The sequence below is a fragment of the Mesorhizobium sp. LSJC269B00 genome (assembly GCF_000502815.1).
In the GTDB taxonomy this organism is placed as follows: Bacteria; Pseudomonadota; Alphaproteobacteria; order Rhizobiales; family Rhizobiaceae; genus Mesorhizobium.
In genome coordinates this window covers 1-57,671 of the sequence record NZ_AYVN01000015.1, presented here as the reverse complement: position 1 = coordinate 57,671, position 57,671 = coordinate 1, and the positions used below count along the sequence as shown (strand labels likewise).

The following is a 57,671-nucleotide window of genomic DNA, read 5'->3' as shown; positions in this document are numbered from 1 at the left end:
AGACGGCACCTGCCCAGCCGACCAGCGTGCCTTCATGAAAGATCGGCACCACGTCCATGACGTCGGGCACCTGCACGGTGCCGATGAAGGCATCGTTGTTGGCGAAGATGTCGCCTTCGCGGATCTTCGGGTTTTCCTCGTAATCGTTCCTGATCATCCATTTGATAAAGCGGCTCATCGTGTGGACATGCACCATGATGCCGTTGGAGAGCGCAATGGCGTCACCCTCGGGCGTATAAATGGCGACGACCATTTCGCCGACCTCGCGCACACCGGGCGAGGCCGAGATGCGGCGCGCCATCTCGCGTGCCGATACGCAATAGGCGCGCAGCTTGGTGTGCAGCGTCTCGAATTTCAGCGGGTCCTGGTTGCGCAGCGTGAGCTCGGTGATGCCGTCATAGCAGCCGGTCTCTTCCATCAGCCGTTCTGAATCGAGCAATCGTTCGCGAAGGCGCAGGGCCGAGGCAGGTTTGTCCAACATGGCGGTGCCCTTTCAAGAATGGGTGTAATGCAGCAGCGTCCACTCATCGACGTGGACACGGTCCTGCGGATGAACTACGAGCGTGGTGGCGGGATGTTCGATGATGGCCGGACCGATCACCTCATGGCCGGGCTGCAGTAGGTCCATCTCGTAGAGATTGGCCTTGTGCCAGCGTCCCCCGATATAGGCCTCGCGCACGCCCTTGTGCGCTGCTGCCGGGGCCGACTTGCCGAGCGGGCGCTTCAAGAGCACCGGCTTGACCTTGTCGGCGGTGGCGATCAATCCGAGCTCGGTGATGGTGAAGCCGGCTTCGCCATAGCGCGAAACGCGATGGTTGACCTTGGCGTAGACCGCCTCGAACTCGTCGATGACCCTACGCATGTCGTCAGCCGAATTGACCTCGGCAAGCGGTGCCATGACCTCGACATCCTCGAGCTGGCCGGTGTAGCGCATCATCAGGAACGGCACGGTCTCGATCCTGTCTCTGATATGGCCGTCGCTGATCATCTCGTCGACCGCCGCCTTGGTGAGATCATTCCAGACGTCGGTGACCTTCTTGCCGAAAGCGAGCAGCTCGTCATCGCTTGCGCGGGCGCCGATGTCGTGCTGCGTCGAGACCGAATGCCGACGCATGAAATCGGCGGTGGTGCAGCCGAAGGCCGAGAAGGCGGCGGCAAACTGGAAGGTGATGATGTCCTTGAAGCCGATGCCCCTGGAGCAGCCGGCCAGATGCAGCGGACCCGAGCCGCCATAGGACAGCAGCGTGAATTCCGAGGGATGGATGCCCTGGCCGGAGATGACCCGGCGCAGCGCGTTGTTGGCATCGGCTTCCAGCATGTCGATCATGCCTTCGGCAGCCTCCTCGACACCGACGCCAAGGATGCTGGAGCATTTTTCCTCAAACGCTTTGCGCGCCTTCTCGACCTGCAAGACGACCTTGCCGCCGAGGAAATAATACGGGTTGAGGCGGCCTAGTATGGCGTCGCAATCGGCGATGGTGGGTTCAGTGCCGCCCTTGGCGAAGCAGATGGGGCCGGGGTCGGAACCGGCGCTTTCCGGCCCGAGCGAGACTTTCTTGGTCAGCGGGTCGACCTTGAGGATCATGCCGGCGCCGGCGCCGATCGTGTCGAGATGCAGCGTCGGCACGTTGAGCTTGAAACGGTCCATCAGCGGCTCGTTCTCGATCCGCGTCTGGCCGCGCGAAATGACGCCCATGTCGAAGGAGGTGCCGCCCATGTCCGAGCAGATCAGGGAGTCGTTGCCGATGAGCTTGCCGACATAGGCCGCGCCGAGAATACCGCCGATCGGGCCGGAAATCATGGTTTCGTGCAGGCGCGGATGGTTGATTGAGGTCAGGCCGCCAAAGGACAGCAGCGTCTGCACGCCGTATTTGAAGCCGTATTTTTTCGAAACGTCCTCGATACCCCTAAGCTGCTTGCGGCCGCGCGACGTCGCGTAGGCTTCGATCAGCACCGAGTTCAGCCGCGACTGTTCGCGGATGACCGGGCGGACCTCGTGGCTGGTGTAGATGAGGATGTCGGCGCCGGCTTTCAGCACCTCCTCGCGGCATATCTCGGCGATGCGCTTTTCGTGCACCGGATTGACGTGCGAGAAGATGGTCATGATGCAGATCGCCTCGACCTTGTCGGCAATCAGCTTCCTGGCCGCAATCGCGACTTCATGCTCGTAGAGCGGCAGCACGATGTCGCCGAACTGGTCGATGCGCTCGGTGACGCCATGGGTGCGACGGCGCGGCACCAGCGGATCGGGATGATGGTGGGTCACCGCATGCAGCCGGTCGGCATAGGAATAGTCGGCCCAGGCCTGCAGGCCGCGGCCCATCAGGATCATGTCTTCCAGACCCTTGGTGGTGATCAGGCCGAGTCGGCGGCCGGTGCGCGACAGCAGCGTGTTGAGCATGCCAGTGCCGGAATAGAGCACGACGTTGACGCCGGAAAAGAGCTGCTCCAGCGAGATGCCCCAGGCATCGGCCGCATCCTCGGCCGAGGCCAGGAAACCCTCGGCCTCGTTCTTCGGCGTGGTTGCCGACTTGCCGATCTTGAAGTGGCCGTCCTGGTCGACAAGGATCGTGTCGGTCATGGTGCCGCCGGCGTCGATGCCGATGACGATTGGATTGCCGACGATGGGGCTGGTGAGGTTGGGTTGGGTCACGGTCGCCTCAGGATTGCTCTAGGATGGCTCAAGCTAGATTCCTTGGGCGGCCTTGCGCCATATGCCAAAAGACACAATGACTGCCGGACCGGGATCGCCGAGAAAAGGGCATGCGCATGGGCAATATCTGGGGGCCGCTCGCCAGGGCGATTGCCGCCACCGGTACGGACAGGCATGTCGACTGCCTGATTGACCTGATCGGCGCCGATATCGAGCACGATCTCGTCACCGTGACCCGATATTCGGCGACGCAGACGCCGGAATTCATCAAGCACCGGCGCTTCTCCGACGAGATGGTCCGGCGCTATCTCGATAATTACTACGTCTTCGACCCGTTCTATGCCTCGTGGCGGCGTGAGCAGAGGCTGGGCATCCTGCCGCTGAAGCGGCTTGCCGATGACGAGGCCAAGCGCGGCCAGTACATAGCGGGCTTCCTGGCGCAGTCGGAAATCTGCGACGAGGTCGGCATCATGCTGGCCGATGGCGGCGACTGGTGCCTCGGCATCTTCCTCGACCGCTCGACCTCCACCTTCAAGGAGAGCGAGATCGCCCTGCTGGACGAGCGGCTGCCGGTGTTCGAGGCCTTGCATGCGCTCGACATCAAGGCGCGCGGCACCGAGTTCTCCCGCACATCGGCGCCGACCGGCCCCGGCGCCTCGCCCCGGCAGGAGCCGACCATCCCGGCGAGCCTGTGGCCGGAGCTGTCGCTGCGCGAGCGGGAATTGGTGCAGTTGATCCTGGCGGGACATCCGACCGCCAACATCGCGGAACGGCTCGGCATCGCCGTCGGCACGGTGAAGAACCACCGCCGCCGCATCTACGAGAAGCTCGACATCACCACCGAACGGGAGCTGTTTTTGCAGTTCTTCCAGCATCGGGCAGACGGTTAGTCCGCCATCGATATGGCCGTCAGTCGTGCAATTGCCTGGAAATCGGCGGGCCGACAGTAAAGCCGGAGAATGTTACCTCAAACCCTTCGCGCTGCGGCGAGCAGCACATCATGCCGACATCGACGGATTTGGAGATCGGGAAATAAGCCAGCCGCACCGGCTTCCACTTGCCGTCGATGGTATCAAGATACTGGACGCGGATCGCCTCGGCGTGACGGGTCAGCCGGATGCGGACGCCGTCGGGATCGTTGGGAATGCTGAGCAGCGACCAATCGGAGGTGTCGTTGGTGACGACGACAGAGAAATACGCCAGCCCGTCGGTATATTCGATGCCGGCCTTGATCCAGTGCGTTTCGCTCAGCCGCAGCATCAGCCCGGCCTGGTCATAGAGCACCTTGTAGTCGCCCTTGACGGTGACTTCGGCGCTGAAGTCGCCCTCGACCGACCGGTAGAGGAAATGGCCATTGTCACGCCAGAAACCGTAGAAGGTTTCGCGCCAGAAGTCGGTTTCCTTGCCGGTGCGCACATGCACCGTAGTGTCACCGACAACATGATGCGGCGGCGGGTTGAGCCAGGTCAGTTCCTCTTTCGCCGAAGTCACCTATACACCCGCCGATCAGCCGGCAAAGGTATAGGCTGTCTTCACCGTTGTGTAGAACTCCGCGGCGTAGCGGCCCTGCTCGCGTGGGCCGTAGCTCGAGCCCTTGCGGCCGCCGAATGGAACGTGAAAATCGACGCCCGCCGTCGGCAGATTGACCATCACCATGCCGGCTTCGGAGTTGCGCCGGAAATGCGTGGCATGCTTGAGGCTCGAGGTGCAGATGCCGGACGTCAGGCCGAAGGGCGTGTCGTTGGCAACCGCCAGCGCCTCGTCATAATCCTTGACACGGATGACATTGGCGACCGGCCCGAAGATTTCTTCGCGCGAAATGCGCATGGCGTTGGTGCTCTGGGTGAACAGTGCCGGCCTGAGGTAGAAGCCGGGCGTTTCGCGATCGAGCCGCTCGCCGCCGAAGGCGAGGTTGGCGCCTTCCTGGCTGCCGATGGCGATATAGTCCTCGTCCTGCTTCAGCTGGCTCGCATCGACGACGGGCCCGATCTGGGTCTTGGCATCAAGCGCATCGCCGATGACGAGTTTTTCCAGGCGCTCCTTGAGCACGGCAACGAAGCGGTCATGAATGCCTTCGGTCACCACCAGGCGCGACGAGGCCGTGCAGCGCTGGCCAGTCGAGAAATAGGCGCCGTTGATGGCGCACTCGACCGCCGTGGCGAGGTCGGCGTCGTCGAGCACGACCATCGGATTCTTGCCGCCCATTTCGAGCTGGAACTTGCGCATGTGCTCGACGCTTGCCGCGGCCACGCGTTTGCCGGTGCCGACCGAGCCGGTGAAGGTGATGGCGTTGAGGTCGGGGCTGTCGAGCATGGCCTGGCCGACCACCGAGCCCTTGCCCATGACCAAATTGAGCACGCCTTTCGGCAGGCCGGCGCGGTGCAGGATGTCGACAATGGTCCAGGCGCTCTCCGGCACCAATTCGGCCGGCTTGAAGACGATGGTGTTGCCGTGGGCCAACGCCGGCGCGATCTTCCAGGTGGGGATGGCGATCGGGAAATTCCACGGGGTGATGATGCCGACGACGCCAACGGCTTCGCGGGTGATCTCGACGCCGACGCCGGGCCGAACGCTGGGTACCAGTTCGCCCGACAGGCGCAGCGTCTCGCCGGCGAAGAAATCGAAGATCTGGGCGGCGCGGATGGTCTCGCCAATGCCTTCGGCCAGCGTCTTGCCCTCTTCGCGCGACAGCGCGCGGCCGATCTCTTCCTTGCGCGCCATGATCTCGTCCGACGCCTTTTTCAGCACGGCATGGCGAACCAGCGGCGCCGAACGCGACCAGGCCGGGAAAGCAGCCTTGGCCGCCGCGATGGCCTGCTTGGCCTGTTCGGCACCGGCCGAGGCATATTCGCCAACGACATCGCCGGTATCGGACGGGTTGATGTTGCGCGAGCCGGCTTCGCCCACCCACTCGCCATCGATCAGATTTTTACGAAACAGGGTCATGTCGCGGTTTCCTTGTATTGGTTCGCTGGGGGTGCCGTATGCCTGAATCATTTATCAGACAAATGACGACACTGTGAGGCCTGACGTCTAGCTGCGGACTGGATAGCCGATGGCGCGCTGCTGTGAAAGCCGCGACCTCAAAACGGACGATATGAAGCAGGCCGCTGTCAGCTCGGAAAAGTCCAGAACAGGCAAGCCAGCGTTGCCGCGGCGAAGATGACGAAGAACAGGCTTCTGAGCAGGATGTTACGGCGCAGCTCGTTCATGGTGAAATGACAGCCGACGATTGCCGCGGCAAACAGAAAGCGCCAGTTGAGCAGCGCCCATAACACACTGCTCTGGCCGAAGGCCCAGCGGGCGACGAGGCAGCCGACAATGGTCGCGAACAAGGCGATCACCGCCCAGAACAGCGCGTCCGCCGCATGGGTGAGCACGATGCCGGCGGCGCGGATCGGCAGGATCATCATCAGCATGGCGCTGAAGAAATAGACGGCGGCGAGCGGCAGGAACGAGCCAGCATCGGCGATGCCGTCCAGCCGCCGGACCCCGATCGCGCCATAGGGATAGCCGTGCCGGGCAACCGCCAGGCTGAGCGCCATGAGCAATGCGGTGAACACCGCGACCAGTGCGAATGTGGAGAGAGCCTTGCTCATGCCGTTCCTTGTTCTGATGCCCGATCCGGGCCGAATCACAAGGAGCGATTTTAGCGCACGGTCCTGAATTGCGCGTCAGCTTTGGTGAGCGCCGATCTTCACCGGTCGCTGTTTTCGAAGGCGCCCATGCCTTGCGCGATCAGATTAGTGGCCATGACCAGCGAGACGATGGCCGCCGAGTTGAAGATCACCACCCACCATTTGCCGCCGGTCAGGAAGCCGTAGCCGTCGGCAACGGCCAGCCCCCAATCGGCGGAAGGCGGCTGGATGCCGAGGCCGAGGAAGCTCAGCGTCGCGATCGAGAAGAAGGCGTACCCAAGCCTTGTGACCAGTTCGATGAGGATGGTTTCCCTGACATTGGGCAGGATCTCGAGGAACATGATGGAAAGAGCGCTCTCGCCGCCGAGACGGGCGGCGCTGACATAGTCGCGGTCGCGCTGTTCGCGCACGGCGGCGCGCACCGTTCGCGCCACCAGCGGCGCATAGGCGATGGCGATCACCAGGATGACGGTGAGGTTGGACGGCCCGAGCGCGACCAGCGTCATGGTGACGAGCACGATGAAGGGAAAAGCCATCAGCGTGTCGAGCAGCCTGGCGCCGATGGCGTCGATCAGCCCGTCGAAATAGCCGAGCACGAGGCCAAGCACGCTGCCGGCGGCAACGCCGAGCAGTGTTGCTGCCGGCGCGACCAGCAGGATGTCACGCGAGCCGACGACGATGCGCGACAGCACGTCACGACCGAGCTGGTCGGTGCCGAACCAGTGCGCCGCGTCGGGCGGCGCCAGCATGACGAGGAAATCCTCGGCATAGGGATCGTAGGGCACAAACAGGCTGCCAAACACGGCACAGCCGACCCAGAACAGCAGGAGCAGCGAGCCGATGATGACCGAGGGCGGCAGCTGCGAAACAGTCTCGCGGATGCGACTTGCTGCCCGCCAGCCCAGCGTACGGCGCTCCGGCAATTCCATCAGTTCCATCATGGCGAGACACGGCGGCGCTGCCGCGGATCGAGCAAGGCATTCACGAGATCGCCTGCCGCGGCCGACAGCACGAAGATGGTCGCCATGACCAGCACGCCGGCTTCGAGCATCGGGAAGTCACGCGACTTGGCGGCGTTGAGCACCAGATTGCCGAGACCCTGTATGCCGAACAGCGCTTCGATGACCACCAGCCCGCCAAGCATGTAACCGGTCTGCGTCGCGAGCACGGCGATGGTCGGCGTCAGCGCATTGCGCAGCACGTGCCGGATGAGGATTTCGCGACGCTCGAGGCCTTTCAGGACGGCGGTGCGCGTATAGTCGGCGGCCAGCGCCTCGATCACGCCGGCCCGCGTCATGCGGGCGATGTAGCCGGCAAGGTTCAGCACCAGCGGCAGCGCCGGCAGGATCAGGTAATAGCCACTGACCCAGAGCCCGGCGCCATCGGGAGCAGCGCCCGTGATCGGGAACCAGTTCAGCCACAGGCCGAAGACGATGAGCAACAGCAGGCCGGAGACGAAGTCCGGGACAATGCCGAAGGACACGCCGGCGAGTACGATCAGGCGGTCGATAAAGCGGCCCTGGTTGAGACCGGCGACGATGCCGGCGCCGATGCCCAGCGGCAGCAGAAAGACGAGGATAATTCCGGCAAGGGCCGCCGAGCGCTTGAGGCTTTCCAGAACGAAGGGCGCCACCGGCAGACGCAGCGACAGGGAGGTGCCGAAGTCGCCTGACAGCACGCTGCTGAACCAGTGCCAGTATTGCACGAGCACCGGCTGGTCGGCGCCGAGCTGCCTGTTCAGCGCCGCGACGGCCTCGGCATCGGCGAACGGCCCGAGCATGAGGCGACCGACATCGCCGGGCAGAACCTGCCCGGCGAAGAACACCAGCATGCTGACCAGCCACAGCGTGAGCAGAAGCGAGGCTGCCCGCACCGACACAGTGCGGCCGGTCAGCATCGGATTTTAGTGCCCGGAGTGGCTGGACGTCTCGCAATCATGCCTGGGCGAACGTCACGCGGTCGAGCAGCAGATGCGAGATCGCCGTGAAGCGGACGCCCTCGACCTTCGACGAGACGATGCGGCTGTATTGCGAGAAGTAGCTGATGATCAGCGGCGTCTCGTCCAGCAGCAAGGTCTGGATCTTGCCCGCGGCAAGGCGTTGCGCCTGAAGGTCGCGGGCCTTGCCATATTCGAGCAGCAGCCCGTCATAGGCCGGGTTGTTGAAATGCGCCGCATTCCAGGCGCCCGAACTCTTCAGCGTCGCGTTGAGGAAGATGTCGGGCGTGCCGCGATGTCCGAAATCGGTAATGCCGAGATTGGAATCGAGCCATGGCGACGAGCCGAACTTCGCCGAGCCATAATAGGCGTCCTGCGGCAGCACGTTGAGCTTGATGTCGATGCCGGCCTTCTTGGCAAAATTCTGGATCAGCACGGCATAATCGGGAATGTCATAGGCGCGCTCGGTGGTCAGCGTCACCGGGAAGCCGTTCGGCACGCCGGCCTCGCCAAGCAGGCGCTTGGCCTCGGCGATGTCCTGCTTGCGCTGCGGCACCGACGGATCGGCCGAGGGGAAGATCGGCGCAAACGGCGTGTCGTTGCCGACAATGGCGCGGCCCTTGAGCAAGCCCTTGACCACCGCCTCGCGATCGATGGTGAGCGCCAGTGCGCGGCGGATGCGCTTGTCGGTGAACGGCGCCTGGTCGGTCCGCAGATGCACCTCGTCATGCGAGCTTGCCTGCACGCTGAGCAGCTTGAAGTTGGGATTGCCCTCGATCGCCAATTCCAGCCGGGTCGTGCTCGGGATGACGTCGAGCTGGCCGGCCTGCAGCGCCAGCACCTGCGCCTGCTCGTCGTCGAAGAACTTGATTTCGACGCGGTCGGGCAGCGCCTTGTCGCCCCAATAGTCAGGGTTGCGCACGAAGCTGGCGCCCTGCTTGGGGCGGAAGGATTCGAGCTTGAACGGGCCGGTGCCGTTGAAATTCTTCTCGAAATCGCCGGCATAGTCGGCCGGCAGGATGACGGCATTGTAGACGTCGGAGGAGACATAGAAGGGGAAGTTGCTGTTGGGCCCGTCGAGGTCGAAGGCGACTGTCTGGTCGTCGACGACCTTGGCGCCGCCCTTGGACAGGATGCCCTTATAGGCCGACAAAGCGGACGAACCGCTGGCCGGATCGACCAGCCGCTCGAAGCTCGCCACCACATCCTTGGCGGTGACGGTGCGGCCGTCGTGGAATTTCACGCCCGGCCGCAATTTGAAGGTCCAGCGGCTGGCGGTCTCGTCGGCCTCCCACGACAGAGCGAGCTTGGGCTGCAGACCGTCCTTGGGATCGTCGAGGATGAGATATTCGCCGACCTGGCTGATGACGCCGATGCTGGCCGGATCGGTGATAGAGACGGGATCGATCGCCTTGGTCGGCTGTCCGAGCCCAACGCGGACCGTGCCGCCGGCGCCGGCAGCGCGCGCCGTGCCGAAACCAACAAGTCCCTGCGAGGCGGCAAAGCCGGTGAGGCCGATCAAGGCTGCGTATTTTAGGAGATCGCGGCGCTTGAGGAAGCCGGCCTGGTGCTCATCGACGGCGACGTTCCAGATGTCGCCGGACAGATTGCGAAGCGTATCGATATCGTTGCGTTTGGTCATTTTGAAACCCCTGTCTGAAATGACTGTTGAATGGCTTAAGCGACTGGTTCGCCGTCGAGATGGATGCGGTCGACGGCTTGCGGGTAGAAGGCGATGAGGCCCCTGATCTTGGGCATTTCGGCAATGGGATCGCGGTAGCTCCAGGCGATATCGGGGCTTACCGAGCCGTCGGCGCGCAGGCCCGACCAGTAAGAGGCAATGCCCTTGTAGGGACAGCGCGTCGTGCTGTCCGAAGCGGTCAGCCGGTCGAGCCTGACATCGTCCGGGTGCAGGTAGAAACGCGTCGGCAGATGCGTTTCGAACAGAAGCACCGGGCGATGGCTGTCGGCGATCAGTTCGCCGTCGAACCAGATCTGGACGTGACTTGAACTCTGCAGCACATCGATGCGTGCGTATGGATCGCGGGCGTGGACGAAGACCTCTTCTTCCTCCTCGAACCATTGGTCGACCGCCTTCCAGGTGAAGGCGATACGCCCGGCCAGCGGCGACAGATTTTCATCCGGCGGCGCGACAAGCGACCAGGCGGCGTTGGGCGAAGCTTTTTCTCTCGTCTCCAGGTTCCAATAGGTGGTTTCGCCACCGACGGGATGGGGCTGGCTATGCTCGGACGGCTTCAAGAGCGAGCGGTCCACCGAGGAGGCCGGGAAGAAATAGATCGGCAGAAAATGGTTGGAGCGCAGCACCAGGACGTTGCGGCTGTCGGCGATGGTGCGGCCGGCGAATTTGACCCGAATGCGCTTGGGGCTGTGCAGAACATTGATGAGCTGCGGAGCCGTGGCTTCGCGGGGCTGAAGTTTTGGCGCTCCGGTCATATCAGTTGCCCCAAGTCAGGATACGGCGCGCACATTGTCGCGCTGTTCGGCGAAGCGGTTGGCCGGCCGAGCCAGGCCGAAACGATCACGCAGCGTCCCCGGCGCATATTCGGTGGGGAATACGCCGCGGCGCTGCAGTTCCGGCACGACCTGCTCGGCAAAATTCACCCAATCCTCCGGGAGCAGCGGGAACATCAGGTTGAAGCCGTCGGCGGCACCTGCCTCGAGCCAGTCCTGCAGCTGATCGGCGATCTGGTTGGGCGTGCCGACGACGGTCGGCACCGAACCGCTGTTGGCGAGCTTGCGAGCGATCTCGCGCAGAGTGAGGTTCTGCTTCGACCATTCCTTGACGCGGTTCAACGAAGTGCGGCCACCATTGAATGTGCTTTCGTCCGGCAGCGGCGGTAGCGGGCCGTCCGGCGGGAAGACTGAGAGATCGACACCGCTCCAGCTCGAGAGAAGGTCGATGCCGACCCGATCGGGAAGCAAGCTCTGCAGATACTCTTGCCGCTCGCGTCCCTCTGCTTCGGAAGCTGCGACGATCGGCAGGATGCCCGGCAGGATCTTGAAGCTCTCGGGCTTGCGGCCGTAACGGGCGAGGCGCTCGTTGATGTCCTGCCTATATTTGATGCCGTCTTCCTTGGTGCTGTAGATGGCAAAGTGCGCATCGGCGTGCGCGGTAGCGAAATTCTTGCCGTCTTCGGACGAGCCGGCCTGGACGATCAGCGGATGGCCCTGCGGCGGGCGCGAGACATTGAGCGGTCCGCGCACCTTGAAATGCGGGCCCTTGTGGTTGATCGCATGGACCTTGTCGGGATCGGCGAAATAGCCCGATGCCTTGTCGATCAGTAGCGCCTCGTCTTCCCAGCTGTCCCACAGCGCCTTGACGATATCGAGGAATTCGGTGGCGCGCTCATAGCGAAAGGCGTGCTCGATATTGCCGTCGCGGCCGAAATTGCGGGCCTCCTCGTCCATGGCCGACGTCACCACATTCCAAGACGCCCTGCCCTTGCTGATATGGTCGAGCGAGGCAAACATGCGGGCGACGTTGTAGGGCTCGCTGTAGGAGCTCGAGGCGGTTGTGATGAGGCCGATATGCCTGGTCACGCCGGCAAGCGCCGACAACAGCGTCAGCGGTTCCAGGCGGGCATTGGCGTAATGGGCTACGCCGCTCTGTACGGAATCCCAGATCGCGACATGGTCGGCGACGAAGATCGTATCGATCCTGGCGCGCTCGGCAGACTGGACGAGATCGCGGTAGAAGTCGAAGTCGAGCACTTCGCGGCCGGGCGCGCGCGGATGGCGCCATGACATACGATGATCGCCCTGCGGGTTGAAGAAAAACGCGCTGAGGATCATGTGGTCGCGTGCCATGTCGGCCTCCTTGCAGAACTGCTCCAAGGGACCGTCGCGACGCCTCGACCGGCTGCGACAATCTCTCCTGAGCGATGAAAGGTAGATTGCGCTCCAGCTTAATTCGAGTAATTTTATAGAGATTGTGCGGCGCGAAAGCGGAAGCGATTGCCCTCGAAGACCGCGCCGAAAGAAAGTGGTTTCAGCAAGACATGTCGTCATCGGTTCTGAACGTCGAGCAGCTCACCGTCGCCTATGATGGACGCCGGGGATCGCATCCGGCCGTCAACGGCGTGTCGCTCACCATCGGCGAAGGCGAAGCGCTCGGCCTTGTCGGCGAGTCCGGCTCGGGCAAAAGCTCGGTGGCACTCGCTATTCTGCGCTATCTGCCGAATAACGCCCGGATCGCCGCGTCGGCGCTCGAGTTCCAGGGCCGCGAGATCCGCAATCTCTCCGGCGAACAGCTGCGCCGGCTAAGGGGCGATCGCATCGCGGCCGTCTACCAGCATCCGGGTGCGGCGCTCAATCCGGCCATGACGATTGGCCGGCAGATCACCGAGACGATCATGCGGCATCGCCCGGTTCGGCAGGACGAAGCACGCACCCGCGCCGCCGAGCTGCTCGGCCGCGTCAGGGTGAGCAATCCGGAGCGGGTGCTCGATCTCTATCCGCACGAATTGTCGGGCGGCATGCAGCAGCGCGCCAACATCGCGATTGCCATTGCGCTCGACCCGTCGCTGCTGGTGCTGGATGAGCCGACGACGGCGCTTGACGCCAGCGTCCAGTCCGAGATCGTCGCCATCCTGCAGGACTTGCGCCGCGATCACCAAACCAGCGTTCTGCTGATCAGCCATGACATCAACATGGTCCGCCGGGCCTGCGATCGGGTGGCCGTGATGCAGTCGGGGACGGTGGTCGAAAGCGGCATCGCCAACGATGTCTTCGAGAACCCTGTTCACGCCTACACCAAGGCGCTGATCGCCTCGATCCCGGCGCTCAACTTCACCAAGCGCGACGGCAGGCTGGCCGAGATGCACACAACCGGCCCGTCGAAGCCTGTCCGCAGCGATCAACCGGAAGCCGCACGTCCGATCGCCGTCGCCTGCAAAGGCATCAGCCACGCCTTCGGCTCCCAGGCCGTCCTGCACGATATCGACCTGGAGATAGCCCAGGGCGAGACGTTCGGGCTGATCGGCGAATCCGGCTCCGGCAAGTCGACATTGGCAAGGATCGTGACTGGCCTCCAGACGCCGGACGCTGGGTCGGTCGAGCTGTTCGGCAGCACTGTCGCGCCGCGCGTCGAGAAAAGAAGCCTGAGCGAACGGCGCGACGTGCAGATGGTGTTCCAGTCACCCGACCGCACGCTCAATCCGCGCCAGCGGATCGGCAGGATCCTCGGCCGTCCGCTGCGGCGGCTCGCCGGCTTTAGCCGCAGCGAGGTGAAGCAGCGTGTCGGCGATCTCCTGGCCTCGGTTCGTCTTGCCGCTACGACCGTCGACCAGAAGCCGAGATCGCTGTCTGGTGGCCAGCGCCAACGGGCGGCGATTGCGCGCGCCTTTGCCGGCGTGCCGAAGCTCGTGGTGTTGGACGAGCCGACCTCTGCGCTCGACGTTTCCGTGCAGGCGACCGTGCTCAATTTGCTCAACGACCTGCAGCGCGACAAGGACACCACCTATCTGTTCATCAGCCACGACCTCAGGGTGGTGCGCTATATGGCCGACAGGATCGGCGTGCTCTATCGCGGCCGGCTGGTCGAGACGGGATCATCCGAGCAGATTTTCCGTGGCCCCAACCACCCCTACACGAAGCTGCTTCTGGCCGCGTCCTCGGATGAGACGGCGCCGAGGGCTCCGGCTCAGCTCCACGTCGCGGCACACGATGCCGAGACCTCCGGATGCTCCTTTGCCGCCCGCTGTCCTGTCGCGCTGCCCGATTGCCGAAAGGCGCAACCACCCGTCAGGCAGGCCGGCGACGGTCATCTGATCGCCTGCTGGAGAGACGCAAGCAGTCTCTGATTGCGAAGCGGGCAACTGACAAGCCTTCTTTCGAGGAGATGTCCCCCGGCCGATGCGGCCGGAGGACAGGCTTGGGAGGCGCCTGACGTCGGCTGGAAATTTCCGGCGATGGTTTTGACCAGCGTCGATTTGCCGGCGCCATTGTCGCCCATCAGGCCGAGAACCTCGCCCTCATTGATGTCGAGCGAGACATTGTCCAGCGCGCGGACGGCACCGAAATCCTTCACGATGTGTTCGAGACGCGCTAGAACCGGCATCGCATCCTCCCATGCCAATTTGTAAGTTTCTGATACAAATCATCGTTTGAAACTTGGGTCAATGCCTGGGAATGCTGAATATTTGTTGCAATGCGCCCAATCTTGGGTCTTTCAAACCGCCTAGAAATTCTATTAGTATGCCAATCAAACGAATTGTGGAGAACGACGTGCTGGTGTCGACCGATCTTCGGCCGAAAGAAACGAGGGCACTTGCGGCGCTGTTTCGCGCCGGCGCGTCGAGCCGAGCGGCGCTCGCACGCGATCTCGGCCTGACCCGGTCGACCACCGGCGCCCTGGTGCTGGGGCTGACGGAAGCCGGTCTGGCGCGCGAGCGGTCGGATGGAGCGGATGACGAGCAGGATAGCGAGGGTCGGGTCGGCCGTCCCGGTATCCTGGTCGAGATCGACGGCAATGGCGGCTTCTTCCTTGGCGCTTATATCGGCGTCAACTGGATCGCAGTCGTGACTGTCGACCTTGCCGGCGCGCGGCGTGCGAGCGCCTCTAGGGCATTTGCCGGCCCCGGTAGCACGCCCGAAGCCGCGGTCGACATCATCGGGGAACTCGTCGCCGAGATCCGCTCGCAATTGCCTGCGGGCACGCGCCCCTACGGGCTCAATGTCGCCGTGCCCGGCTTCCCCGCCGCCGACGGGATTTCATACCATGCCACCATCCTTGGCTGGCACGGGGTCAATCTGGCGGAGCTTTTGCGCACTGCCTTTGGCGCGGACTTTCCGATCCTCTTGGAAAACGATGCCAATGCCGTGGCGGTGGCCGAGACATACCGGTCGCGGCCAGGAAAGGACGACGAGGATGCTCTGGTCATCCTGATCGAGAACGGCGTTGGCGGCGGCATCATCAATGCCGGCAGGCTGCATCGCGGCCGGCTCGGCGGCGCCGGCGAAATCGGTCATCTTCGCATTGGCGACGAAGGTTTTGTCTTCGACGCGAAGCGCCCGGGGCGGCTGGAATCCTATGTCGGCAAGGATGCGTTGCTGGCTCGCTATTTGCACATAAGCGGACTGCGCGCCGGCCTGCATGAGTTTGTGGCGGCATTGGCCGACGGCGATCCGCCAGCCGTTGCCACGGCGCGCGACTGGGCGCTCTGGTTCGGTCGCGGGCTGGCGACACTTGCCTGCACCTTGCAACCGGAGCGCATCATCCTCTCCGGCTCGGTCAATGCGGTTTATCCCTTTGTCGCCGAGCAGGTGGAAGCTTTCCTCTCGGACTTCCTGGCCGAAGGTTATCCGGTTCCCACAGTCGAACTGTCGCGCGTCGGGGCCGACGGTCCGGCATTAGGCGCTGCCTGTCTGCTGCATCAGGCAGCTTTGTCGGGCGATCCGCAATTTCAACTTCGCGGCCTCGCCGCGCGCTAATCAGGAGAGATTCCATGCCTCGCAAAGACGAAAAGCGGCTGCGTGTCGGCGTGCTCGGCTGCGGTCCGATTGCGCAGGCAGCGCATTTCGAATCCTGCACCAAGGCGCGCAATGCCGACCTCTATGCCATTTGCGATGTCGCCGACGATCTGCGCGACAGGATGGCCGCGACCTACGCGCCCGAAAAATCCTATGCCGACTACGGCCAGATGCTGGCCGATCCCGATCTCGATGCCGTCATCATCGCGACATCGGACATTTTTCACGTCAAGGCCGCGGAACTGGCGCTCGATGCCGGCAAGCATGTGCTTTGCGAAAAGCCGCTGGGCGTTTCGGTCGAGGAGGTCGAAGGCTTGCGGGCCACGCTCGACAAGAGCCGCAAGGTGCTCCAGGTCGGCCATATGAAGCGCTTCGATCCCGGCATCCAGGCGGCAAAGGCTTTCGTCGACGACGAAATGGGCGAGCGGCTGGCGTTCAAGGGCTGGTACTGCGACAGTACCCACCGCTACCCGATGACCGACGCGGTGCAGCCGCTGATCATCACCAGCGCCAAGGCGCGCAAGCCTGCCGTCAATCCCAAGGCGGATCTGCGCCAGTATTATATGCTGGCGCATGGCAGCCATCTCCTCGATACGGCGCGCCATCTGCATGGGCCGATCGAAGCGGTGGAGGCGCGGCTCACCGAGCGCTATGGCGCCTATTGCTGGTTCATCACCACCATCTTCGCCGACGGCACGATCGGCCATCTCGACCTGACGGTCGCCGTGCGCATGGACTGGCACGAAGGGTTCCAGATCTACGGCCAGAACGGCAGCGTTCTCGCGAAGACGTATAACCCCTGGTACTACAAGAGCAGTGAGGTCGACATTTTCCGCGAGGCCGATGGCAGTTGGCACCGCACGCTTGGCGCGGATGGCCACTTCTATCGCCGCCAGCTCGAAGGCTTTGCCGATGTCGTGCTGAATGGCGCGCCGATGATCGGCGCCGGCATCGAGGACGGCATCGCATCGGTCAGGGGCATGGCGGCCATCGCCCGCTCGGCCGCTGCCGGCGGCCGCGCCGTCCGTCTCCCCGATGTCGACGGGGTGGTGTGATGCAGCTTGGGATTTTCGCCAAGACCTTCGCCACCACCGGTGCCTTGCCGGTGCTGCGCGCGGTCGCGGACGGCGGCTACACGGCGGCGCAGTTCAACATGGCGTGCCTTCGACTGCCGTCGATGCCGGACCGCATCGAACGCGACGCGGCCCGGTCCGTCGCTGAGGCGAGCGGTGAAACCGGCGTTTCGATCGCGGCGGTTTCGGGAACCTACAACATGATCCACCCGGATCGCACGGTTCGTGTGTCAGGTCTTGCCCGGCTCGAGGTGCTCGCCGCCTCATGCGCCGATATGGGCACGCGACTGATTACGCTGTGCACCGGCACAAGGGATGCGCAGGATCAGTGGCGCTGGCATCCCGACAATGCAAGCGACGCGGCATGGAGCGATCTGCGGACGGAGATGGAAGCGGCGATCGCGATTGCCGAGCGCTTCGACATCGAGCTTGGCATCGAACCGGAACTGGCCAATGTCCTCTCCAGCGCCCGGGCCGCACGCCGCCTGCTGGACGAAATGAACAGCAAGCGCCTGCGCATCGTGCTCGATCCGGCCAATCTGTTCGAAGTGGCAGACAGCGCGGAGCGTCATCGCCTCATCGACGAAGCCGTCGATCTGCTGGCCGCCGAGATCGGCATGGCCCATGCCAAGGACCGCAATGCCGATGGCAGTTTTGCCGCCGCCGGACAGGGCGTCGTCGATTTCCCGCATTTCATCGGCTGCCTAAGAGCCGCCGGGTTCGACGGCCCCCTGATCACGCATGGCCTGACAGAGGCCGAGGCGCCAGGTGTCGGCGCCTTTCTGCGCACCGTACTTGAAGAGAGCGAGCGCGCGTGAAAAAGACCTTCAGCCGCGATGGCGTCGACCTTGCCTACCGGGAGGTCGGCACGGGCCTTCCCGTCATCTTCCAGCATGGGCTGGGCGGCGATGAGGCGCAGGTGGCCGACGTGTTTCCCGATCTGCCGGTGACGCGGCGCGTGACGCTCGAATGCCGTGGCCAGGGCGGATCCGGCTACGGGCCTGTCGAGCAGCTTTCGATCGCGACGTTTGCCGAGGACGTCGATGCACTGGCCGACGATCTCGGCCTCGGCCCGGCCGTCGTCGGCGGCATCTCGATGGGCGCGGCGCTGGCGCTTCGCCTGGCGGTGCACAGGCCGGCGCGGGTGCGGGCGCTGGTGCTCGCCCGGCCTGCGTGGGTATCCCAGGCTGCACCGGCCAATATGAGGCCCTATGCCGTGGTCGGCGATCTCTTGATGCGGCATTCGCCCCAAGACGCCAGGCGTCTGTTCGATGACAGCGCTGTTGCCGGCGAACTGGCCAGGCTGGCGCCGGACAATCTCGCCAGCCTGCAAGGCTTCTTCAATCGCCCGGATTCGGTTCGCTTCGGCAGGCTGCTTGTGGCGATCGCGGGCGATGGCCCTGGCGTGAGCGATGCCGACATCCGCGCCATTGCAGTTCCGACCCTGGTCATCGGCCATGACCATGACCTCGTCCATCGACTGGACGACGCACAGACGCTGGCCGGGCTCATCCCGTCGGCCCGGCTTTGCACCATCGCAGCCAAATCGCAGGATCGCGCCGCCTACCGGCGGGAATTCCGCGCCTGTCTTTCGGAATTCCTGGAAGCGCTGGCATGACGCATCAAACGATGGACGACACGATCGCCGTGGTCGAGATCGGCGGCACGTCGGTCAAGGTTGGCTTTGCCGACCACGGCATCCCGGTGGATTTTGCCCGCACCTACCCGACCGCGCAACTGCGCAAGGACGCGCCGGTGGCGGGGTTGGCCGATGCGGTCACCGCAGCCTGCCGCGATGCCGGGCTCAAACCTGCACGGGTCGTTGCGACGGTGCCTGGGTTCATCGACCGCGACTTCGACACGGTGCTGCACACGGCCAACATTCCCGAACTGAACGGCATCCGGCTGGGTACGGAACTGGCATCGCGGCTCCGCGTTCCCGTGCGGCTCGAACGCGACGTCGTGCTGCAATTGCTGGGCGAAAGCGTTGCCGGCGCGGTGAAGCGGCAAAAGGAGGTGCTGGCGGTCTATCTCGGCACCGGCATCGGTGCGGCCTATCTCGGCAAGGACGGCATTTTCAGGGGCGGCGGCTGGGCGCTGGAAATCGGCCATATGCCGATCTACCGGCCTGACGAAAGCGGACCGCCAAACCGCGTCGAGACCTACGCCTCAGGGGCAACGCTTGTCGAACTCGCGACAGACTACGATATCCCGGTTGCCGAGCTGTTTTCGGCGACCGGGCAGCCACCGTCGCTGCGCGAATGGCTCGATGAGATCGTCTGGCAGCAGGCGGTGACCATCGCAACGGCAGCCGCTTTGTTTTCCCCGCAGACGATCTTGATCGGTGGCGGCATTGTCGACATGAAGTCCTATCCCCGCCAGGCGCTCAAGCAGCGCATCGCGGACAGCCTGCCGCATTCGGTTGTTGTAGAGCCTCTGGACATACGCTGGGCGGCCCTGGGCTGGCAGGCGGCGATCCATGGCGCGGTGCTGCTCGGCGCGGTGTGATCGCCGTGGTTGCTGTCGGCGAAGGATTACTTGATCGTCTTCCCATCCGCCCCAAACCGGTATGTCTTACCCGGCTCCGGCGTTGCATACAGCGTCGCACCTGGCTCGGCGTCGTAGACACCGAAAATGCGGACCGTGATCAGCCCGGCCTTTTCGCAGTCGAGATAGAGGTTGGTGTCGGCGCCGAGATGTTCGGCATGCACCACCGTTCCCTTCCACGCGCCGGACCTTGGATCCACGGTCAGATGCTCCGGCCGCACGCCGATCGTCTTGGCCGTCTCGCCCAATCTGGCGCCGTCGATGAAATTCATCTTCGGCGAGCCGATAAAGCCGGCGACGAACTCGTTTGCCGGCGAATTGTAGAGCTCCATCGGGCCGCCGATCTGCTCGATCTGGCCGGCGTTGAGCACGACGATCTTGTCGGCCAGCGTCATCGCCTCGACCTGGTCGTGGGTGACGTAGATCATCGTCGCCTTCAGCCGGCGATGCAGCTGCGCGATCTCCAGCCGCGTGTTGACGCGAAGCGCTGCGTCGAGGTTCGACAAGGGCTCATCGAAGAGGAACAGTTTTGGCTCGCGCACCACGGCGCGGCCGATGGCGACGCGCTGGCGCTGGCCGCCCGACAGCTCCGCCGGCCGCCGCTCGAGATACGGTTCCAGCGACAGCATCGACGAGGCGACGCCGATGCGGCGTTCGATCTCCGGGGCGGGCGTGCCGGCCTGCTTGAGGCCGAGGCCCATATTGTTCTTCACCGTCAGATGCGGGTAGAGCGCGTATGTCTGGAACACCATGGCGATGCCGCGTTTTGCCGGGGGCGTGGCCGAGACATCGGCGCCGTCGATCACCACCCTGCCGGAGGTCGAATCCTCCAGCCCGGCGATGACCCTGAGCAAGGTTGACTTGCCGCAGCCAGATGGGCCGACGAAGACGACGAATTCGCCGTCGGTCACTTCGAGGTTGATGCCTTTCAGCACCTCGACCGGCCCGAAGGCCTTCTTCACATTCTCGATTACCAGCGAGCCCACGGCTTCGTCCTTGTTCTAGAGTTTGCCCTACTAGAGCTTAACTGGGGCGCCGCTGCGCACGCTCTCATCGGCGGCAAGGCAGACGGCGAGCGATTTCACCGCGTCGTCCATGTGGCGGGTCAGGTCAATGTCTTCCCGGATCGCCTTCAGCACGAAGGCCTGTTCGAGATCGCAGAGGTCCTGGTGGCCGGGTTCGCCGTCCATCGACAGCATCTCGTCCGGCCTGGCGAACTTGCCGTCCGCGCCGGTCGCCGCACTGTGCAGGCGGATGGTCGAGGTCTTGGTGTGGGTGTCGATGTCGTCCGACTTCACACCTTCCTTCATGACGATCGACACGCAGCCATTGGGCGAAATCACGTCCTTCACGAAGAACGCTGTCTCCGAGATCATCGGGCCCCAAGCCGCCTCGTACCAGCCGACCGAGCCGTCGTCGAACAGCACCTGGAGATGGCCGTAATTGTACATTGTCGGCGCGATTTCCTCGGTCAGCCGCAGCCCCATGCCGCGCACCTCGACCGGCCTGGCGTCGGTGATCTGCAGCATCACGTCGAGATAGTGCACGCCGCAATCGACGATCGGCGACGTCGTCTGCATCAACTGCTTGTGCGTCTGCCAGGTCGGGCCTGACGATTGCTGGTTGAGGTTCATGCGAAACACGTAAGGGCCGCCGAGCTTGCGCGCCTCGGCGATCAGCCTGACCCAGGACGGGTGGTGGCGCAGGATGTAGCCGATCACCAATTTTCGGCCGTTGGCCTTGGCCGCGGCGACGACGCGCTTGGCGTCCGCCACCGTCGTTGCGAGCGGCTTCTCGACGAAGACGTGGCAGCCGGCCTCGAATGCCTTCACCGCATAGTCGGCATGGCTGTCGGAATAGGTGGCGATGCAGGCGACATCCGGCTTTTCATCGCGCAACGCGTCGTCGAAGGAGCGCCTGATGCCATAGCCCGACAGCCCGTCCGGTAACGGCACGTCGGAGCGGTTGATCAGGGCCGCGATCTCGAAGCCCGGATTAGTGTGGTAGGCCAGCGCATGGCTACGCCCCATATTACCGAGGCCTGCGACGACGACGCGAAGGGGCGATTTAGAGGTCATCTAACTACTCCAGATGTTCCAGTTGTTCCTTCTGAGAGGGTGTCACCCCACCCGGCGCTTCGCGCCGACCTCCCCATCGAGGGGAGGTAGGACGTTGGCGCGAACACCCTCACTGCCAAAGAAGCTTCTCCGAAAGTCGCTCTTTGGCGGTCGTGAATGAAGCCACGACCTTTTACCTCCCCTTGATGGGGAGGTCGGCGCGCAGCGCCGGGTGGGGTGAAGGCTCCAGCAGAGATTTGTAGGGCTCCGCTCACTTGACGGCTCCGGATGTGATGCCGCGGATCAGCTGCCGCGAGAAGATGACGTAGAGAGTCAGCACAGGCATGATCGCCAGCGAGAGTGCCGCCAGGATGGCGTTCCAGTTGGTGACGAACTGGCCGAGGAAAAGCTGCGCGCCGAGCGTCACCGTCTTGGTCTCTTCCGACGGCGCCAGGATCAGTGGGAACCACAGATCGTTCCAGATCGGGATCATGGTGAAGACGGCGACCGTCGCCATCGAGGGCCGCACCAGCGGCAGCACCAGCCGGAAGAAGATGGTGTATTCCGACAGGCCGTCGATCCGGCCGGCATTCTTCAGATCGTCTGACACCTGCTTCATGAATTCCGACAGGATGAAGACGGCCAGCGGCAGCCCCTGCGCGGTGTAGACCAGGATCAGCGCCGTCAGCGTGTTGACCAGACCGCTCGCCACCATCAATTGCAGGATGGCGACGGTGCCCAACCGGATCGGGATCATGATGCCGAGCGCGAGGTAAAGCCCCATCAGCGTGTTGCCGCGAAAGCGGTATTCCGACAGCGCGAACGCCGCCATCGCGCCGAACAGAAGCACGAAGAACAGCGAGGCGACGGTGACGACGAGGCTGTTCTGAAAATAGTGGATGAAGTCGCCCTGCCCGATCACGGTGGTATAGCCGATCAGGTCGAAGGTTTTTGGCGTCGGCGGCGTCAGCGGCTCGCTGAAGATGCCGGCGCGTGACTTGAACGAATTCATGATGACCAGGATCACCGGAAACAGCGCGATCGCCGTATAGGTCAGAAGGATCGCGTGGGCGCCGATGGTGCGGGGCAGCGAACGGGTGGCGGTGCTCATTGGAAGGTCTCCTGACGAGCGATGACTGTTGAGGTCGGCACCAAGGCACCCCCCTCTGTCCTGCCGGACATCTCCCCCGCAAGGGGGGAGATCAGATGCCGCGACTGCTTTCGCCAATCGCCAACGTTGCAAGACGAGCGGCAAGGCCAGAGCTGCCAATCTCCCCCCTTGCGGGGGAGATGGCCGGCAGGCCAGAGGGGGGTGTTCAAGCTCGACATCTCGCCCCTCAGAACTGGTAGCGACGCAGGCGCGTCTGGACGAGGAAGAGGTAGACGCAGACGCCGCCGAGGATGATCAGGAACATCATCGTGGCGATCGCCGCGCCCATATTGGGATCGCCGGTCTGCAGCTGAAAGCCGAAGAAGGCGCGGTAGAGGAAAGTGCCCAGAATATCGGTCGAATAGTTCGGGCCGGCGAGCGCCCCTTGCGCGGTGTAGATCAGGTCGAAGGCGTTGAAATTGCCGACGAAGGTCAGGATCGAGATGATGCCGATCGAGGGCAGGATCAGCGGCAGCTTGATCTTCCAGAACTGCGACATGCCGGTGATGCCGTCACATTCGGCCGCCTCGATCACCTCTTCGGGGATCGACAAAAGGGCTGCATAGATCAGCATCATCGGGATGCCGACGAACTGCCACACCGAGATCAGGCTGAGCGCGGTCAGCGCATATCGTTCCTTGCCCAGCCACGGCGTGAACAGGCTTTTCAAGCCGACCAGGTCCATCAGATGCGGCGCCACGCCCCATAACGGCGACAGGATCAGTTTCCAGGCGAAGCCGACGATGACGAAGGACAGGATGGTCGGCACGAAGATCGCGGTGCGGTAGAAGGCGGCGAATCTCAGCCTCGGGCTGGACAGCAATGCCGCCAGCATGACACCGATCGGGTTCTGCACCACCATGTGGATGATGAAGAACCAGGTATTGTTCCGCAGCGCGTTCCAGAAGCCGATCGACCAGTTGGGGTCGCCGAACAACGTACGGAAGTTGGTGAAACCGACGAACACCTGATGCTGATCGACATTGCGGAACAGCGACAGCTGCAGCGTGCCGGCCAGCGGCAGGATCATGATCGCCGTATAGACCAGCAGCGCCGGCGCCAGAAAGACGCCGATATGCGAGCGGAACGGTCGTTTCGGTCGTGTTTGTGCGGCCATGAGTGCGGTCCCCGCCGATCAGGTTTAGCAATGCCTTCGACGGCAGCGCTGCCCCTCACCCTTACCCTCTCCCCGTGAAGGACGGGGAGAGGGGCGCCTGCGTTTCGGCTGATCCTTCTCCCCGTCACTATACGGGGAGAAGGTGCCGGCAGGCGGATGAGGGGCGGCGCCGTCGTTCGCAGTCGATGATGCTGTCGAAAAACGCAGGGCCGTCCACTTGGGGCCCTGTCTGTCTCTGAGCTTACTTGCCCGGCTTGTACCAGCTGTCGAGGCCGTCCTGCAGCTTCTTGGCGGCAGCTTCCGGCGTGTCGGTGCCGTTGATGACGTTGGCCGATTCAACCCAGGTTTCGTTCTCGAGGTTCGGCGTGCCGCGCGACAGGATCTGGTAGGTCGAGCGGATCGTCGACTTGCACTTGTCGCGCCAGGAGACGAATTCCTGCGCCAGCGGGTCTTCCATCTTCACCGGGGTGGAATTTAGGCTGAAGAAGCCCGGCAGTGCGTTGGCGTAGATGGTGGCGAAGTCCGGCGAGGCGACCCAGGACAGGAAGGTCTTGGCCGCGTCGGCATTCTTCGACGCCGCATTCAGGCCCATGCCGATATCGGTATGGTCGGAGATGTAGCAGGTGTCGCCGGCCTTCTCGACCGGCGGCGGGAAGGCGCCCATCTTGAACTGCGCCTGGGTGTTGAACAGGCCGATCTCCCACGATCCCGCCGGGTAGATGGCGGCGCGGCCAAGCGTGAACAGGTTCTGGCTGTCCGGATAGGTCTGGGCCTCGAAGCCGTCGCCGAGATAAGGCTTCCACCTGGCCAGTTCCTCATAGGGAGCAACCCAGTCCTTGTCGGTCAGCTTCTGGTCGCCCTTGATCAGCGCCGCGCGGCCCTCTTCGCCCTTCCAGTAGTTCGGACCGATGTTCTGATAGCCCATGGTCGCGGCTTCCCAGAGGTCCTTGGTGCCCATGGCCATCGGGATGTAGGTGCCGTCGGCCTTGATCTTGTCGAGCGCGGCGAAGAACTCGTCACGCGTCGTCGGCACCTTGAGGCCGAGCTTGTCGAAGGCGTCCTTGTTGTAGATGAAGCCGTGAATGACCGAGGCCATCGGCACGCAGAAGCTCGCCTTGCCGTCGTCGGTCTGCCAGGCGGCCTTGGCAACGGGCGAAAAGTTTTCCATGCCGGGCAGCGCCGACAGGTCGGCAAGGTTGCCCTTCTTGAACAGTTCGAGCGACTTGTCGAACGGGCGGCAGGTGATCAGGTCGCCAGCCGAGCCGGCGGCGAGCTTGGCGCCGAGTGCGGCGTCATACTCGGTCGGCGCCGACGGTGCGAACACCACTTTGATGCCCGGGTTCTTGGCCTCAAAAGCCGGGATCAGCTTGTCCTTCCAGATGGCAAGGTCGTCGCCGCGCCAGCTTTCGATATTGAGCGTTACGTCATCGGCGTGAGCCAACCCGGCGGTGCCGAGAATGCTGGTGCCGAGAAGCAGTGCCGTCAGTAATTTCGTTGTCATGCTAGTCTCCCTGTTGACCTTTTTCAGGTTCGGTTTTGAGAACAGGGGCCTTCGCGCCCTTGTTCCCCTCGATCGCGGAAAGGGCTGGCCGCAGCTTCTGGCCGGTCCCTTCCAGTATCTTCTCGGCCGCAACGGCGTTGGCAGCGCCGGCGGCGAGCAGAATGGCTATCTTGACGACGCCGCCGCTCGCTTCGAGCAGCCGCACGGCGTCTTGCCGGTCGCGGCCGCTGATAGCGGCGACGATGCGAGCCGCGCGGTCGCGCAGCTTGATGTTGTCGGCGGTGAGATTGACCATGTAGCCGTCATGGACATGGCCGAGATGAATGGCGGTAAGCGTCGACAGCATGTTGAGCGCGATCTTCTGGGCAGTGCCGGCGCCCATGCGCGTCGAGCCGGCAATCACCTCCGGTGGCGTCTCGAGCAGGATGGCGACGTCGGCCAGCCTGAGCAGGGGCGTGTCCTTGTTGTTGGCAATGGCGATGGTTGCCGCGCCCCGGCTGCGCGCATCCTTCAGCGCCTGCACCGCATAGGGCGTCGAGCCGCTGGCCGAAATCGCGATCAGGCAGTCGCCCTTGCCGATGCCGGCGCCGGCAATTGCCGTCGAGGCTTCGTCGGTGTCGTCTTCCGGTCCGCCGGCCAGGGTCTTGAAAGCGTCGTCGCCACCGGCGATGAGGATGGCGATGCGTTCGCGCTTGATGCCGAAGGTGCCGGGCAACTCCAGCGCGTCGGCCAGCGCCATCAGGCCGGAGCTGCCGGCCGCAGCATAGGCGAGCTTGCCGCCGCCGTTCAGCCGCCCGGCGATGATTTCGGCTGCGGCGGCGATGGCGGGAATGGCGTCGCGCACAGCCTTGGCGGCCTCGATCTGCGCATTGACCAAAGAAGAAAGGATGGCGTCCGGGGCCTGGATGTCCAGTCCCTCGGCATTGCTGTGAAGCGCTTCGGTGCGCGGTTCGGCCATCCCTGTCCCTCCCATGGACGAACAATACCAAAAAAATACCACTTGTCCAGACGCATTAACGAAATTGCGAACTGGAAATCGTTGAGCCGGCGAAATTCCCGGGTTTTTCAACCTGATACGCCTTAATCTTTTTGAAACGGAAATTAATCCCTTGGCTATTGGTATTTTATTGGTATTATCGCCCGGAGGAGACATCGCGTGAAATTCGTGCTCGGTATCGACGGCGGCGGCACCAGCTGCAGGGCAGCCCTTGCGACAGGCGATGGCGTTGTCATTGGCCGTGCCAAAAGCGGCGCCGCCAACATCCGCACCGATCTCACCGGCGCTCGCACCCACATCGTCGAGGCTGCTCGTCAGGCCTTCATCGCCGCCGGGCAAGATCCGGACCTGATCCCGCAGACACCAGCTATTCTCGGCCTTGCCGGCGCCAATGTCGGCACCTACCGCCAGCAGCTTGAAGCAATCCTGCCGTTCAGCATCAGCCGCGTCGAGACGGACGCCGAGATCGCGCTCGAAGGGGCAGTCGGCTCTGGTGACGGCGCCATGGCCATCCTCGGCACCGGCACCGCCTATATGGCGCGCAAGGGCGGCACGTCGCGCGCCATCGGCGGCTGGGGCTTTCAGGTCGGTGATCAAGGCAGCGGCGCCCGGATCGGCCGCGACCTGCTGGAGCAGACGCTGCTCGCCCATGACGGCGTCCGGCCGCGCTCAGCCCTGACCGACAGCATGATGGCCATTTTCCGCAACAATCCCGAAGACGTGGTCGAGTTCACCACCAATGCCAAGCCCGGCGATTTCGGCGGCTTCGCGCCCAAGGTTTTCGAGCATGCCGAGAAGGGCGACAGCGTCGCCAACTGGATCGTGGACAAGTCGGTTGCCGATGTCGAGGCGTCGCTCCACGCGCTCGACCTCTCTGATGACGCCCCGCTCTGCCTGCTCGGCGGGCTGGCGCCGCTCTATGGACCGCGCCTCTCGCGGCGCTACCAGGCGCTGCTGAAAGCGCCGCTCGACGATGCGCTGGGCGGCGCCGTGCAGATGGCGGCCCGCATCTTCGTCAAAGCGGAGGCGACGCGATGAGCGATGCCGCCGACCAGATCTTCGCCACGCTGAGGCAGTCGTCGCAGAGCGGCGCCCCGCTCTACCTGCAGCTCAGGAAAAGCATCGAGGACGCCGTCAATCGCGGCCTGATCGGGCCGGGCGATGCGCTGCCTTCCGAGCGCGACATCGCCACCAAGGCCGACATTTCGCGCGTCACCGTGCGCAAGGCGGTGCAGGATCTGGTCAAGGGCGGCATCCTCGTGCAGCGCCACGGCTCCGGCACCTTCGTCGCGCCGCGCATGGAGCGCGTCGAGCAGTCGCTGTCCAGGCTCACTTCATTCACCGAGGACATGGCAAGGCGCGGCATGGCGGTGCGTTCAGTCTGGCTCGACCGCGACCTCTACCCGCCCTCGCCCGACGAGATGATGGTGCTCGGCCTGTCCTCGAACGAGTTGGTGGCGCGCGTGGCGCGCCTGCGCATCGCAAACGACACGCCGCTGGCCATCGAACGCGCCTCGTTGTCGGCCAGCGTGCTGCCGGATCCGGCCGGGATAGGCTCGTCACTCTATGCGGCGCTGCAACTGACCGGCAACCGGCCGGTGCGGGCGGTGCAGCGCATTTCCGCCGCCAATCTCGGCGACGCTGATGCGCGTCTGCTCGAAGTGCCATCCGGCATTGCCGGCCTGCACATCGAACGCATTTCCTATCTCGCGAGCGGCAAGGTGATCGAGTTCACCCGCTCCATCTACCGCGGCGACGCCTATGATTTCGTCGCCGAACTGCGCCTGACAGGGCCGAGCGAAGAGGGCCGACCATGATCCCCAAGACCACCCATATGCGGCGCGAGATCGACGAAATTCCGCAAGCCGTCGCGCGTCTGCTCGATGGCTCGGCGGCGGTGCTGACCGAGGCCGGACGCGGCATTCGCGAGCGCGATCCGAGCTTCGTCGTTACCGTCGCGCGCGGTTCGTCCGACCATGCCGCCACCTTCATGAAATATGCCGTCGAACTGACCGCCGGCCTGGCCGTGGCATCGGTCGGTCCGTCGATCGCCTCGATCTACGGCGCCAAGCTCAAGCTCGCCGGTTCCGCTTGCCTCGCCATCTCGCAATCCGGCAAGAGCCCTGACATCGTCGCCATGGCCGAGACGGCACGGGCCGGCGGTGCGCTCACCGTCGCCATCACCAACACCGCCGATTCGCCGCTGGCGCGGGCTTCGGATTTTGCCATCGACATTCTGGCCGGCCCCGAGCGCAGCGTCGCGGCGACCAAGACATTCGTCAATTCGGCGGTCGCCGGCCTGGCGCTGATGGCGCATTGCACCGGCGACGACAGACTGCTGGCCGCCCTTGCCCGCCTGCCCGAGCATTTCAGCAAGGCGATCGCCTGCGACTGGATGGCGCTGGCCGGCGCGTTGGAGACGCCGCAATCGCTGTTCATCCTGGGACGTGGCCCGTCGGCGGCGATGGCCGACGAGGCGGCGCTGAAATTCAAAGAGACCTGCGGCATGCATGCCGAGGCCTACAGTGCTGCCGAAGTCATGCACGGCCCGCTGGCGCTGGTCGGGCCAGGCTTCCCGGTGCTGGCGCTCGCCGCCCGCGATGCCTCCGAGCCGTCCGTGGCAGAGGCTGCCGACAACCTTGCCGGCAAGGGTGCCGCCGTTTTTGTAACCTCGGACAAAGCCAAGAGCGCGGCGCGGCTGCCGCATGTCGCCACCGGTCATCCCTTGACCGATCCGCTGACGCTGATCGTGTCCTTCTACGGCTTCGTCGAGGCTTTCGCCCGCCACCGCGGCCTCGATCCGGATGTGCCACGCAATCTGCGCAAGGTGACGGAAACCGTATGAGCGACCGTTTTGCCCTGACTGGCGCCCGCATTTTCGATGGCGACGACTGGCATGACAACGCCGCCCTTGTCGTGCACGGCGATGTGGTCGAAGGCATTCATCCCGTCGGCGCCATTCCGTCGGGCATTGCCCGCATCGACGCCGGGGGCGGCATGCTGGTGCCGGGTTTTGTCGACCTGCAGGTCAATGGCGGCGGCGGCGTCATGCTCAACGACCATCCCGATGTCGCCTCGCTGGCAACCATCTGCCGGGCGCATGCGCCGTTCGGCACGACCGCACTGCTGCCGACGCTAATCACCGATACGCCTGATATCACCGCCGCGGCCATTGCCGCCGGCACCGGGGCGGCACGGCAAAAACTGCCGGGATTTCTCGGCCTGCATCTCGAAGGGCCGCATCTCTCCGTCGCCCGCAAGGGGGCGCATGAACCGGCGCTGATCCGGCCGATGACGGATGCGGATGAAGCGGCGCTGGTCGCGGCACGCAAAAACCTGCCGGTGCTGCTGACGACGATAGCGCCCGAATCCGTCGAGCCTGCCCGCGTTGCGGCCTTGGCCAAGGCCGGTGTGATTGTCAGCCTCGGCCATTCCGACACCGGCTACGCCACGGCCAGAGCCTTTGCCGATGCCGGCGCCAGCGTGGTCACACATCTGTTCAACGCCATGAGCCAGATCGGCAACCGTGAGCCGGGGCTGGCGGGTGCGGCCATCGACATAGGCAGTCTGTCGGCCGGGATCATCGCCGACGGCATCCATGTCGATCCCGCCACCATGGCAATCGCGCTGCGCGCCAAGCAGGGACCGGGCAGGATCGTGCTGGTTACAGACGCCATGGCGACGATCGGCACCGACATGACATCGTTCACCCTCAACGGCCGCATCATCTATCGCAAGGATGGCAGCCTGAGGCTGGCCGACGGCACGCTGGCCGGCGCCGATCTCGATATGATCTCGGCGGTTCGCTACGTCCACCGGATTGTCGGGCTGGACCTGTCGGAAGCGTTGCGCATGGCCTCGCTCTATCCGGCGCAGGCGGTCGGCCAGGCCCACCGGCTCGGCCGCTTCGCCAATGGCACGGCTGCCGATATCGTCGCTCTGTCGGACGCCCTCGACGTCAACGGCGTCTGGATCGGCGGCGACAAGGTTTTTGCAGGCGCGGACAGTCCGCGCTAAAGTCCACCCATGCATGATGTCGACTGCGTTGTCGCCGGAGCCGGTGTTGTCGGCCTCGCCATTGCCCGCGCGCTGGCGCTGTCGGGCCGCGAGGTGCTGGTGGTCGAGAAGGCCGCAGCCATCGGCACCGGCACCAGTTCGCGCAATTCGGAAGTCATCCATGCCGGGCTTCATTATACGCCGGGCAGCCTGAAGGCCCGTCTCTGCGTCAACGGCCGCGAGCGTCTCTATGCCTATTGCCGCGAGCACGACGTCGCCCATCATCGCACCGGCAAACTGATCGTTGCCGCCGAATCCGACCAGTTGGACAAACTGCAGGCGATCCAGATCAACGCGGCGCAATGCGGAGTCGGTGACCTCAAGCTTTTGACGCGCGCAGAGGCCGAAAGCCTGGAACCGGCGCTGAGCTGCGCCGGCGCGCTGCTGTCGCCGTCAACCGGCATCGTCGACAGCCAGGCGCTGATGCTGTCATTGCGTGGAGACGCGGAAGCGGCTGGCGCATCTTTCGCCTTGCTCACCGTTGTCTCAGGCGCGAGCATCGAAGCCGACGGCATCCGGATCGACACGCGCGACGCCGATGGCGAGGGTTTCACCTTGAAGACCGGCGCCTTCATCAACGCCGCCGGCCTCGACGCGCAGGCGCTCGCCGGCCGCATCGAAGGCCTCCCGCAAGACCGTGTTCCGCCGCTGTGGCTGGCGCGCGGCAATTATTTCGCGCTTTCCGGCCGCTCGCCCTTTTCGCGGCTGATCTATCCGGTGCCGGTCCATGGCGGCCTCGGCGTGCACCTGACCCTCGACATGTCGGGGAGCGCGCGCTTTGGCCCGGATGTCGAATGGATCGATCGCGTCGACTATACCGTCGATCCCGCACGAGGCGCTGCCTTCTACGACGAAATCAGGCGCTACTGGTCCGGCCTGGCGGACGGCGCCCTGCAACCGGCCTATGCCGGCGTCAGGCCGAAACTGTCCGGTCCGGGCCAGCCGGCCACCGACTTCATCGTGCAGGGACCTGCCGACCATCACGCCGGCCAGATCGTCAATCTGTTCGGCATCGAGAGCCCTGGCCTCACCGCCAGCCTCGCCATCGCAGAACATGTCGTTGGGCTGTTATATCCGCAATGACGGACGTTTCCTGAAACGTCGGGCAGGCGCATACCATGAAACCTTTTGATATGGAGGTCGTTGTCGGGGCATATGTCCGAGGCAAAACCCAAATCGAAACCGGCCGACGGTGTCGGAGCGCGCGATGCCACGAAGTCGCGTCGGGAAAACCCGTCACGGCAAACGCGCGGAGATGGACCGCGCGAGGACACGCCGCGCGAGAAAAAAGCATCGACAGTGGAAGCCGCGTCCGAGCCCGTTGGCGAGGCCGCGCCGCCGCCGGATGCCGTCGAACCCGATCCCAAGCTGACGCCTGAGCAGGCCGAGCAGGCACGCAAGAAATATCTGCTGCGGCGTTTCTGGATTAGCGGGCGCGGCTATTGGGGGAGGGATGGCGACAAGCTCGCCTGGCCTTTGACTATCGGAGTGCTGCTGCTGATCTGCATCAACATCGGTTTCCAGTATGGCATCAATGTCTGGAACCGCTCGATGTTCGATGCCCTCGAGCAGCGCAACGCCCGCACGGTCTATCTCCTCAGCGCCGTATTCGTGCCGCTGGTGATCTGCAGCGGCAGCCTTGTCGTCGCGCAGGTCTATCTGCGCATGACGATCCAGCGCCGCTGGCGTTCCTGGTTGACCACCGGGGTCGTCGCGCGCTGGCTGGCAAACGGCCGCTACTACCAGCTGAACCTCGTGGGCGGCGACCACCAGAACCCCGAGGCCCGCATGACCGAGGATCTGCGCATCGCCACCGAGTCGCCGGTCGATTTCACCGCCGGCGTCCTCAACGCGTTCCTGTCGGCCTCGACCTTTATCATCGTGCTGTGGACCATCGGCGGCGCGCTCACCCTGCCGATCGGCCGTGAGAGCATCACCATTCCCGGCTTTCTGGTCATCACCGCGATCATCTATGCCGCCATCACCTCGACCTCGATGGTGGTCATCGGCCGCGATTTCGTCCAGCTCTCCGAGCGGAAGAACCAGGCGGAGGCCGAACTGCGTTACACGCTGACGCGCGTGCGCGAAAACGGCGAGAGCATCGCCTTGCTGGGAGGCGAGGACGAGGAGCGCAGCGGCATCGACAGAAATTTCGGCCACGTGCTGAGGCAATGGGCTCTGCTGACCGGACAGCACATGCGCACGGCGGCGGTGTCGCAGGGATCGAGCCTGTTTGCGCCGGTCGTGCCGATCCTTTTGTGCGCGCCAAAATTCCTCGAAGGCTCGATGACGCTTGGCGAGGTGATGCAGGCGGCGTCTGCCTTTGGCATCGTGCAAGGCGCGTTCGGCTGGCTGGTCGACAACTATCCGCGCCTCGCCGACTGGAACGCCTCCGCGCGGCGCATTGCCTCGCTGATGATGTCGCTAGACGGGCTCGAGCGCGCCGAGCAGAGCGATGCGCTCGGACGCATCAACCGAGGCGAAGCCGAAGACGGCGCCATCCTCAGCCTCGACAATCTTTCCGTGACACTCGACGACGGCACCTCCGTGGTCAAGGAAACCGAGGTCGTGATCGAGCCGGGTGAGCGGGTGCTGGTTTCAGGCGAATCCGGTTCAGGCAAGTCGACGCTGGTGCGGGCCGTCGCGGGCCTGTGGCCATGGGGCGGCGGCAGCGTCAATTTCCACACCGACAGGCGCCTGTTCATGCTGCCGCAACGCCCCTACATCCCTTCCGGAACGCTTCGCCGCGCGGTCGCCTATCCCGCGGCGGCGGACAAGTGGACCATCAAGCAAATCAAGGCTGCCCTCGACAAGGTGGGGCTTGGCTATCTCACCGGCAGGATCAAGGAAGAGGCGCCATGGGACCAGACGCTGTCGGGCGGCGAAAAGCAACGCCTCGCCTTCGCGCGCCTGCTGCTGCATCGCCCCGATATCGTGGTGCTGGATGAAGCGACTTCGGCGCTCGACGAGAAGAGCCAGGACACGATGATGTTGACGGTGATCCGCGAACTGCCTGACGTCACCATCATCAGCGTGGCGCATCGTGCGGAGCTCGAAGCCTTCCACAGCCGCAAGATCACCCTGGAGCGGCGGGAGGGCGGCGCCAAGCTCGTCAGCGATGTCGACCTCATCCCGCGCAAGCGCAAACGCAGCCTGCTGAACCGCGCTTTGTGGGGTTCCAGCACTCGGGTGAAAAAGCCGCGCAGGTAAAAGGCGCCACTGCCGAACCGCGAACAGAGATGTCCAGGCGAAGCGCTTGGGCAAAGACATTAGCCGGCTATGGATTAGCCGTAGAGACCCTTGTAGGTCTCGCGCAGCAGGTTCTTCTGCACCTTGCCCATCGTGTTGCGCGGCAGCTCGTCGACGAAGATCACCTGCTTCGGGTGCTTGTATTTGGCCAGCTGGCCGGCAATGGCGCCAACGATCTCGGCCCCGGTGATCCGCGATGCCGGCGCCCGCACCACGACAGCGGTGACGCCTTCGCCGAAATCGGGATGGGCAATTCCGATGACGGCACTTTCCAAGACGCCGGCAACGGCGTCGATCTCGCTCTCGATCTCCTTGGGATAGATGTTGTAGCCGCCGGAGATAATGAGATCCTTGCCGCGGCCGACGATGTAGACGTAGCCGTCCGCGTCGATGATGCCGAGGTCGCCGGTGATGAAGAAGCCGTCCTTCCGAAACTCCGCCTTGGTTTTTTCCGGCATGCGCCAATAGCCGGAAAAGACATTCGGACCTTTGACCTCGATCATGCCGACTTCACCCTGGCCAAGCGCATCGCCGCTGTCAGGGTCGGCGATGCGCAGCGAAACGCCGGGCAGCGGGAAGCCGACCGTGCCGGCCCGACGCTCGCCCTCATAGGGGTTCGACGTGTTCATGTTGGTCTCGGTCATGCCGTAGCGCTCGAGAATGGCGTGGCCGGTGCGCTCGCGCCAGGCCTTGTGCGTTTCGGCGAGCAGCGGCGCCGAGCCGGAAACGAACAGGCGGATGTTCTTCGCCGCCTGGGCATCCAGCCCGTCCTGCTGCAGGAGCCTGGTATAGAAGGTCGGCACCCCCATCAGCACTGTCGCGCGGGGCAAGAGCGAGACGATGCGGCCGGCGTCGAATTTCCGCTCGAACAGCATCGAGGCGCCGGCCATCAGGGTGACGTTGGTGGCGACGAACAAGCCGTGCGTATGGAAGATCGGCAACGCGTGGATCAGCACGTCATCCCCGGTGAAACGCCATTGCTCGACCAGCACGCGCGCATTGGAGGCCAGGTTTTCATGGCTGAGCATGGCGCCCTTGGAGCGTCCGGTGGTGCCGGATGTGTAAAGGATTGCGGCCAGATCGTCCGGCCCGCGCGCCACGGCGTCGAAATCCGTGGGCTGTTGTGCCGCCAGTGCGGTCAGCGAGCCCTCACCATTGCTGCCAAGCGTGACGGTGGCAGCACCCGACGCCTGCGCCAACGGCGCGATAGCGCCGGCGCGGGCCGGGTCGCAGACGACCAGCCGCGGCTCGGCATCCCCGAAGAAATAGCCGAGTTCGGCCAGCGTGTAGGCGGTGTTGAGCGGCAGGAAGACCGCGCCGGCGCGCAGGCAGGCGAGGTAAAGGAAAATGCATTCGGGGCTTTTTTCGACCTGCACGGCAACGCGGTCGCCCGGCTCGACGCCGAAATGCCTCAGCGCATGTGCCAGCTGTGCCGATTGCGCCAGCATGTCACCATAGGCGATTGCGCGTCCGTCATCGGTTGCCATCAGGATGCGCTCGGAGGCTGAAATCCGGCTGCGGAACGCGTCGAACAGGTGATTGGTCATGCGCCTTCCCTAGAGCATGATGCCGAAAAGTGTGAAGCGGTTTTCGGAGGACATAATGCTCTACCCTTTGATTTAGAGCCGGATGGCCTTGGAACAAAGGAAACGATTTCGCCTCCGTCCGGCAAAGACGTGAAATCGGGTTTGCCGCCGATCAGATGAAGGCAAGCGGACTTGGATAGCGGGCGGATTTAAATAGCGGACCGGAAGCGCTTCTATCTGCGGCTGCGCAACGCCCTGGTGGCGCTCACGCGTGGATCGCCGCTTTCGTTGAAGCGCTCCATGCACATGGCTGCCGTCAGACGGTAGTGATTGAGGAGAGCTTCAACGGCGCCGTCGGCATCGCCATCCACCGTGCGCTCCGCAATCAGCCGATGTTCACTGATTTCGTCGCGCTCGCTGCCGTCCTGGGAGATCAGCCGGTAACGGGAGGCCTGATCCGAAAGCTGGTCGCAAAAGCCGGTCAGCCAATGCGAGCGGCAGCCTGCGATCAGTGCCCGATGGAAGGCGCGGTGCAGCTTTTCCCATTCCGGATTGTTCGAGGACGGGTCCTCCGGCAAGCGGCGCGGGGCACGCGCCAGGCGATGCAAGGCCAGCACGAGCTGCTCTTCCCATTCGCCGGTGCGGTTGGTAATGGATTCACGCAGCGCCCGCTCTTCCAGCCAGCAGCGGGTGCGCGTCAATTCCTCGAGTTCCGGGGCACTGACCGGCATGATGAAGAAACCGCGCTGGTCGTGGCGGCCGAGCAGGCCTTCCGAAGCAAGTCGGTTGAGGGCCTCGCGAACCGGTGAGGCGCCGGCGCCGTAACGGGAAACCACCCATTCGACACGAAGCTTGCTTTCACTTTCAAACACGCCGCGCAGGAGATCGTCGCGAAGCTGTTGATAGACCGTACTAGCGAGTGTGCTCTTGGGTCCCGCGCCTTCGCTCACATCGGCAGATCCGTAGGTCAATATGACTCCTGTAGCTCTCCCATGCTCCGCTAGCCCGTTCGCGAAGCAAACGATTTCCCCTGTGAACTTACTGTAACTCCTAAGGCATCCGCCCCTCAAGCGAAAGATCACGATATTCGACTTAAAGAGGAAGGTTGACCGCATCTTATCCGCCGGAAGTAACTAAAATCGTGAAAAACTTGTTCTTCTGAAGAAAGTTTGTCTGCCAGCATGGCAGGTGCCCTCGAGAAACAGCTTCGAGATCCGAATACGGATAATTTTTTCTTAACGCGCGTCATGCCGCCGGATTGACCTCTCCCCGCATGCAGATCCCTTCGGCAGTTATCCACTAGATTTATGGGCCAAAACTAGTGCCGGATGCCGCGATCCTGTCGCTTGCCGCGATGCCCTTGCGGCTGCCACCCGTTGACGGCTTTTTGGGAGATCGAAGGATCAGGCAGGGAGATCAGGCCGAGGAGAACCGACCAGCCGGGAACTTGCCCTGGAACTGATGTCAGCCGGCAGCCCGGTCGGCCGCGGTTCGGATGGCTTCTATATTGGCCCGGTAGGCTTCGACGCTGCCGCCCTTGAAGATGGCGGCGCCCGCCACCAGCACATCGGCACCGGCTGATGTGACCAGGTGGGCGGTTTCCGGCGACACGCCGCCGTCGATCTCGATGCGAATCGGCCGGTTGCCGATCAGCGCTTTCACCCGCTTGACCTTGTCGACCATGGCCGGGATGAAGGCCTGGCCGCCAAAGCCCGGATTGACGGTCATGATCAGGATCAGGTCAAGCCGGTCGAGCACATATTCGATCGCACTTTCCGGCGTCGCCGGATTGAGCGATACGCCAGCCTTCTTGCCGAGATCCTTGATGGTCTGAAGCGAGCGGTCGAGATGCGGTCCGGCCTCGGCATGCACGGTCATGCCGTCGCAGCCGGCATCGGCAAAGGCGGCCAGATAAGGATCGGCCGGCGCAATCATCAAATGGCAGTCGAAAAAGGCCTTGGTGCGGTTGCGGATGGCCTTGATCACCGGCGGGCCGAAGGTGATGTTGGGCACGAAATGCCCGTCCATCACGTCGAGATGAATCCAGTCGGCGCCGGCCGCCGCCACCGCCTCGACCTCGTCGCCGAGCTTCGAGAAATCCGACGCCAGCACCGATGGCGCGATCAGGGTCTTCCTGCTCATGATGCGGCCCCTTTGGGCGCCCTGTTTGCGGGCGCGGCCTTGACGACTGCTAGAGCAATTCCAGGAAAAGTGGGAACGGCTTTCCGTCCGGAATTGCGTGAAAACAAAGAGATAGAGCGGTTCGGCGTTTCCACGAAACGATGAACTGCTCTAGACNGGAAAAGTGGGAACGGCTTTCCGTCCGGAATTGCGTGAAAACAAAGAGATAGAGCGGTTCGGCGTTTCCACGAAACGATGAACTGCTCTAGACCATGATCCCGAAAAGGGAAAGTCGGTATTTGCTGCGCCCGGCAGCGGGTTCGGCGAATACCTGGCCGCCCGATCGCCGCAGCGCGCCCAAGGAAAACCCCGCCGGATCGCTCCGACGGGGCTCTGAATTTTGACTCGTATCCAGATCCTATGGCTTGAAGTTGGCCGCCGGATCCCTTTGCGGCTGTACCTGCGTCTGCGGCGTGCGCTTCGGTATGAACTGCTGAAGGACACCTGGATTGAGCAACAGGGTCGGATCGAGCGACGGCTGCTGCCGGATGGCTCTGCAGTTCGGGAACCGACCAACGGTGCCTTCGGGGCAGCGCCGCCTGATGATCGGCACGCACTGGCCGCCGACCATCTGCGAGCCCGGGGCGCAGTCTCCCACCTGCGGCCTCGGCTTGCGGCATGCGCCGTCGATCACCTGGGTGCCGCGCGGGCAAACACACTCGCCGCGCTTGTTGTGCACCTGGCCGCGTATGTCGCACTGTTCCAGCACAGGCTTCTTCTGCCGGCAGGCATTGCCTTGCACCTCGGTACCCCGCGGGCAGACACAATTGCCGTTGGCGTCGTGGACCTGGCCGCGGATCGAGCACTGCTCGGGCTTCGGCCGGATCGGCCGGCAGACCTTGCCCCTGACTTCTGTGCCGTCCGGGCAGACGCAATCGCCATTGGCGTTTTGGATCTGACCACGGATCGAGCATTGTTCAGGCTTTGGCCGGATCGGCCGGCAGGCTCCATTGCGCACCTCTGTCCCACGCGGGCAGACACAATCGCCATCGGCGTCATGAACCTGGCCGCGTATGCCGCACTGCTCGGGCTTCTGCTTGTCGCGCACGCAGGCATTTGCCTGTCGGTCGAGATGCGTACCTTCCGGGCAGTAGCAGCCATTGCCGTCCGACGTCGGGACCGAACCGGGGATGGTGCAGCCAGGCTTGTCGGTCTTGACGCAAGCGCCGTTCTCAAGCTCGGTTCCGCGCGGGCAGACACAGCGTCCATCCTCGGTGCGGATCTGGCCCTTGAGCAGCACGCAGGGCCTCGGATCCTTCGGCTGGATGATGACGCCGCCGTCGGGCGAGCACTGGCCGTTGCGGAACGTCGTGCCTTCCGGACACACGCACCGGCCGGCATCGTTCATGACGAAGCCTGGCGAGCATTCCTTCTTCACCTCGCGCTTGATGGTGAACGGATGGCAGGCATAGGCCTTGCCGCGATCGCCCTGGACGTTGGTCAGGTCGCCGGGCAGTACGTCGCCGCCGCCTTGCACCCTGGTGTCGGGAGACAAGACGCCGACGCAGTTCTGGCCGCTGACGTTGCCCCGCAGATTGACCAAGGGAGCGTCGGGAAGGACCACGGTGACCTTGTGCACATGGCTTTCCCCGGCGCCGAGCGTCAGGTTGGCAATGCAGGTCAACGGCAAGGTCGTCGGTTCGGGCGAGCAGCCGAAGGGCGGTTCGATCGAGGTGATCGCGACGCCTTGCAGCCGCCCCAGCCCGTCCACCCCGATCGCATCGCCGATGCGGACCGGACCGGAGAAGGCGGTCTGGCCATCATTGGTGATGGTGATCTCGAACGAGCAGGGTTGCCCCGGCTGGCACTCGGCATCGCCGGTCTTCTTGACGCTGATGGTGGACGTGCCGCCGCCCTTGGCGCAGGCCTGGCCGATCGGGTAGACGACGTCGTCTCCAGGGGCCGGGCCGTATGAGCCGCGTGCGCAGTTCTCGAACGCGCCATTGGCCAAGACCGTCACGTCGAAGTGCCTGGAGGTTCCGGGCGTCATCGCGGCGCCGGGTATCTGGCATGACAGCGCATTGGCCGGAACCGCTCCGCAGGCCCATTCCGCACCGTCGGGTGTGACGGTCTGGATCTGGACCGGCGCGCCACCCGATATCAGCGTGGCAGCATCGTTGACCCGCACCGGACCGGTGGGGGCAGAGGTGCCAAGGCTGATGACGGTGATGCGGCAGGAAACCACCGCCGCACCGGCGAGCGAGCCATTGCAGACCTTGGTGATGCGTAGGGTCGGCTTGCCGCCATTGGGATGACGGAAGCGTTCCTTGGCGCAGGCCTTGTTGTTGGTGAGGTCGACCTCACCGGAGACGGGCTTCAGCGCCGCGCAGTTCTCGACCGAATCCGACTGGTAGCCGGCCGGCATGACCGCCCTGACGACGATCGGCGTCGATGCGCCCGGCATCAGCACGATGCCGGCATTGTCGCAGCGGAACTGGCCGGGACCGTTCGGTCCGCATGTCCAGGGCGGAGACGGGCCGAAGGTCGAAGAGGCCGGCGCGCCGCCCGGGTAATTGTCGACAACCGTCAACGGCCCATTATAGGGGACGCTGCCATTGTTGATGATGTCGATCACGAAGTAGCAGATGCCGTCGGGCGTGCAGACCGGGATGCGGGCACGCTTCTTCAGGATCAAGTCGACCTTCTTGTCGACTGGGGGCCGGCAATCGCGGTCGCGGTCGCCACGCCGGCAGATCGGGATCGAGGCACAGCCGCGATCGTTCTGCTGGCTGCCGAACAGCGGCTTGCCGCTGGCGCCGTAATTATAGGTGGCGCAGTTGCGCAACGCGCTGCCTTGCCAACCACCCGCCGGCTTGAAGCCGAGCTTGAGGTTGATGGAGGCCCCCGGATTGAGCGTGGTCACCGGATAGGTGCACGTCATCGGGGTCACGCCGGGCATGCATACCCAGGGCGGGTTGGGCCCTGAATCCAGAGTCGAGCCGGCCGGCAGCGTCACCTCGTCGAGCACGATCTTGCCGTGATACGGCCCGTCGCCGACATTGGTGACCTTGATGGTGAAGTCGCAGCCGCCGCCCATCGTGCAACGCGTCACGTCGGCGCGTTTCTCGACCTTGAGGTCCGGTTCCTTGTCCTTGGGGGGACATCTCAAGTCACGCGGGATGACGATGTCGATGGTCTGCGTGCAGCATAGTCCCCAACCCTCCTTCGGGCCGGCATAGGTCTCGATGCCGGTGACGATGAGGTGGATGACGTCGCCGGGCGATGCACCGACGATCTTCCAGTTCAGCACACCGCCGCCCGCCGGCACCAATTGCGTGTCGGGGATGATGGTGATGCCTGGGGTCGTCGTCGATACCTGCACCCATTTGCCGCCCATCTCCGGGCCGACAGGCATGTGGTAGATGAACGCGCCGCCGCCTTGCACGCAATCGACCGTGCCGCGCTCCACCTTGAAACATTCCCGGTCGGGAGGCGGAGGCCGCTTGTCACAGTTGGTGAGGTCGATCTTGATCGAGGTCTTGGCCCCGGTCTTGTAGTCGCCGTCGTCGGGCTTGCCCGGATCCTGCGACGGGATGATGGCCCCCGTGCCGACGCCCGGCGTCACCTTGATCATGCCCTGGTTGTCGACGATGGTCGGCGAAGGAAACGCCGCATGGTCGATCTTGGCGGTGATCTTGAAATTGATGACGCGTTCATTGCCAGCCCCAGCGCCGTCGAGATCGGTGGTGGAAATCCGGAAATCGGAAACCCTTGCCGTATCGTTCGGATTAGCCGAGGTGCTGATTGTCGCACCCGGCAGCGGTCCGCCAGACGCATCCGTGCCGTCGCCGGACACGTTGACGTTGACGATCGCAAGACCGTGCGGAAGCTGATCCTTGAAGTCGAGTTGGAGTTTCTTCAGCCTGGCCGAAAAGCTTGGGTCGGCAAAGCCTTGCGAGTCGCCGCGCAGGCCAAAGCTCAGGGAGTAGACGACGTAGTCGCAGCTCCTCTGTGTGCCTGTTTTGGTGAAGAACGGCACGATCCGTTCCGGCCTCGGATTGACGATTTTTGAATTGTCTAGGTCGAGCCGCAGTTCCGGAGTGATCGGGACTGCATCTTCGGCGTGGCTTGCCACAGGGGTGAACATGGCGACCGCGATACCGGCCGCCATCAGCCAGCGCGCGCCGCGCCTGGCATATGACAGGGGTTTCATGATGGTCTCCATGACGGTTGGCTGCTTGCCGGTGGATTGACTGCTGTTCGCGGTCGGGGAAAGTGCGAGATTTTTCATCTTCCCCTCCTCAACGTTCGCAGCTGACGGCTGGGGTTCTGAGCGGCAAAGTCATCTTGCAGCAAGGGTAGTAGCCACCCTTGTCCTTGTCGGACTGCCTGTAGAAGCAAAGTCCAACATCGACTCTGTCGCCCGGAGAATGGCCGGTGATGTCGACCGTGTAAGGCTTACCGGGAGCATGCGACTGGGGTGATGTCACCCCGACGCCTGGTGTCATGGACTGGACCTTGATCGAATCGCCGCCAAAGCCGGCATGGTCATGGAGATAGAGGTCGGCCTGGAGGCCGCGAGGCGTGCAGTAGAACTGAACATCCTCGACATCGATGCACGGAGGCAGATCGCCGGGCGGTGGGAAGCCCGGCGGATAGAACGGCGGCAGATAACCGCCTGGGATCTCTTCATAATAGCCGGCACGGCCGTCGCAGGGGTGCCAGACCTCGACGTCGCCGACATGGCCTTCCACTTCTGGGTCTTCGAAATAGCCGTCGAAGTCGACGAACCACGAGCCGAAAGGCGGCACGTTGGCCGGCTTGACCAACGGCGTCGGCGTGATCTGCACGCCGTGCACGGCAAGCGGCCCGCCGGCGGCGAGCTGGTCGGCAAGTGTCGGGTTGTCGCGCAGCTTGTCGCCGGTGTTGACCAGCGTGTCGGTGCACACGCCGGTGTCGAGATTGCCGTCGGCGTCATAGCCATATTGCAGGTCGAGCCCACCGGCCGACTGCCGGTTGCCTTGCGGGAAGCCGACTGCATATTCCTGCGGCTCTTCCACCCAGACCGATTCCGTCGCCGGATCGTCCGGGTTTTCGCGCCAGTAGCGGATGACCTCGCCCTTGCCGGAATCGGCGAACTGGCTGTAATCGTAGCGATTCTCGACCGGGCCGCGCTGCGCCAGATACATGAAGCCCTGGTTGTCGAAGGCGATGTCGGTGACGGCGTAGTCCTTGTCGGCCTTGACCGTCAGCTCCCAGCGCGGATCACCGGCAAAGCTGCCATCGCGGGCAATGCCAACCGACCAGATCTCGGCCTTTTCGCCGACCGAATAATAGAGCCGGCCGCCATGATAGGCGACGGACCAGACGCGGCGTTCGTCCTGCGTGTAGCCCCATGTGTCGGGGTCTTCCGAGTCGAAGGCAGCACCCTGTATGTCCATCACCGCACCGTCATCGGCGACGGGAGCCAGCCCATGCGCCGGCCGCCCGGCAACGCCGTGATCGAATGTGTCGATCAGCGTGCCGTTGGCGTCGAGGCGGTGGATGAAGCCCGTGTCGAGGTCGCTGGCGAAGAACTCGCGGTGATTGCTGTCGAAGCTGATGTCGCCGATGCCGGAACCGCTGTTGGTGTCAATGTCGGCGAATTTGGAGACCGCGCCGGTGATGCCGTCGATCTTCCAGATCGTGCCCGGACCGCCACCGCTTTCGGTGCCGAACTGGCCGTCCATGAAGACGGCGCCTGCGGTTCCGCGGCGCTGTCGCTCGGGCCGACCGTCGGCATCTTCGTCCGGGGTGACGATACGGATGCCGTGCAGCGAGGTCGCGCCGGCATAGAGGTTGGGGACGCCCGTGGGAACGCCGTCGCGCACACCGTCATCATAGGTAATGGCGAACACCTGGCCGATCTGTTCGGCCGTCACCTCGAAAGGCGGCGGCGTGTAGACGAGCTGGCCGGAAGCCGGTCCGCCGAGCGCCGAAACGTCGAAGACGCGCAAGGTGGCGCGCGTCGTGTCGATGAAGGTTTCGTCGACCGGGTCGACGCCGGGCGGCAGCCCCCCCCTTTCGGAATCGGCAGAGTCGAAATTGGGAATGACGGTGCCGGAAAATCCGGTGACCGCCATCGAGCCGGGATAGATGATCTGGGTTTCCTGCGCTTGGGCGGCTGTGTCCAACCAGAGCGTGGCGCTCAGCGCCAGGGCAAGCAAACCGCCGGCCAGATGGAGCGAACGGCGCAAACCGCCGCTTGGAGACGACATGGACGCGCCGCGATCGCAGGACATAAAACTCCCCCCGAAGTTTTCGGGAGGAACATCCGGTCCGGCCGCGCGAAACAGGGCAAGGCGCGGCGTTCCGGCACGTTCGTCCCTGATCGAATTGTCTGCTTTCCTCATCTTCACGATACGCCTGCTCCTGCGCAGGGTCAACGGAATCAGCCGAAAGCCCAGCGCATCGACTCCATCCCGAAGGCGGTGGTCGCGCTGAGCTTGCGTTGGTCCCGGAGACCGTGGAGCCTCTGGGGTCCTGGTCATGGGGGCATCCTTTCCGGCCCGCACCATGCGGCGCCTGGTCGTCAGTCGCAGGCTGAAGCGGAAAGGTTCATGCAAAACGGCGGCCGGGTCTGTCCGCCATTTCACAGAGGCGCGGCCAATTCCTTGTGTCAACTCAAGGTGGAAAACAGTCTTGGCGCGCGAAAGACCGGCCGGCTTACTTACCGTCAGTGCCGGCTTCTGCTAGCGTCTTCCCAACCCTGGGGGGATCATGACACGCAGGCACTTCGTTCTCTTGCTGGCGGCGCTTTTTCCATGTGCGTTGCCGGTCCATCAATCCGTAGCCAAGACCTTGGTCTACTGCACCGAGGTTAGCCCCGATACGTTCGATCCCGCACTCGCCTCCGGATCCCGCGACGCCTCGGCCACCGCTCTCTACAACCGCATGGTCGAGTTCGAGCCCGGCACCACCAAGGTGCGCCCCGGCCTTGCCGAAAGCTGGGAGATTTCCGACGATGGCCTCACCTACACATTCCACCTGCGGCAGGGCGTGAAATTCCACATCGTCGAGGGCTTTACGCCTAGTCGCGACTTCAATGCCGATGACGTGCTGTTCACCTTCCACCGGCAGGCCAACGCGCAGAACCCGTTCAACAATTACGCCAAACGCCAGTACATTTACTTCGACGGCATCGGCATGCCGGATCTTGTCGCCGGTTGGCGCAAGCTTGACGACCATACTGTGGTGATGACGCTGAAGGCGCCGCATTCGCCGATGCTTGCCGACCTGGCGATGGATTTCGCTTCGGTCGTTTCCAAGGAATATGCCGACAAGCTCGTCGCAGAGAAGCGGCTTCTCGACTTGGCGCTGAAGCCGGTCGGGACGGGTCCGTTCCAGCTTGTCGACTACCAGCAGGATGCAGTCATCCGCTACAAGGCCAATCCGGACTACTGGCGCGGCAAGCCGAAGATCGACGATCTCGTCTTCGCCATTGCCACCGATGCCAGCATTCGCATGGAAAAGCTGCGCGCCGGCGAATGCGATCTCATGCCCTATCCAAATCCGGCCGACCTGGAGGCGATCAAGGCGACGCCCGGAATCAAGGTCATGCGGCAGGAGGGCCTCAATACGGGATACCTCGCCTTCAACACCTTGCAGAAGCCCTTCGACGATCCAAGGGTGAGGAAGGCGATCGCCATTGCCATCGACACGCAGGCGCTGGTCGACGTCGTGTTCCGCGGCACCGGTGAAGTCGCACGCAATCCGCTGCCGCCGACCTCCTGGGCCTATGACAAGACGAGCCCCAATCATGTCTTCGACCCCGCCGCCGCCAGGCAGGGGCTCGCCGATGCCGGCGTAAAAGACCTGCACATGAAGATCTGGGCGATGCCGGTGCAGCGTCCCTACAACCCGAATGCGCAGCGTATGGCCGAAATGATCCAGTCCGACCTGGCAAAGATCGGTGTCAACGTGGAAGTCGTGACGTATGAGTGGACAGAATACCTTGCGCGCTCGAAGTCACGCGACCGCGACGGCGCCATGCTGTTCGGCTTCACCGGCGACAATGGCGACCCCGACAACTTCCTGTCGGTGCCGCTTGGCTGTGCCGGCGTCGGCACCACCAATCGTGCCAACTGGTGTTTTCCGGCCTTCGACGATCTGCTCAAGCAGGCAGCCGGGATCGTCGATCCCGCTGCCCGCGCAAAACTCTATTCGCAGGCGCAAACGATCTTCAGGGAGCAGATGCCGTGGGTCGCTATCGCCCACTCCGTGGTCTCGATGCCGATGCGCGAACAGGTGACGGGCTATGTCATGGACCCCTTTGATCACCATGATTTCTCGGGCGTCGATATCAAGGAATAGCGTTCGGTGTCTGCCGCCGATCTCGATGTCTATGTAGAGAGCCTGCGCAATTTCCGACTGGTGCGGAGCTATAGCATCGCGCAGTTGCTGCCTTACCTGGAACAGGCTGGATTGAAAGTGCGCCTGCTCGACCGGCCAGCCGGCCGAGATCGGGCGCCGGTGGCCTTTCTGCATGTCGACCTGACAGTCGTGCCGCCAACGTACCGCGGGCTCGGCCACCTCTACGACCGCACCATCAATGGCCGCGCGCTGTCCATCCACCGGCACCTTTATTCGACACTGAAGCTGGAGGCAGGCGACAGCCACGAGGGGCCGGTTGTCGTCAAGACGGTCCTCAACTCCAGGGGCCGACCAGAGCAGCGCTGGTGGCAGCATCGCAACGGCCTGACCAGGAGCGCGCATGCCATCCGCAAGCTCTTCGAACCCGGCTACAAGGACCGCCTGTGCCCGCCCTATAAGGTCTACCAGACGATCGGCGAGGTTCCGCGGGATGTATGGCGCAACAATCGCCTGATGGTGGAAAAGTTCGCTTTCGATACGCTCGACCTGCCCATCGTCAAGCACCGCTACATGTTCCTGCTCGGTGCCGAGGTCAACATGCGGCAGGTCTACGACGATGTGTTGTGCGCCGGCTCAAAAATCCTGAGCAATGAGGTGGGCGGCGCCGTCCCGCCGGAGGTGCTGGCGGTGCGGCAAAGGCTCAATCTGGATTTCGGCGCCATCGACTATTTCATCGTCGACGGCAAAGGTATTGTCGTCGATGCCAACAAGACCGTCGGCTCAAATCCGGAATGGCTGAAGAAAAACCGCTTTCGCCGGGAGTTCAACGATCGCATGGCCGAGGCGCTGATCGCCTTTGTCCGCGGTTGAGCCGGATCACCAGATCCAGTCGCCCTTGCCCAGCACGGAAACCGCCTCGACAATGCGGCTGAAGGAGGCGCGGGCCCGGCCGACCGTGTGCCTGGCCCGGAGATAGCCATGCACCAGCCCCGGCTCCTCGGACCAGCTGGCGTGTCCGCCTGCGGTAAGGATGCGGTCGCGGTAGGCCTCGCCGTCGGACGACAGCGGGTCGCATTGCGCGGTGATCAGCACGGTTGGCGGCAGTTTGGTGAAATCGGTGTCGGCGAGCGGCGACAAGGTGATGTCACCAGTACCGTCAGCGCCGCCGGTGCGGATGTGCTTGTAGAATTCGAGATCGCGCATGGTCAACATCGGTGCTTCGGCGTGCGTGACATACGAGCCCTTCGAACGGTCGCCGCCGAGGCCCGGATAGATCAGCACCTGGCCGATCGGCTTTTTGGCATGGCCACGCCTTGCGTGAGCAACAGCCGCGCAGAGATTGCCGCCGGCGCTGTCGCCGCACAGCAGAATAGGGCGGTCGTAGGTTTTGGCTGCCCATTCGAAGGCACGTAAAGCATCGTCGAAAGCGGCCGGGTGCAAATGCTCCGGCGCCAGCCGGTAATCGATGGAACCCACCTCGTAACCGGTGCGGGCGCAGAGCTCGGCGCAGACATCGTCATGGCTGTCTAGGCCGCCGAGGATGAAACCCCCGCCATGGATGTAGAGCACCATCGCCGCCGTGTTCGGGGTAGCGCTGCGATAGATGCGGATCGGGATGTCGTGTGATCGGTTGGCAATGAAAGTCGTTTCCGCCGTCACACCATTGGGATAGCCGGCAAAGAACTCGCGGCACATCCGGTCATAAATCGCACGCTGCTGGGCGATGGTGTAGTCGATCGTATCGGGCGGGTAATAGGAATTGGTCCGCTCGATGAAGGCCCAGGTCTCGGCATCGATGAGGGTTTTGTAGTCGGTCATGCAGCTCCTTTACCTCCCCCTTGATGGGGGAGGTCGCCGCGAAGCGGCGGGTGGGGGTGGTGGCGCATTACCCCCCCCCCNGGGGGGGGGGGGGGGGGGGGTGGTGGCGCATCACCCCACCCCGGACCTTCGGTCCGACCCTCCCCATCGAGGGGAGGGTAAAGAGGCTACTTCCCCTTCCACACCGGGTCGCGCTTTTCTGCGAACGCACGAAACCCTTCCATATTGTCCTCCGAGCCATACAGCGCATCGACCGTCGCCAATTGCCGGCGCGTCACGCGGTTCATCGCGTCCTGGAAGGTCAGCGCCTCCGCCACCCGCGCCGTCTCCTTGATCGCGGCGAACACCAGCGGCGGGCCGCTGGCGAGCAGCCTTGCGATCTCCCAGACGCGCTCCTCGAGCTTGTCCTTGGGCAGCACTTCGTTGACCAGCCCCCAGCGATGCGCTTCCGCCACATCCATCCAGCGGCCGGTGAGCAGAAGGTCCATGGCGACATGATAGGGAATGCGCTTGGGCAGCTTGATCGTCGCGGCATCAGCCAGCGTGCCGGCGCGGATTTCGGGCAGGGCGAAGGAGGAATGGTCGGAGGCGAAAATGAGGTCGCAGGACAGCGCTAGCTCGAAGCCGCCGCCCACCGCCATGCCGTTGACGCAGGCAATGATCGGCTTGTTCATGTCGCGCAGCTCCTGCAGGCCGGCAAAACCGCCGACGCCATAGTCGCCGTCGACCGCGTCGCCACCGGCGGCTGCCTTCAAATCCCAGCCGGCGCAGAAGAACTTGTCGCCGGCGGTCTTGACGATGGCGACGCGCAATCCGGGATCGTCGCGGAACGCCTTGAAGGTCTCGCCCATCAGCCGCGAGGTCTTGAGGTCGATGGCGTTGGCCTTGGGCCGGTCGAGCGTGACCTCGATGATGGTGCCCTCGCGGCGGGTGGAAATGACGTCAGACATTCTTCTTCTCTCCCAGCACCAGCAGCGCGTCGGCGATCCAGGCGCCCTTGCCCTCGGCGCAGACGATCAGCGGGTTGATGTCGAGTTCCTCGATCTCTCCGGCATTCGTCTGCACGAAGCCGGCAATGCCCGCGATGGCGTCGATGGCAGCCCCGACATCGGCCTTGGGCCGGCCACGATAGCCGTCCAGCAGCGGAAACAGTTTAAGGCCACGCAGGGCCGCCTCGATGTCGTCGCGCGTCGCCGGCAGCATCAGCGTGACGCTGTCGCGCAACAGCTCGACCAGCACGCCTCCGGTGCCCAGCGTCATGACGGCGCCGAACATCGGGTCGCGGGTGAAGCCGACGATCAACTCGGCAACGCCGTCGCGCACCATGCGCTCGACATAGAGGCCGGTGCCGAGCGGCAGCAGATCATGCGCCGCCGTGCTCACGGATTCGGCGTCCTTGAGGTTCAGCCTGACCGCGCCGACTTCCGATTTGTGGGTAACTCCGAGCGCCTTCAGCGCCACCGGGAAGCCGAGCGCCATGGATGAGATGACGGCCTCGACAGCGTTAGCGGCACGTTCTGCCTTCGGCACCGGCAAGCCGGCCTTGATCAGCCGCGCCTTGGCTTCGGCCTCGTCAGGGGTGACATGGTCACCGCCGGCAGCACCTGCAGCCGACGTGTCGATCGGCTGCGCCTGCGGCTCGGCCCAGGCCCAGCCGATGAAGGCCGCCGCACCTGCGGCATCCATGGCCTCGGAAATACCGAACAACGGCACCATGCCGCGCGCCATCAGCTCGGCGGTGTATTCCTCCGGCAGGTTCTCCGGCAGCGACGATACGATCGCGCCATGCGCCTTGTTGGTCTTCAGCGCCGATTCGAAGGCGCGCAGCGTCGCCCACCAGTCGGTGACCGAGCAGCGGTCGGGGCGTGGAAAGTCGAGCACCAGCATGTTGAGGTCGAAACCGCCCGACACCATGGCGGTGAAGGTGGCGGTCATCGCCGGTTCGTTGTTCCAGATGAAGGTGTGATAGTCCAACGGGTTGGCGACCGCGACCAGCGGCCCGAGCGTCGATTTGACATGGGCGCGGTGCTTCCTGGTGAGCTCCGGGAAATTGACCCAGCGGCCTTCGGCGCTGTCGGCCATGACAGAGGCTTCGCCGCCCGAGCAACTCATCGATGACAGTCTATAGCCGGGCAGTGGTCCTGTGACGTGCAGAAGCTTCAGCGCCTCGATAAAGGCGGGGATGGAATCGACGCGCGCAATGCCGAGCCGCCGCAGGAAAGCGCCCGAAGCGGCATCCGAACCGGCGAGCGAAGCTGTGTGCGAGACGGTCGCCTGCCTGGCCTGTTCGGACCGGCCGACCTTCATGGCGATGATCGGCTTCTTCAGTTCGCGCGCCCGCGCCGCCAGCTTCTCGAAGCCGGCTACGGAATCGAAGGCTTCGATGTGCAGGCCGAGCGAGGTGACGCGCTCATCCTCGATCAGGCCGAGCGCCATTTCGGAGAGGCCGGTCTGCGCCTGGTTGCCGGCGGTCATCAGGAAGGCGATCGGCAGGCCGCGCTTCTGCATCGTCATGTTGATGGCGATGTTGGAGGACTGGGTGATGATGGCGACGCCCTTGGCGCCTTCGGGCAGCCTGATGCCGCCATGCTGGTCGGGCCATAGCAGCGCGCCATCGGCATAGTTGATCAGGCCGTAGCAGTTCGGCCCGATGATCGGCATCTGGCCGGCCGCGGCCACCAGTTCGGCCTGCAGCCGCTCGCCGTCATCGTCATAGGCCTCGGTCTCAAGAAAGCCCGCGGCAAAACAGACGGCGCCGCCGGCGCCGCGCTCAGCCAGCGCCTTGATTACCTCGATGGTGAGATGCCGGTTGACGCCGACAAAGGCAGCGTCCGGCGCGTCGGGAAGGTCGGCGACCGAGCGATAGGCCTTGCGGCCGGCGACCTCGTCCTTGTTCGGATGCACCGGCCAGATTTCGCCGGCAAAGCCCATCTTGATCGATTGGGCGACGACGGCAGCGGCCTGGGCCCCGCCGAACACCGCGATGGATTTTGGGCGCAAGAGGCGTTCAAGCTTATGCATATTCCCCGTCTCTTCTTTTTAAGCCCCGAACGGGCGCAGCAGCGCCCGCGAAATGATGTGGCGCTGGATTTCCGACGTCCCTTCCCAGATGCGCTCGACACGGGCGTCGCGCCAGATGCGCTCCAGCGGCAGGTCGTCCATCAGCCCCATGCCGCCATGGATCTGGATTGCTTCGTCGGCAACGAAGGCGAGCATTTCGGTAGCCTTCAGCTTCGCCATGGCCATGTCCTGATCGGTGACGGTGCCCTGATCGTACTTCCAGCCGGCTTCGAACACCATCAGGTCCGCCGCCTTCAATTCCGTCGCCATGTCGGCGAGCTTGAACGACACGCCCTGGAACTTGCCGATCTGCTGGCCGAACTGCTGGCGTTGCGCCGAGTATTCGATGGCGTGGCCGAGTGCCCGCTCGGCGCGGCCGAGACAGGTGGCGCCGACCTGCAGGCGCGTGGCGCCGAGCCAGGAATTGGCGACGTCGAAGCCCTTGTGGACCTCACCCAGCACCTGGCTTGCCGGCAGGCGGCAATCGTCGAATTCGAGGATGGCGTTGGTGTAGCCGCGATGCGAGACGTTGCGGTAGCCGTCGCGCACGGTGAACCCCCTGGTGCCCTTGTCGACGAAGAAGGCGGTGATCTTCTTGCGCTTGCCGCGCGGCGTTTCTTCCTCGCCCGAAGCCATGAAACTAATTGCGAAATCGGCCAGATCGGCGTGGGAGATGAAATGCTTGGTGCCGTTGAGCACCCAGTCGTCGCCGTCCTGCACGGCTGACGCCTTCATGCCGCGCAAATCGGAGCCGGCGCCGGGCTCGGTCATCGCCAGGCAGTCCCACTTCTCGCCACGAATACACGGGAACAGGTATTTTTCGCGCTGCTCCGGCGTGCCGGCGAGCAGGATGTTGGAGGGGCGCGCGACGCAGGTCCAGTGCAGCGCATAGTTGGCGCGGCCGAGTTCCTTCTCGTAGAGCAGCCAGGTCACCGTATCGAGGCCGGCGCCACCGACATCGGCCGGCATGTTGGCGGCATAGAGCCCGGCTTCGATCGCCTTGACCTTGATCTCTTCGATCAACTCGCGGCGCAGCACGCCGGTGCGCTCGACCTCACGTTCATGCGGGTAAAGCTCGTTCTCGACGAAAGCGCGCGTGGTCTCGACGATGAGCTTCTGTTCCTCCGAAAGACCGAAATCCATGGCCTCAGCCTTTCTTCTTTTTCTTCGGCTTTTCCGCCTTCTTCACCGGCTTGGATGCCTTGGACTTCTCGGCGGCCCTGGATGCGGCCGGCTTCTTCGCCGCCAGCTTGGCCAACTGCCTGGTATAGTCCTTTTGCAAGGCGCCGGCGCCCCAGCCCTTGCCTTTGTTCTGTTTAGACAGAGCATCCATGATCGCGACCAGATTGTCGTCGCGGATCCTTTCCAGCTCACGGATCGACAGGCCATGCGCCTGGTCGTCCGACTGGGTGGCGATCAGATCGACCAGCTCGTCGTTGAACTCCGGCACGTCCATCAGCTTGGTCCACGGCCATTTCAGGCACGGCCCGAACTGCGCCATAAAGTGGCGCATGCCGGCCTCGCCGCCGGCGACGCGGTAGACCTGGAACATGCCCATCTGAGCCCAGCGCAGGCCGAAGCCATAGCGCATGATGTCGTCGAGTTCCTCGACCGTGCAGATGCCGTCCTTGATCAGCCACAGCGCCTCGCGCCACGCCGCCTCCAGCAGGCGGTCGCCGACAAAGGCCTCGATCTCCTTACGGATCACCACCGGCTTCATGCCGATCGAGGCATAGATTTCCTTGGCAACCTCGATCGCTTCGGGGAACGTCTGCTCGCCGCCGACGATCTCGACCAGCGGCAGCAGGTAGACCGGGTTGAAGGGATGTCCGACAACCAGCCGCTCCGGGTGCTTCTTCATCGCCACCTGCATGTCGGTCGGCTTGATGCCGGAGGTCGACGAGCCGACGATGGCGTTGGCCGGCGCGTAGAGATCGATCTCGGCCAGTACGCGGTGTTTGAGGTCGAGCCGCTCCGGCACGCTCTCCTGGATGAAATCGGCGTCGGCCACCGCCTCGGCGATGGTCTTGGCAAAGGTCAGTCTGCCTTCCCTGGGCAGGCCGCCGGGAACCATCTGCTTGTAGGCGCGGCGCGCGCCCTTCATCACTTCCGAGACCTTGCGCGACGCTTCCGGGTCCGGATCGAAGATCGACACGTCGATGCCGTTGAGCAGCAGCCGCGCCACCCAGCCGGCGCCAATGACACCGCCGCCAATGGCGGCTGCCTTGTTGATGATGCTCATGGTCAGGCTCCGGTTCTTGTCTTGGCGGTTTCGGGGTCGATGAGAGGCACGCGCTCGCCGGAGCGGATCACGGAGGGGTCGTAGGCCTTGCGGGCGAAGACTTCGAGCACGAAGGGCCGGAAGAATTCGATCGGCAGCGTGTCGAAGTCCGGGTCGAAGCTCGACTGGTCCCAGCGTTCGCAAAATTGGTCGCAATCGTCGAAATAGGCATGGCTGGCGAAGCGGTCGCGAGCATGGCGGTTGCCGCCGAGATGATGCGCGTAATAGAGCCGCTGGAAGTCGCCATGCTTTTCCACCACCCAGGTGCATTGCTCGCGCACGAAAGGTTTCAGGATCGAAGCGGCGTATTCGTCGTGATTGTAGGGAGCGTAGATGTCGCCGATGTCGTGCAGCAGCGCGCAGGCGATCCAGTCGGTGTCGGCGCCGTCACGCCAGGCCCGCGTCGCCGCTTGCAGCGAATGGCCGAGCCTGGTGATCTTGTAGCCCGACAGGCCTTCGTCGAGTTGCACCAGTGCGTCGAGCAGCCGCTCGCCGGTCCTGGCGGCATAGTCGATCTCATGGGCGGTCAGGAACTCATAGTCTTGCCTGTCGCCATCCTTCATCGCAGTGAATTTGACGGTAGCCATGATCCGCTCCCGTCTTAAGCAGCCGCTGCGATCGGCGCCCGCTTGGTGAGGTTGAGCTTCCTGCGCACTTCCTCCGGCCCCAAAATCCTGGCGCCGAGATTGGTGACGATGCTGGCGGCGCGCTCGACCAGCTGCGCATTGGTGGCCAGCACGCCCTTGTCGAGCCAGAGATTGTCTTCGAGACCGACGCGGACATTGCCGCCGGCGAGCACTGCAGCGGCTGCATAGGCCATCTGGTTGCGGCCGATGGCGAAGGCCGACCAGTTCCAGGTCGACGGCACGTTGTTAACCATGGCCATGAAGGTGTTGAGGTCGTCCGGCGCCCCCCACGGCACACCCATGCAGAGCTGCACCAGCGCGTCGGGATTCAAGACCTTTTCTTCGACCAGCTGCTTGGCGAACCAGAGGTGGCCGGTATCGAAGGCTTCGATCTCCGGCTTGACGCCGAGCGCCGTCATCATGCCGCCCATTGCGCGCAGCATGCCGGGCGTGTTGGTCATGACATAATCGGCCTCGGCGAAGTTCATGGTGCCGCAATCCAGCGTGCAGATTTCCGGCAGGCACTGGCGCACATGTTCCATGCGGTTGGTGGCGCCGCCCATGTCGGTGCCTTTTTCATTGAGCGGCAGCGGCGCTTCCGGTGAGCCGAACACCATGTCGCCGCCCATCCCGGCGGTCAGGTTCAGGATCACATCGACTTCTGCCGCGCGGATGCGGTCCGTCACTTCGCGGTAGAGATGGACATCGCGGCGCGGCTTGCCGGTCTCGGGGTCGCGGACATGGCAGTGGACGATGGCGGCACCGGCCTTGGCCGCATCGATCGCCGAATCGGCGATCTGCTTGGGCGAGCGTGGCACATGCGGGGAGCGGTCCTGCGAGCCGCCGGACCCGGTCACGGCACAGGTAATGAAAACCTCACGGTTCATCGCGAGCGGCATGGACATCTCCTCCCCATAGAAACAGACCCTAACAATGACCGACTTGCCGGAAACTGTTTTGCAATTTACGAAGCTCTCGTGATCAAAAGCGAAAAACCGACCATCTTTCGCGCTGAGCGATCGCCGCTCAAGGTGACGCTGCTGGTGTTTTCAGGCTCGTCCATCATGTGCGTGGCGTCGACCGTCGACCCGCTGCGCGCCGCCAACCGCATCTCAGGCGAGACGCTGTTCGATTTCAAACTGGTCTCGGTCACCGGCGAGGCGCCGGTCACCACATGCGGCCTGCCGGTGGCGGTCAGGGGCCGCTTCGATGCGGCCGAGCCGACCGACGTGCTTGTCGTCGTCGCCGGCTTCGGCACCCAGAATTACGCGACATCGGCTCTGCTTTCCGGATTACGGCGAGCGGCCCGCGCGGCTCGCGCCTGCGGCGGCGTCGAGGCCGGCACATGGCTGGTGGCGCGCGCCGGCCTCCTCGAAGGCCGCAGCGCCACCACCCATTGGGAAGACATGGAGGATTTTTCCTCCGCCTTTCCCGGCGTCGACGTGCGTCCGGACCGCTACGTCATCGACGGACCGGTGTTCACCTCGGGCGGGGCGTCGCCGACCTTCGACCTGATGCTGCATCTGATCCGCACCCGGCTCGGCATGGCCGTCGCGCTCGATGTCGCCAGCGTCTTCATCTACGACCAGGCGCGCGCCGCGACCGACGCGCAGCCGCTGGTCTCGCTCGGCCGGCTCGACGGCTACGACCCGCGTCTGGCGCAGGCTATCCGGCTGATGGAATCGCATGTCGACCAGCCGCTGACCATCGACGCGGTGGCAAAACGCGCCGGGGTGACGGCGCGGACATTGGAGAGCATTTTTCGCAAGTCGATCGGCGAGACGCCGGGCGCATATTATCTCAGGCTGCGGCTGGGCGCGGCGCGGCGGCTGGTGGTCGACACGCGGATCGCCATGGCGGATATTGCCGGGCGGACGGGGTTCTCGTCCGCCGCGGCATTTTCCAGAGCGTTTTCAAGAGCGTTCGGCGAAGCCCCGGTCAGGCTGCGCCGAGGTTGATGCATGTCGCCCAAAAGTGTGTCGCGGTTTTGGGATTACGACATGCACAGACAAAGGGAGATCAGGCTGCGTTCTGTCGATCGCTGCCGGCGTCCATCTGCGAGCGCATCTGCCTCGCCAGACGGACTTCAAATCGGCTGCTGACAGCACGATCCCATTCGTTTTTCACGCTGTCGGTCGGCCGCGGCAGCGCCATCAGCCGGTCGATGATCGATCCGGTCTCGCCGGATGAGAGCAGGGCGTCGATTTCGCGTTCATGCTGCATATCGGTTCGCCTCCTTTTCACCCGCCACAACCGCATCCTTATACGAGATACGTGACGGCAGTTTGAAGGCAAGAGCGAGGTCATTGAGGGGCGCCAAAGGGCAAACCCTTGTCGTCGGATAGGGTCTTGCGCAAACCCCATTCCGGGGCGACCGGAATGTTATCCAGCCACCCTTGAGCACAACGAATCGGCTTTCCGCCCTCAGACGTAGCGGTTGACGATGTTTTCCAGCAATTCCTGGCGGCCGGAGCGTGGCTGCGGCTCGATCTTCTTCTTCACCACGCGCTCGGCGATGTCTTCCAGCGAGCGCTTGCCCGACAGCATCGCCTTGCCCTCGGCCGTGTTCCAACCGGCATAGCGCTCGGCCAGCGGACCCGACAGCGCCTTGTCCTCGACCATCTTGGCGGCTGCCTTGAGGCCTCGTGCGCAGGAATCCATGCCGCCGATATGGCCGATCAGCAGGTCCTGCGGGTCGAGCGACTGGCGGCGCAGCTTGGCGTCGAAATTGGTGCCGCCGGTCTTGAAGCCGCCGGCCTGCAACACCTGGTAATAGGCCAGCGCCATCTCGGGCACATTGTTGGGGAACTGGTCGGTGTCCCAGCCCGACTGGTAGTCGTTGCGGTTCATGTCGATCGAGCCGAAGACGCCGAGCGCATTGGCCAGCGCCAGCTCGTGCTCGAAGGAATGGCCGGCAAGAATCGCGTGGCCCTGCTCGATGTTCAGCTTCACTTCCTTCTCCAGCCCGAAGCGCTTGAGGAAGCCGTAGACCGTGGCAACGTCGTAGTCGTACTGATGCTTGGTCGGCTCCTGCGGCTTCGGCTCGATCAGGATCGTGCCTTTGAAGCCAATCTTGTGCTTGTAGTCGACGACGAGACTGAGGAAGCGCCCAGCCTGCTCCTGCTCGCGGGCAAGATCGGTGTTGAGCAGCGTTTCATAGCCCTCGCGCCCGCCCCACAGTACATAATTCTCGCCCTTCAGCCGCTTCGTGACGTCGATGCAGCTTTTCACCGTCGCCGCCGCATAGGCGAAGACATCCGGATCGGGATTGGTGGCGGCGCCCGACATGAAGCGGCGGTTGGAGAACAGGTTGGCCGTGCCCCAGAGCAGTTTGACGCCGGTCTTCTTCATCTTGGCGGCAAAATAGTCGGCGATCTCGTCGAGCCGCGCGGCACTTTCGGAGAAATCCTTGCCTTCCGGCCGCACGTCGGCGTCGTGGAAGCAGAAATAGGGCGCGCCGAGCAGCGAGAACATCTCGAAGGCGACGTCGGCTTTCAGCTTGGCCAGTTCCATCGTGTCGACGCCGCCAGCCTTGGGAAACCAGGGCCGGTCGAAGGTCTGGCCGCCAAAGGGATCGCCGCCCGGCCAGGCGAAAGAATGCCAGTAGGCGACGGCGAAGCGCAGATGGTCTTCCAGCCGTTTGCCGGCCACCACCTCGTCGGGATTGTAGAAGCGGTAGGCCAGCGGATTGGTCGAATCCGGCCCCTCATACTTGATCGCTTTGATGTCGCCGAAAAATCCGCTGCTCATGATTTCTGTCCTCTCTCGAATAGTTCACCCTGATTACCTCAGGCGTAATTGGTTTCGCTCTCGCTTGGGGTGAAAAGCCTCGTGTCAAAGCCACTCAACGAAGGAGACAGACCATGACCGACCTCAATACGATCGCCCAGAACTACATCACCGCCTGGAACGAGGCCGATGCGGATCGCCGTGCCGAACTGCTCAAGGCCACCTTCACCGAAGACGTCAGCTACCGCGATCCGCTCATGCAGGGCGACGGCCACGCCGGCGTTGCTGGGCTGATCGACGGCGTACAGCAGCGCTTCGCCGGCTTCCGGTTCTCGCTGAAGGGTACGCCGGACGGGTTTGGCGACCGCATCCGCTTCTCGTGGAATCTTGGGCCGGAAGGCGTGCCGTCGGTTATCGAAGGCACCGATATCGGTGTTATCGAAAATGGGCGCCTGAAGAGCGTCACCGGGTTTCTGGACAAGGTGCCGGCGCAGTGATCGATTAAGGGTGGCGCGAGACACCCCCCTCTGCCCTGCCGGGCATCTCCCCCGCAAGGGGGGAGATTGGCTGGCATCCACGCCTTCGCTAATCACCCACCTTACAAGACTGGCATACCCGCCGACGCTGCCGATCTCCCCCCTTGCGGGGGAGATGCCCGGCAGGGCAGAGGGGGGTGCCTCGCGCCGACTCACG

At 63.9% G+C, this 57,671-nt stretch carries 47 protein-coding genes and 1 pseudogene (1 of these 48 running past the window's edge); 17 read left to right on the top strand and 31 right to left on the bottom strand.

The features are described 5' to 3' along the window. Positions 1-481 carry the 5' end (the start) of a hydantoinase B/oxoprolinase family protein gene (locus X771_RS139685; protein ID WP_023689976.1) on the bottom strand. Its footprint begins 1,724 nt before the window's first position, so only the first 481 of its 2,205 coding nucleotides appear in the window; it begins with the start codon at positions 479-481; its stop codon lies beyond the left edge, outside the window. A gap of 12 nt (positions 482-493) precedes the next feature. Then, positions 494-2,653 (bottom strand): hydantoinase/oxoprolinase family protein, encoded by a 2,160-nt coding sequence (locus X771_RS139690; RefSeq protein WP_023689975.1) that lies wholly within the window; start codon positions 2,651-2,653, stop codon positions 494-496. A 110-nt stretch (positions 2,654-2,763) separates the two neighbouring features. Here X771_RS139690 and X771_RS139695 point away from each other — a divergent pair, with 110 nt between their 5' ends. Continuing rightward, positions 2,764-3,543, top strand: coding sequence for a helix-turn-helix transcriptional regulator (locus X771_RS139695; protein ID WP_023684245.1), 780 nt, complete (start codon positions 2,764-2,766; stop codon positions 3,541-3,543). Between the two features lie 19 nt (positions 3,544-3,562). Here the strand turns inward: X771_RS139695 and X771_RS139700 are convergent, their stop codons facing one another. From X771_RS139700 to X771_RS139735, 8 genes are all read right to left on the bottom strand, one after another. Further along, the gene (locus tag X771_RS139700; protein ID WP_023689974.1) at positions 3,563-4,144 is read right to left on the bottom strand and encodes a DUF1349 domain-containing protein; all 582 of its coding nucleotides are present in this window, start codon (positions 4,142-4,144) and stop codon (positions 3,563-3,565) included. Between the two features lie 15 nt (positions 4,145-4,159). Beyond that, positions 4,160-5,599: an aldehyde dehydrogenase family protein gene (locus X771_RS139705; protein ID WP_023711273.1), complete on the bottom strand. Its 1,440-nt coding sequence runs from the start codon at positions 5,597-5,599 to the stop codon at positions 4,160-4,162. Positions 5,600-5,766: 167 nt separating this feature from the next. Beyond that, complete coding sequence (locus X771_RS139710) at positions 5,767-6,252, bottom strand: hypothetical protein (protein WP_023668827.1); 486 nt, start codon at positions 6,250-6,252, stop codon at positions 5,767-5,769. A 98-nt stretch (positions 6,253-6,350) separates the two neighbouring features. After that, positions 6,351-7,232 (bottom strand): ABC transporter permease, encoded by an 882-nt coding sequence (locus tag X771_RS139715; protein ID WP_023689972.1) that lies wholly within the window; start codon positions 7,230-7,232, stop codon positions 6,351-6,353. Beyond that, complete coding sequence (locus tag X771_RS139720) at positions 7,229-8,188, bottom strand: ABC transporter permease (protein ID WP_023689971.1); 960 nt, start codon at positions 8,186-8,188, stop codon at positions 7,229-7,231. Before X771_RS139720 ends, X771_RS139715 begins: the two co-directional genes overlap by 4 nt. A gap of 37 nt (positions 8,189-8,225) precedes the next feature. Beyond that, positions 8,226-9,869, bottom strand: coding sequence for an ABC transporter substrate-binding protein (locus X771_RS139725; RefSeq protein WP_023689970.1), 1,644 nt, complete (start codon positions 9,867-9,869; stop codon positions 8,226-8,228). Between the two features lie 35 nt (positions 9,870-9,904). Beyond that, positions 9,905-10,681 carry a DUF427 domain-containing protein gene (locus X771_RS139730; RefSeq protein WP_023689969.1) on the bottom strand — a complete coding sequence of 259 codons (777 nt, stop codon included), beginning with the start codon at positions 10,679-10,681 and terminating at the stop codon, positions 9,905-9,907. A 15-nt stretch (positions 10,682-10,696) separates the two neighbouring features. Continuing rightward, a complete protein-coding gene (locus tag X771_RS139735) occupies positions 10,697-12,055 on the bottom strand; it encodes an LLM class flavin-dependent oxidoreductase (RefSeq protein WP_031203165.1) in 1,359 nt (452 codons plus the stop codon). Between the two features lie 191 nt (positions 12,056-12,246). Here X771_RS139735 and X771_RS139740 point away from each other — a divergent pair, with 191 nt between their 5' ends. Beyond that, positions 12,247-14,049 carry an ABC transporter ATP-binding protein gene (locus X771_RS139740; protein WP_031203163.1) on the top strand — a complete coding sequence of 601 codons (1,803 nt, stop codon included), beginning with the start codon at positions 12,247-12,249 and terminating at the stop codon, positions 14,047-14,049. A 77-nt stretch (positions 14,050-14,126) separates the two neighbouring features. Here X771_RS139740 and X771_RS1000000167415 read toward each other — a convergent pair. Next, a pseudogene (locus X771_RS1000000167415) lies at positions 14,127-14,306 on the bottom strand (ATP-binding cassette domain-containing protein); the annotation flags it as partial. A gap of 137 nt (positions 14,307-14,443) precedes the next feature. Here X771_RS1000000167415 and X771_RS139750 point away from each other — a divergent pair. From X771_RS139750 to X771_RS139770, 5 genes are read left to right on the top strand one after another with little or no spacing between them, the layout of a single operon-like run. Further along, complete coding sequence (locus X771_RS139750; RefSeq protein WP_023689965.1) at positions 14,444-15,679, top strand: ROK family transcriptional regulator; 1,236 nt, start codon at positions 14,444-14,446, stop codon at positions 15,677-15,679. Positions 15,680-15,693: 14 nt separating this feature from the next. After that, on the top strand, positions 15,694-16,773 hold the full coding sequence (locus X771_RS139755) for a Gfo/Idh/MocA family oxidoreductase (protein ID WP_023689964.1): 1,080 nt from the start codon (positions 15,694-15,696) through the stop codon (positions 16,771-16,773). Continuing rightward, on the top strand, positions 16,773-17,609 hold the full coding sequence (locus tag X771_RS139760) for a sugar phosphate isomerase/epimerase (protein ID WP_023689963.1): 837 nt from the start codon (positions 16,773-16,775) through the stop codon (positions 17,607-17,609). The genes X771_RS139755 and X771_RS139760 overlap by 1 nt, the downstream gene beginning before the upstream one ends. Continuing rightward, a complete protein-coding gene (locus X771_RS139765; RefSeq protein ID WP_023689962.1) occupies positions 17,606-18,409 on the top strand; it encodes an alpha/beta hydrolase in 804 nt (267 codons plus the stop codon). The genes X771_RS139760 and X771_RS139765 overlap by 4 nt, the downstream gene beginning before the upstream one ends. Beyond that, positions 18,406-19,299, top strand: a complete 894-nt coding sequence (locus X771_RS139770; protein ID WP_023689961.1) for an ROK family protein — start codon at positions 18,406-18,408, stop codon at positions 19,297-19,299. Before X771_RS139765 ends, X771_RS139770 begins: the two co-directional genes overlap by 4 nt. A gap of 26 nt (positions 19,300-19,325) precedes the next feature. On the opposite strand, the gene X771_RS139775 is transcribed toward X771_RS139770, so the two are convergent. The 6 genes from X771_RS139775 to X771_RS139800 form a co-directional block, all read right to left on the bottom strand. Then, a complete protein-coding gene (locus X771_RS139775) occupies positions 19,326-20,324 on the bottom strand; it encodes an ABC transporter ATP-binding protein (RefSeq protein ID WP_023668840.1) in 999 nt (332 codons plus the stop codon). A gap of 30 nt (positions 20,325-20,354) precedes the next feature. Beyond that, entirely contained in the window at positions 20,355-21,416 is a 1,062-nt protein-coding gene (locus tag X771_RS139780) for a Gfo/Idh/MocA family oxidoreductase (RefSeq protein ID WP_023755586.1), read from the bottom strand. Positions 21,417-21,666: 250 nt separating this feature from the next. Next, positions 21,667-22,506: a carbohydrate ABC transporter permease gene (locus X771_RS139785; RefSeq protein ID WP_023668842.1), complete on the bottom strand. Its 840-nt coding sequence runs from the start codon at positions 22,504-22,506 to the stop codon at positions 21,667-21,669. Between the two features lie 226 nt (positions 22,507-22,732). Beyond that, positions 22,733-23,662: a sugar ABC transporter permease gene (locus tag X771_RS139790; RefSeq protein ID WP_023689959.1), complete on the bottom strand. Its 930-nt coding sequence runs from the start codon at positions 23,660-23,662 to the stop codon at positions 22,733-22,735. A 241-nt stretch (positions 23,663-23,903) separates the two neighbouring features. Beyond that, on the bottom strand, positions 23,904-25,163 hold the full coding sequence (locus X771_RS139795) for an ABC transporter substrate-binding protein (RefSeq protein ID WP_023689958.1): 1,260 nt from the start codon (positions 25,161-25,163) through the stop codon (positions 23,904-23,906). Between the two features lies 1 nt (position 25,164). Beyond that, positions 25,165-26,121 carry an N-acetylmuramic acid 6-phosphate etherase gene (locus tag X771_RS139800; protein WP_023689957.1) on the bottom strand — a complete coding sequence of 319 codons (957 nt, stop codon included), beginning with the start codon at positions 26,119-26,121 and terminating at the stop codon, positions 25,165-25,167. Positions 26,122-26,319: 198 nt separating this feature from the next. On the opposite strand from X771_RS139800, the gene X771_RS139805 reads away from it, so the two are divergent. The 6 genes from X771_RS139805 (at position 26,320) to X771_RS139830 (ending at position 33,426) form a co-directional block, all read left to right on the top strand. Then, positions 26,320-27,198 carry an N-acetylglucosamine kinase gene (locus X771_RS139805; protein WP_023689956.1) on the top strand — a complete coding sequence of 293 codons (879 nt, stop codon included), beginning with the start codon at positions 26,320-26,322 and terminating at the stop codon, positions 27,196-27,198. Beyond that, positions 27,195-27,977, top strand: coding sequence for a GntR family transcriptional regulator (locus tag X771_RS139810; RefSeq protein ID WP_023689955.1), 783 nt, complete (start codon positions 27,195-27,197; stop codon positions 27,975-27,977). The genes X771_RS139805 and X771_RS139810 overlap by 4 nt, the downstream gene beginning before the upstream one ends. Then, positions 27,974-29,005 (top strand): SIS domain-containing protein, encoded by a 1,032-nt coding sequence (locus X771_RS139815; protein WP_023668848.1) that lies wholly within the window; start codon positions 27,974-27,976, stop codon positions 29,003-29,005. The genes X771_RS139810 and X771_RS139815 overlap by 4 nt, the downstream gene beginning before the upstream one ends. Further along, a complete protein-coding gene (gene nagA, locus X771_RS139820; RefSeq protein ID WP_023689954.1) occupies positions 29,002-30,177 on the top strand; it encodes an N-acetylglucosamine-6-phosphate deacetylase in 1,176 nt (391 codons plus the stop codon). Before X771_RS139815 ends, nagA begins: the two co-directional genes overlap by 4 nt. 9 nt (positions 30,178-30,186) lie before the next feature. Continuing rightward, complete coding sequence (locus X771_RS139825) at positions 30,187-31,299, top strand: NAD(P)/FAD-dependent oxidoreductase (RefSeq protein WP_023689953.1); 1,113 nt, start codon at positions 30,187-30,189, stop codon at positions 31,297-31,299. Positions 31,300-31,371: 72 nt separating this feature from the next. Then, the gene (locus tag X771_RS139830) at positions 31,372-33,426 is read left to right on the top strand and encodes an ABC transporter ATP-binding protein/permease (RefSeq protein ID WP_023689952.1); all 2,055 of its coding nucleotides are present in this window, start codon (positions 31,372-31,374) and stop codon (positions 33,424-33,426) included. Positions 33,427-33,500: 74 nt separating this feature from the next. Here X771_RS139830 and X771_RS139835 read toward each other — a convergent pair whose 3' ends face one another. The 5 genes from X771_RS139835 to X771_RS139855 form a co-directional block, all read right to left on the bottom strand. Beyond that, complete coding sequence (locus X771_RS139835; protein ID WP_023689951.1) at positions 33,501-35,012, bottom strand: malonyl-CoA synthase; 1,512 nt, start codon at positions 35,010-35,012, stop codon at positions 33,501-33,503. 212 nt (positions 35,013-35,224) lie between these two features. Continuing rightward, positions 35,225-35,962 (bottom strand): GntR family transcriptional regulator, encoded by a 738-nt coding sequence (locus X771_RS139840; RefSeq protein WP_023689950.1) that lies wholly within the window; start codon positions 35,960-35,962, stop codon positions 35,225-35,227. A gap of 493 nt (positions 35,963-36,455) precedes the next feature. Beyond that, complete coding sequence (rpe, locus tag X771_RS139845) at positions 36,456-37,133, bottom strand: ribulose-phosphate 3-epimerase (protein WP_023689949.1); 678 nt, start codon at positions 37,131-37,133, stop codon at positions 36,456-36,458. Between the two features lie 397 nt (positions 37,134-37,530). After that, positions 37,531-41,403: a hypothetical protein gene (locus X771_RS139850; RefSeq protein ID WP_023689948.1), complete on the bottom strand. Its 3,873-nt coding sequence runs from the start codon at positions 41,401-41,403 to the stop codon at positions 37,531-37,533. Between the two features lie 10 nt (positions 41,404-41,413). Then, entirely contained in the window at positions 41,414-43,669 is a 2,256-nt protein-coding gene (locus tag X771_RS139855) for a hypothetical protein (protein WP_031203157.1), read from the bottom strand. Between the two features lie 202 nt (positions 43,670-43,871). On the opposite strand from X771_RS139855, the gene X771_RS139860 reads away from it, so the two are divergent. Together X771_RS139860 and X771_RS139865 are read left to right on the top strand one after the other, a co-directional pair. Next, entirely contained in the window at positions 43,872-45,464 is a 1,593-nt protein-coding gene (locus X771_RS139860) for an ABC transporter substrate-binding protein (protein WP_023689946.1), read from the top strand. A 6-nt stretch (positions 45,465-45,470) separates the two neighbouring features. After that, positions 45,471-46,334, top strand: a complete 864-nt coding sequence (locus X771_RS139865; protein WP_023689945.1) for a hypothetical protein — start codon at positions 45,471-45,473, stop codon at positions 46,332-46,334. 6 nt (positions 46,335-46,340) lie between these two features. Here X771_RS139865 and X771_RS139870 read toward each other — a convergent pair whose 3' ends face one another. From X771_RS139870 to X771_RS139900, 7 genes are all read right to left on the bottom strand, one after another. Continuing rightward, positions 46,341-47,282 (bottom strand): alpha/beta hydrolase, encoded by a 942-nt coding sequence (locus X771_RS139870; protein WP_023689944.1) that lies wholly within the window; start codon positions 47,280-47,282, stop codon positions 46,341-46,343. 167 nt (positions 47,283-47,449) lie between these two features. Next, a complete protein-coding gene (locus tag X771_RS139875) occupies positions 47,450-48,232 on the bottom strand; it encodes a carnitinyl-CoA dehydratase (RefSeq protein WP_023668858.1) in 783 nt (260 codons plus the stop codon). Next, positions 48,225-50,303, bottom strand: a complete 2,079-nt coding sequence (locus X771_RS139880; protein WP_023689943.1) for an acetate--CoA ligase family protein — start codon at positions 50,301-50,303, stop codon at positions 48,225-48,227. The genes X771_RS139875 and X771_RS139880 overlap by 8 nt, the downstream gene beginning before the upstream one ends. Positions 50,304-50,321: 18 nt before the next feature. Beyond that, a complete protein-coding gene (locus tag X771_RS139885; RefSeq protein ID WP_023689942.1) occupies positions 50,322-51,485 on the bottom strand; it encodes an acyl-CoA dehydrogenase in 1,164 nt (387 codons plus the stop codon). A gap of 4 nt (positions 51,486-51,489) precedes the next feature. Next, on the bottom strand, positions 51,490-52,584 hold the full coding sequence (locus X771_RS139890; RefSeq protein ID WP_023689941.1) for a carnitine 3-dehydrogenase: 1,095 nt from the start codon (positions 52,582-52,584) through the stop codon (positions 51,490-51,492). Positions 52,585-52,586: 2 nt separating this feature from the next. Further along, a complete protein-coding gene (locus X771_RS139895) occupies positions 52,587-53,210 on the bottom strand; it encodes an HD domain-containing protein (RefSeq protein ID WP_023696919.1) in 624 nt (207 codons plus the stop codon). Between the two features lie 14 nt (positions 53,211-53,224). After that, a complete protein-coding gene (locus X771_RS139900; RefSeq protein ID WP_023668863.1) occupies positions 53,225-54,148 on the bottom strand; it encodes a 3-keto-5-aminohexanoate cleavage protein in 924 nt (307 codons plus the stop codon). A 78-nt stretch (positions 54,149-54,226) separates the two neighbouring features. Between X771_RS139900 and X771_RS139905 the strand changes: the two genes are divergently transcribed. Further along, positions 54,227-55,207 carry a GlxA family transcriptional regulator gene (locus tag X771_RS139905; protein ID WP_023668864.1) on the top strand — a complete coding sequence of 327 codons (981 nt, stop codon included), beginning with the start codon at positions 54,227-54,229 and terminating at the stop codon, positions 55,205-55,207. A gap of 61 nt (positions 55,208-55,268) precedes the next feature. Here X771_RS139905 and X771_RS139910 read toward each other — a convergent pair whose 3' ends face one another. Next, positions 55,269-55,472 carry a hypothetical protein gene (locus tag X771_RS139910; protein ID WP_023668865.1) on the bottom strand — a complete coding sequence of 68 codons (204 nt, stop codon included), beginning with the start codon at positions 55,470-55,472 and terminating at the stop codon, positions 55,269-55,271. Between the two features lie 201 nt (positions 55,473-55,673). After that, the gene (gene xylA, locus X771_RS139915) at positions 55,674-56,999 is read right to left on the bottom strand and encodes a xylose isomerase (protein ID WP_023684279.1); all 1,326 of its coding nucleotides are present in this window, start codon (positions 56,997-56,999) and stop codon (positions 55,674-55,676) included. A 113-nt stretch (positions 57,000-57,112) separates the two neighbouring features. Between xylA and X771_RS139920 the strand changes: the two genes are divergently transcribed. Further along, positions 57,113-57,475 carry a nuclear transport factor 2 family protein gene (locus tag X771_RS139920; RefSeq protein WP_023689938.1) on the top strand — a complete coding sequence of 121 codons (363 nt, stop codon included), beginning with the start codon at positions 57,113-57,115 and terminating at the stop codon, positions 57,473-57,475. The last annotated feature ends 196 nt before the right edge of the window (positions 57,476-57,671 follow it).

Coding starts and splice junctions, on each gene's coding strand:
- X771_RS139825 (WP_023689953.1), top strand. CDS start 30,187: ATGCATGATGTCGACTGCGTTGTCGCCGGAGCCGGTGTTGTCGGCCTC.
- X771_RS139735 (WP_031203165.1), bottom strand. CDS start 12,055: ATGGCACGCGACCACATGATCCTCAGCGCGTTTTTCTTCAACCCGCAG.
- X771_RS139770 (WP_023689961.1), top strand. CDS start 18,406: ATGACGCATCAAACGATGGACGACACGATCGCCGTGGTCGAGATCGGC.
- X771_RS139895 (WP_023696919.1), bottom strand. CDS start 53,210: ATGGCTACCGTCAAATTCACTGCGATGAAGGATGGCGACAGGCAAGAC.
- xylA (WP_023684279.1), bottom strand. CDS start 56,999: ATGAGCAGCGGATTTTTCGGCGACATCAAAGCGATCAAGTATGAGGGG.
- rpe (WP_023689949.1), bottom strand. CDS start 37,133: ATGAGCAGGAAGACCCTGATCGCGCCATCGGTGCTGGCGTCGGATTTC.
- X771_RS139900 (WP_023668863.1), bottom strand. CDS start 54,148: ATGCCGCTCGCGATGAACCGTGAGGTTTTCATTACCTGTGCCGTGACC.
- X771_RS139830 (WP_023689952.1), top strand. CDS start 31,372: ATGTCCGAGGCAAAACCCAAATCGAAACCGGCCGACGGTGTCGGAGCG.
- X771_RS139890 (WP_023689941.1), bottom strand. CDS start 52,584: ATGAGCATCATCAACAAGGCAGCCGCCATTGGCGGCGGTGTCATTGGC.
- X771_RS139720 (WP_023689971.1), bottom strand. CDS start 8,188: ATGCTGACCGGCCGCACTGTGTCGGTGCGGGCAGCCTCGCTTCTGCTC.
- X771_RS139855 (WP_031203157.1), bottom strand. CDS start 43,669: ATGGTGCGGGCCGGAAAGGATGCCCCCATGACCAGGACCCCAGAGGCT.
- X771_RS139800 (WP_023689957.1), bottom strand. CDS start 26,121: ATGGCCGAACCGCGCACCGAAGCGCTTCACAGCAATGCCGAGGGACTG.
- X771_RS139835 (WP_023689951.1), bottom strand. CDS start 35,012: ATGACCAATCACCTGTTCGACGCGTTCCGCAGCCGGATTTCAGCCTCC.
- X771_RS139810 (WP_023689955.1), top strand. CDS start 27,195: ATGAGCGATGCCGCCGACCAGATCTTCGCCACGCTGAGGCAGTCGTCG.
- X771_RS139875 (WP_023668858.1), bottom strand. CDS start 48,232: ATGTCTGACGTCATTTCCACCCGCCGCGAGGGCACCATCATCGAGGTC.
- X771_RS139885 (WP_023689942.1), bottom strand. CDS start 51,485: ATGGATTTCGGTCTTTCGGAGGAACAGAAGCTCATCGTCGAGACCACG.
- X771_RS139850 (WP_023689948.1), bottom strand. CDS start 41,403: ATGAAAAATCTCGCACTTTCCCCGACCGCGAACAGCAGTCAATCCACC.
- X771_RS139760 (WP_023689963.1), top strand. CDS start 16,773: ATGCAGCTTGGGATTTTCGCCAAGACCTTCGCCACCACCGGTGCCTTG.
- X771_RS139790 (WP_023689959.1), bottom strand. CDS start 23,662: ATGGCCGCACAAACACGACCGAAACGACCGTTCCGCTCGCATATCGGC.
- X771_RS139750 (WP_023689965.1), top strand. CDS start 14,444: ATGCCAATCAAACGAATTGTGGAGAACGACGTGCTGGTGTCGACCGAT.
- X771_RS139730 (WP_023689969.1), bottom strand. CDS start 10,681: ATGACCGGAGCGCCAAAACTTCAGCCCCGCGAAGCCACGGCTCCGCAG.
- X771_RS139815 (WP_023668848.1), top strand. CDS start 27,974: ATGATCCCCAAGACCACCCATATGCGGCGCGAGATCGACGAAATTCCG.
- nagA (WP_023689954.1), top strand. CDS start 29,002: ATGAGCGACCGTTTTGCCCTGACTGGCGCCCGCATTTTCGATGGCGAC.
- X771_RS139795 (WP_023689958.1), bottom strand. CDS start 25,163: ATGACAACGAAATTACTGACGGCACTGCTTCTCGGCACCAGCATTCTC.
- X771_RS139705 (WP_023711273.1), bottom strand. CDS start 5,599: ATGACCCTGTTTCGTAAAAATCTGATCGATGGCGAGTGGGTGGGCGAA.
- X771_RS139910 (WP_023668865.1), bottom strand. CDS start 55,472: ATGCAGCATGAACGCGAAATCGACGCCCTGCTCTCATCCGGCGAGACC.
- X771_RS139725 (WP_023689970.1), bottom strand. CDS start 9,869: ATGACCAAACGCAACGATATCGATACGCTTCGCAATCTGTCCGGCGAC.
- X771_RS139695 (WP_023684245.1), top strand. CDS start 2,764: ATGCGCATGGGCAATATCTGGGGGCCGCTCGCCAGGGCGATTGCCGCC.
- X771_RS139920 (WP_023689938.1), top strand. CDS start 57,113: ATGACCGACCTCAATACGATCGCCCAGAACTACATCACCGCCTGGAAC.
- X771_RS139715 (WP_023689972.1), bottom strand. CDS start 7,232: ATGATGGAACTGATGGAATTGCCGGAGCGCCGTACGCTGGGCTGGCGG.
- X771_RS139860 (WP_023689946.1), top strand. CDS start 43,872: ATGACACGCAGGCACTTCGTTCTCTTGCTGGCGGCGCTTTTTCCATGT.
- X771_RS139870 (WP_023689944.1), bottom strand. CDS start 47,282: ATGACCGACTACAAAACCCTCATCGATGCCGAGACCTGGGCCTTCATC.
- X771_RS139780 (WP_023755586.1), bottom strand. CDS start 21,416: ATGACCTCTAAATCGCCCCTTCGCGTCGTCGTCGCAGGCCTCGGTAAT.
- X771_RS139880 (WP_023689943.1), bottom strand. CDS start 50,303: ATGCATAAGCTTGAACGCCTCTTGCGCCCAAAATCCATCGCGGTGTTC.
- X771_RS139710 (WP_023668827.1), bottom strand. CDS start 6,252: ATGAGCAAGGCTCTCTCCACATTCGCACTGGTCGCGGTGTTCACCGCA.
- X771_RS139785 (WP_023668842.1), bottom strand. CDS start 22,506: ATGAGCACCGCCACCCGTTCGCTGCCCCGCACCATCGGCGCCCACGCG.
- X771_RS139740 (WP_031203163.1), top strand. CDS start 12,247: ATGTCGTCATCGGTTCTGAACGTCGAGCAGCTCACCGTCGCCTATGAT.
- X771_RS139755 (WP_023689964.1), top strand. CDS start 15,694: ATGCCTCGCAAAGACGAAAAGCGGCTGCGTGTCGGCGTGCTCGGCTGC.